Source organism: Vreelandella sp. L-25 (assembly GCF_056857535.1).
The window spans coordinates 1-43,429 of the sequence record NZ_JBSXNH010000035.1 but is presented as its reverse complement, the minus strand read 5'-3'; the positions used below and the strand labels follow the sequence as shown (position 1 = coordinate 43,429).

38 protein-coding genes and 1 rRNA gene are annotated in these 43,429 nt (G+C 55.3%); 31 read left to right on the top strand and 8 right to left on the bottom strand.

Annotated elements, in window-relative coordinates; genetic code table 11:
* Positions 1-223: 223 nt before the first annotated feature.
* Positions 224-1,144, bottom strand: coding sequence for an ornithine carbamoyltransferase (gene argF / locus AC13CN_RS02915; protein ID WP_044630133.1), 921 nt, complete (start codon positions 1,142-1,144; stop codon positions 224-226).
* Between the two features lie 217 nt (positions 1,145-1,361).
* On the opposite strand from argF, the gene grxD reads away from it, so the two are divergent.
* The 8 genes from grxD (at position 1,362) to AC13CN_RS02875 (ending at position 7,357) form a co-directional block, all read left to right on the top strand.
* A complete protein-coding gene (gene grxD / locus AC13CN_RS02910) occupies positions 1,362-1,712 on the top strand; it encodes a Grx4 family monothiol glutaredoxin (protein WP_044630132.1) in 351 nt (116 codons plus the stop codon).
* Positions 1,713-1,869: 157 nt separating this feature from the next.
* The gene (gene dnaX / locus AC13CN_RS02905; protein WP_044630131.1) at positions 1,870-3,774 is read left to right on the top strand and encodes a DNA polymerase III subunit gamma/tau; all 1,905 of its coding nucleotides are present in this window, start codon (positions 1,870-1,872) and stop codon (positions 3,772-3,774) included.
* A gap of 48 nt (positions 3,775-3,822) precedes the next feature.
* A complete protein-coding gene (locus AC13CN_RS02900; RefSeq protein WP_044630130.1) occupies positions 3,823-4,149 on the top strand; it encodes a YbaB/EbfC family nucleoid-associated protein in 327 nt (108 codons plus the stop codon).
* Between the two features lie 3 nt (positions 4,150-4,152).
* The gene (gene recR / locus AC13CN_RS02895; RefSeq protein ID WP_044630129.1) at positions 4,153-4,758 is read left to right on the top strand and encodes a recombination mediator RecR; all 606 of its coding nucleotides are present in this window, start codon (positions 4,153-4,155) and stop codon (positions 4,756-4,758) included.
* Between the two features lie 53 nt (positions 4,759-4,811).
* Entirely contained in the window at positions 4,812-5,945 is a 1,134-nt protein-coding gene (gene rnd / locus AC13CN_RS02890; protein ID WP_253557239.1) for a ribonuclease D, read from the top strand.
* Positions 5,942-6,235, top strand: coding sequence for a YcgL domain-containing protein (locus AC13CN_RS02885; protein WP_058576298.1), 294 nt, complete (start codon positions 5,942-5,944; stop codon positions 6,233-6,235). Before rnd ends, AC13CN_RS02885 begins: the two co-directional genes overlap by 4 nt.
* 31 nt (positions 6,236-6,266) lie before the next feature.
* Complete coding sequence (locus AC13CN_RS02880; RefSeq protein WP_054641338.1) at positions 6,267-6,839, top strand: acyl carrier protein phosphodiesterase; 573 nt, start codon at positions 6,267-6,269, stop codon at positions 6,837-6,839.
* A gap of 59 nt (positions 6,840-6,898) precedes the next feature.
* A complete protein-coding gene (locus AC13CN_RS02875; RefSeq protein ID WP_044630126.1) occupies positions 6,899-7,357 on the top strand; it encodes a YcgN family cysteine cluster protein in 459 nt (152 codons plus the stop codon).
* 542 nt (positions 7,358-7,899) lie between these two features.
* On the opposite strand, the gene AC13CN_RS02870 is transcribed toward AC13CN_RS02875, so the two are convergent.
* Entirely contained in the window at positions 7,900-9,972 is a 2,073-nt protein-coding gene (locus tag AC13CN_RS02870) for a S9 family peptidase (RefSeq protein ID WP_253557240.1), read from the bottom strand.
* 62 nt (positions 9,973-10,034) lie between these two features.
* Here AC13CN_RS02870 and AC13CN_RS02865 point away from each other — a divergent pair, with 62 nt between their 5' ends.
* From AC13CN_RS02865 to AC13CN_RS02830, 8 genes are all read left to right on the top strand, one after another.
* Positions 10,035-10,457 (top strand): hypothetical protein, encoded by a 423-nt coding sequence (locus AC13CN_RS02865; RefSeq protein ID WP_044630124.1) that lies wholly within the window; start codon positions 10,035-10,037, stop codon positions 10,455-10,457.
* A 27-nt stretch (positions 10,458-10,484) separates the two neighbouring features.
* Entirely contained in the window at positions 10,485-11,264 is a 780-nt protein-coding gene (locus tag AC13CN_RS02860; protein WP_253557241.1) for a class II glutamine amidotransferase, read from the top strand.
* Positions 11,265-11,429: 165 nt separating this feature from the next.
* Positions 11,430-13,103, top strand: a complete 1,674-nt coding sequence (locus AC13CN_RS02855) for an AMP-binding protein (protein ID WP_253557242.1) — start codon at positions 11,430-11,432, stop codon at positions 13,101-13,103.
* A 203-nt stretch (positions 13,104-13,306) separates the two neighbouring features.
* Positions 13,307-17,218: an ATP-dependent RNA helicase HrpA gene (hrpA, locus tag AC13CN_RS02850; protein WP_253557245.1), complete on the top strand. Its 3,912-nt coding sequence runs from the start codon at positions 13,307-13,309 to the stop codon at positions 17,216-17,218.
* A 118-nt stretch (positions 17,219-17,336) separates the two neighbouring features.
* Entirely contained in the window at positions 17,337-18,458 is a 1,122-nt protein-coding gene (locus tag AC13CN_RS02845) for a beta-ketoacyl-ACP synthase III (RefSeq protein WP_062375389.1), read from the top strand.
* A 65-nt stretch (positions 18,459-18,523) separates the two neighbouring features.
* On the top strand, positions 18,524-19,345 hold the full coding sequence (locus tag AC13CN_RS02840; RefSeq protein ID WP_074210764.1) for an MlaA family lipoprotein: 822 nt from the start codon (positions 18,524-18,526) through the stop codon (positions 19,343-19,345).
* 8 nt (positions 19,346-19,353) lie between these two features.
* Positions 19,354-20,547, top strand: coding sequence for a PP2C family protein-serine/threonine phosphatase (locus tag AC13CN_RS02835; RefSeq protein WP_062375386.1), 1,194 nt, complete (start codon positions 19,354-19,356; stop codon positions 20,545-20,547).
* On the top strand, positions 20,537-21,055 hold the full coding sequence (locus AC13CN_RS02830; RefSeq protein WP_044630117.1) for an STAS domain-containing protein: 519 nt from the start codon (positions 20,537-20,539) through the stop codon (positions 21,053-21,055). The genes AC13CN_RS02835 and AC13CN_RS02830 overlap by 11 nt, the downstream gene beginning before the upstream one ends.
* Positions 21,056-21,120: 65 nt before the next feature.
* Here AC13CN_RS02830 and tal read toward each other — a convergent pair whose 3' ends face one another.
* Positions 21,121-22,059, bottom strand: coding sequence for a transaldolase (tal, locus tag AC13CN_RS02825; protein ID WP_058576304.1), 939 nt, complete (start codon positions 22,057-22,059; stop codon positions 21,121-21,123).
* Between the two features lie 150 nt (positions 22,060-22,209).
* Here tal and AC13CN_RS02820 point away from each other — a divergent pair, with 150 nt between their 5' ends.
* From AC13CN_RS02820 to arsJ, 8 genes are all read left to right on the top strand, one after another.
* On the top strand, positions 22,210-23,403 hold the full coding sequence (locus AC13CN_RS02820; protein WP_253557243.1) for a multidrug effflux MFS transporter: 1,194 nt from the start codon (positions 22,210-22,212) through the stop codon (positions 23,401-23,403).
* The gene (locus AC13CN_RS02815; RefSeq protein WP_253557244.1) at positions 23,403-24,134 is read left to right on the top strand and encodes a sulfite exporter TauE/SafE family protein; all 732 of its coding nucleotides are present in this window, start codon (positions 23,403-23,405) and stop codon (positions 24,132-24,134) included. The genes AC13CN_RS02820 and AC13CN_RS02815 overlap by 1 nt, the downstream gene beginning before the upstream one ends.
* Positions 24,135-24,250: 116 nt before the next feature.
* Entirely contained in the window at positions 24,251-25,264 is a 1,014-nt protein-coding gene (locus tag AC13CN_RS02810; protein WP_044630113.1) for a substrate-binding domain-containing protein, read from the top strand.
* 167 nt (positions 25,265-25,431) lie between these two features.
* The gene (gene pstC / locus AC13CN_RS02805) at positions 25,432-26,682 is read left to right on the top strand and encodes a phosphate ABC transporter permease subunit PstC (RefSeq protein WP_062359116.1); all 1,251 of its coding nucleotides are present in this window, start codon (positions 25,432-25,434) and stop codon (positions 26,680-26,682) included.
* Between the two features lie 18 nt (positions 26,683-26,700).
* A complete protein-coding gene (pstA, locus tag AC13CN_RS02800) occupies positions 26,701-27,867 on the top strand; it encodes a phosphate ABC transporter permease PstA (protein WP_074210761.1) in 1,167 nt (388 codons plus the stop codon).
* A gap of 23 nt (positions 27,868-27,890) precedes the next feature.
* The gene (gene pstB / locus AC13CN_RS02795) at positions 27,891-28,730 is read left to right on the top strand and encodes a phosphate ABC transporter ATP-binding protein PstB (protein ID WP_044630110.1); all 840 of its coding nucleotides are present in this window, start codon (positions 27,891-27,893) and stop codon (positions 28,728-28,730) included.
* A gap of 127 nt (positions 28,731-28,857) precedes the next feature.
* Entirely contained in the window at positions 28,858-29,889 is a 1,032-nt protein-coding gene (locus AC13CN_RS02790; protein ID WP_044630109.1) for an ArsJ-associated glyceraldehyde-3-phosphate dehydrogenase, read from the top strand.
* Between the two features lie 49 nt (positions 29,890-29,938).
* A complete protein-coding gene (gene arsJ, locus AC13CN_RS02785; protein ID WP_266100052.1) occupies positions 29,939-31,105 on the top strand; it encodes an organoarsenical effux MFS transporter ArsJ in 1,167 nt (388 codons plus the stop codon).
* A 38-nt stretch (positions 31,106-31,143) separates the two neighbouring features.
* Here the strand turns inward: arsJ and AC13CN_RS02780 are convergent, their stop codons facing one another.
* The 4 genes from AC13CN_RS02780 to arsH form a co-directional block, all read right to left on the bottom strand.
* Positions 31,144-31,440 carry a CC/Se motif family (seleno)protein gene (locus AC13CN_RS02780; RefSeq protein WP_058576307.1) on the bottom strand — a complete coding sequence of 99 codons (297 nt, stop codon included), beginning with the start codon at positions 31,438-31,440 and terminating at the stop codon, positions 31,144-31,146.
* A 17-nt stretch (positions 31,441-31,457) separates the two neighbouring features.
* A complete protein-coding gene (gene arsC / locus AC13CN_RS02775) occupies positions 31,458-31,865 on the bottom strand; it encodes an arsenate reductase (glutaredoxin) (RefSeq protein WP_054645178.1) in 408 nt (135 codons plus the stop codon).
* 276 nt (positions 31,866-32,141) lie between these two features.
* Positions 32,142-33,209, bottom strand: coding sequence for an ACR3 family arsenite efflux transporter (arsB, locus tag AC13CN_RS02770; protein ID WP_058576309.1), 1,068 nt, complete (start codon positions 33,207-33,209; stop codon positions 32,142-32,144).
* Between the two features lie 13 nt (positions 33,210-33,222).
* Positions 33,223-33,942 (bottom strand): arsenical resistance protein ArsH, encoded by a 720-nt coding sequence (arsH, locus tag AC13CN_RS02765; protein ID WP_044630103.1) that lies wholly within the window; start codon positions 33,940-33,942, stop codon positions 33,223-33,225.
* Positions 33,943-34,089: 147 nt separating this feature from the next.
* On the opposite strand from arsH, the gene AC13CN_RS02760 reads away from it, so the two are divergent.
* Positions 34,090-34,500 (top strand): arsenate reductase ArsC, encoded by a 411-nt coding sequence (locus AC13CN_RS02760; RefSeq protein ID WP_044630102.1) that lies wholly within the window; start codon positions 34,090-34,092, stop codon positions 34,498-34,500.
* Positions 34,501-34,526: 26 nt separating this feature from the next.
* Positions 34,527-36,149 carry a methyl-accepting chemotaxis protein gene (locus tag AC13CN_RS02755; RefSeq protein WP_044630101.1) on the top strand — a complete coding sequence of 541 codons (1,623 nt, stop codon included), beginning with the start codon at positions 34,527-34,529 and terminating at the stop codon, positions 36,147-36,149.
* A gap of 118 nt (positions 36,150-36,267) precedes the next feature.
* Here the strand turns inward: AC13CN_RS02755 and AC13CN_RS02750 are convergent, their stop codons facing one another.
* Positions 36,268-37,455 (bottom strand): acetyl-CoA C-acyltransferase, encoded by a 1,188-nt coding sequence (locus AC13CN_RS02750; RefSeq protein WP_172514352.1) that lies wholly within the window; start codon positions 37,453-37,455, stop codon positions 36,268-36,270.
* Between the two features lie 127 nt (positions 37,456-37,582).
* Between AC13CN_RS02750 and AC13CN_RS02745 the strand changes: the two genes are divergently transcribed.
* The 5 genes from AC13CN_RS02745 to AC13CN_RS02725 all read left to right on the top strand — a co-directional run.
* Positions 37,583-38,146 carry a TetR/AcrR family transcriptional regulator gene (locus AC13CN_RS02745; RefSeq protein ID WP_062373313.1) on the top strand — a complete coding sequence of 188 codons (564 nt, stop codon included), beginning with the start codon at positions 37,583-37,585 and terminating at the stop codon, positions 38,144-38,146.
* Positions 38,147-38,339: 193 nt separating this feature from the next.
* The gene (locus AC13CN_RS02740; RefSeq protein ID WP_062359108.1) at positions 38,340-40,010 is read left to right on the top strand and encodes an AMP-binding protein; all 1,671 of its coding nucleotides are present in this window, start codon (positions 38,340-38,342) and stop codon (positions 40,008-40,010) included.
* Positions 40,011-40,027: 17 nt separating this feature from the next.
* Positions 40,028-40,795, top strand: a complete 768-nt coding sequence (locus tag AC13CN_RS02735; protein ID WP_054645179.1) for an SDR family NAD(P)-dependent oxidoreductase — start codon at positions 40,028-40,030, stop codon at positions 40,793-40,795.
* A gap of 227 nt (positions 40,796-41,022) precedes the next feature.
* Entirely contained in the window at positions 41,023-42,828 is a 1,806-nt protein-coding gene (locus AC13CN_RS02730; RefSeq protein WP_062359107.1) for an acyl-CoA dehydrogenase C-terminal domain-containing protein, read from the top strand.
* Positions 42,829-43,362: 534 nt separating this feature from the next.
* Positions 43,363-43,429 (top strand): 16S ribosomal RNA (locus AC13CN_RS02725); the annotation flags it as partial.

The following is a 43,429-nucleotide window of genomic DNA, read 5'->3' as shown; positions in this document are numbered from 1 at the left end:
GCGCTCAGAGCACACAGGCGAGCGAATTCAGCGGAACGAAGCTCAGCCCGATAATGGGGGACAGGAACCGCCGTGGTACGGATCCGTTTGCCCGGTGGTGTGAGAGGACGGGGGAGGCGACTCCCCCTCCTACTCGATCTTGTTTTGTACCCGGTGTGGTGGCGTTGTGCACAAGCCCGCCCTGCAAAGCAGACAGGGCGGGATAGAGGTTAGGCGATAGAGGTTATGCGTCGACTTTGCCTAGTAACAAAAACTCGATCAATGCTTTTTGAGCGTGTAGGCGGTTGCCGGCTTCCTGCCATACTACTGCCCTTGGGTCGTCCAGCAGCGTGAGGCTGATCTCTTCGCCTCGATGAGCAGGCAAGCAGTGTAAAAACAGCACGTCAGATTGGGCGGAGTCGAGCAGGGCTTCAGTTACCTGGAAGCCTGCAAAGTCGGCTTCTCGTTTTGCCTGCTCCTCTTCCTGGCCCATGGAAGCCCATACGTCAGTAGTGATTAAGTCAGCACCTTTAGCCGCTTCTTGTGGGTCGTGGAGCAGGGTGACGCAGTCACCCGCAGCGGCCATGATATCTTCGCGTGGTTCATAGCCTTCCGGGCAGCAGACCCGCAGATGAAAGCCGAACTGGCGGGCGGCGTTGATCCAGGAGTGGCACATATTATTGCCATCGCCAATCCACACCGCGGTGCGACCTTTGACGCTGCCGCGCAGCTCTGTCCAGGTCATCACATCTGCCAGCAGTTGGCAGGGGTGGTAGTCGTCGCTTAGGGCATTAATCACCGGCACGCTGCTGGCGCTGGCATAGGTTTCCAGGCCTTGGTGGGAGAAGGTGCGAATCATGACTGCATCCACCATCTCAGAGAGCACGCGAGCGGTGTCTTCGATTGGCTCGCCGCGGCCAAGCTGGGTGTCACGAGGAGAGAGGAAGAGCGCATGGCCACCAAATTGCGCCATGCCTGTTTCAAAAGAGACGCGGGTTCGGGTGGACGATTTTTCAAAAATCATCGCCAGCGTGCGGTTTGGTAGCGGTGTGTATACTGGGCCATTAGCTTTAAGATCCGTCTTGATCTTAATGGCACGCTGGATCAAATACGCCAGCTCATCTGGGGTCAAATCCAATAGGGTAAGGAAATGGCGTGTCGCCATGGACTTCTCTCCGCGCAAAAACACCATCCTAGCGATGCGGCAGGGGATGCGCAACGCGGGCGGCATGCGTAGAATGGCGGCCACGCGTTAAGGCCGAGTAGTTTGCTCGGGTATTGGTGTAATCACCAATCCATGGCATTACTAGGTCGTGGGGTTAAAGCCAGTTGACGAATTGCGTAAACTGGCTTGGATCACATCACTTATTTAGGAGCACATTATGAGCACCACTGCCGAAAATATTCAGCGTCAAATCAGCGAAAACCCGATTTTGATCTACATGAAAGGCACCCCCCAACTGCCCCAGTGCGGCTTCTCTGCACAGACAGTGCAGGCGCTGATGAGCTGCGGCGAACGTTTTGCCTTCGTCAACGTATTGGATAACCCGGATATCCGTGCTGAGCTGCCGAAAATTGCCAACTGGCCGACCTTTCCCCAGCTATGGGTAGAAGGCGAGCTGGTAGGCGGCTGCGATATTGTGATTGAAATGCATCAAAACGGTGAGCTTGAAAAGTTGGTAAAAGAAGCCGCCCAACGTGCTGGTGCCGCTGAAGGTGGCGATAACGCCTAAGCGTAACGCCTCATGCCGCTCGGCATCTGCCGGGCGGTTGGCGGGCTGCGGTGCAGCCGCTAGAATGGTGCTTTATGAAGCACCAACAATTAGCATCTACGGTTTACGATAGGCTGTTTAGCATCGACAGTCAGCCCGCCTAAGGAAGTTTTGCTCAATGAGCTATCAGGTTCTGGCCCGCAAATGGCGGCCACGTACATTCCACGAGCTCGTGGGCCAGGCCCATGTTCAACGCGCCTTGGTCAATGCCCTTGATCAGGGCCGCTTACACCACGCTTACCTGTTTACTGGCACGCGTGGCGTCGGCAAAACCACGCTGGCGCGCATTTTGGCGAAATGCCTTAACTGTACCGCTAATGGGCGCGGGGATGAGGGAATTACCTCGACACCCTGCGGTCAGTGCGATAGTTGCCAAGCCATCGATGAAGGCCGTTTTGTCGACCTGATCGAAGTCGACGCTGCTTCGCGAACCAAAGTAGAAGATACCCGCGAACTGCTCGATAACGTTCAGTACGCGCCTACCCAAGGGCGCTACAAGGTATACCTTATTGATGAGGTGCACATGCTCTCCACCAGCAGCTTTAATGCGCTGCTTAAAACGCTGGAAGAGCCGCCACCCCATGTAAAATTTCTGTTAGCGACCACCGATCCGCAGAAGCTCCCCGCCACGGTACTATCCCGCTGTTTGCAGTTTACGCTCAAGCATATGCCGCCTGAGCGGGTAGTCGAGCACTTAACTTATGTGCTGGGCGAAGAGGGGGTTGAGTATGATGAAAGCGCGTTGTGGCTGTTAGGCAAGGCTGCTGAAGGCTCCATGCGCGATGCAATGAGCCTGACTGATCAAGCCATAGCCTTTGGCCAAGGGGCTGTGCGCCATGCTGATGTAGCGGCAATGCTGGGCACGTTGGATCATCGCCATGTGCTGGCCTTGGTTGAAGCGCTAGCAGCGGTAGATGTTCAGAAGTTGCTGGCAGAAGTGGCCCAGCTAGCCGAGCAGGGGCCTGATTTTGCCGCCGTGCTAGATGAGTTAACTGCCATACTCCACCGCTTGGCCGTGGCGCAAATGGTGCCGGATGCAGTGGATAATAGCCACGGTGACCGAGCGCAAATTCAGCAGCTGGCCAGCCGTTTTACCGCTGAAGATATCCAGCTCTACTACCAGATTGGTATCCAGGGGCGTGGCGATATGGTACACGCCCCAGACTTGCGTAGTGCTCTGGAGATGACGCTGTTACGGATGCTGGCTTTCCGCCCTCAGGGCGTTCCCAAGCCACCTGCGACGCCGCTGCCGCTACGCCCTGAGCCTGCGCCGTCAGCAGATGCAACGCCAGCTCCCACAGCACCGCCAAGCGCCCCTGTGTTAGCGGAGCCAGCCGCAAAAAAGCCTGAGCCTGCACCCGCCGCTGCCGAGGCTGAGCCGCCTGAGCCTGCGGTGCAGGCAGCTCCACCAAGTGAGGCGCCCGAGGCATTAGAGCCGCAATATGATGCGCCGCCGCCCTGGTCGCTTGAAGAGGTAGAAAGCGCCGCTACGCTCTCGCCAGAGCCAGAGCCAGAGCCAGAGCCAGAGCCAGAGCCAGAGCCAGAGCCAGAGCCAGAGCCCACTCCATCCTTTAATGTGGCGCCTTCCTCGCTTTCGGCTGAATCGCTGGCCTCGGGAGATCTCTTAAACCACGCCGCGTGGCTGGCTTGTTTTGACGCCTTAGGTTTAGGCGGGCTGACGCGTAACTTAGCGGCACATTGCCAGTTAGAAAGCGATGATGGTGGCACTGTGGTGCTGCGGCTTGACCCCAGCCAGTCCGCCATGAAGGCCGAGGTTCATAACGTGCGCATTGAGCGAGCGCTGAAAGAGATCGGCATACCAAGAAGGGTTCAGTTCAGCGTGGCTGAACTTGACGCCACGCTGGAAACACCCCAGCAACAGGAAGAGCGTTTACAGCAAGAACGCCATGCGCAGGCTGTTGATCTGTTGCATCACGACCCCAATATTCAGAAGTTGCAGCAGGCGTTTGGGGCTACGCTAATTGAGTCAACCGTAAAACCAGCGCCAGAGCCACGTTCCTAACGGCCGACGGCTACCAACTCGCTTATTAATGATTTAGGAGAAGACCGCATGTTTAAAGGCGGAATGGGCAACATCATGAAGCAAGCCCAAGAAATGCAGGAAAAAATGCAGCGCGTTCAAGAAGAAGTGGCCAAAGCTGAAGTGCACGGCGAAGCGGGTGCGGGCATGGTAAAAATTACCATGAACGGCCGCCATGATGTCAGCGATGTCACGATCGACCCCAGCGTGCTGGAAGAGGATAAAGAGCTGCTTGAAGATTTGCTGGCGGCAGCGGTCAACGATGCTGTACGCAAAGTAGAAGCGAACTCCAAAGCGAAAATGGAAGAAGCAACAGCCGGTTTAAATCTACCGCCCGGCTTTAAGATGCCGTTCTAAACCATGCGCTTTTCTCCGCTTGTTGAGCAATTGATGGACGCGTTTCGCGTGTTGCCAGGCGTTGGGCCAAAAACGGCTCAGCGCATGGCGATGCATTTACTAGAGCGTGAACGCCCAGGTGGCCAGCGATTAGCCGCAGTGATTCAGCAGGCGATAGAGGAAGTAGGCTACTGCCAGCGCTGCCGTACGCTCACCGAAGCCGATATTTGCGCGCTGTGCGAGAGCTCTCGCCGTGATGATGCACTGTTGTGCGTGGTTGAATCGCCCGCAGACCAGCTAGCGATTGAAGAGGCTGGCGGTTTTCAAGGGCGCTATTTTGTACTGCATGGTCACCTTTCACCGCTAGATGGTATTGGCCCGGAAGCTATCGGGCTGGAGTTGCTCGAAAGCCGTGTAGCTGAAGGCAATATTCGTGAAGTCGTTCTTGCTACTAACCCTACGGTAGAGGGTGAGGCGACAGCGCATTACATTGCCTCTCAGCTTGCGCATTACGGTGTATCCTTTTCTCGTCTCGCCTATGGCGTGCCGATGGGCGGTGAGTTGGAGTATGTGGATGGCGGTACATTAAGCCGCGCTTTTAATGGTCGCCAGCCCTTTGCTAGCGATTAATGCTGATAATAAACGCAAGCGCTGATGCGGTTGTGCCAACTCGGAAGATTGCTTTGTCCTCTTCAACTTCTGCTTTGTATCAATGGATTGATAGCGCCGAGGCGTTAGACGCCGCCTGTGAACAGGTTTCCGGTGCCAGCGTTATTGCCTTAGACACCGAGTTTTTCCGCGAGAATACGTTTTTCCCCATACCGGCGCTGATTCAGTTTGCCAGTCATGAAGTGGCATATTTAGTCGACCCGTTATCAACACCCTGCACCAACGCTTTTAAAGCGCTATTGCAAAATAGCGCGGTGAAGCTGCTGCATGCCTGCAGTGAAGATTTAGAAGTCTTCCAACGCTGGACGGGCGTGTTGCCTACGCCGCTGGTGGATACCCAGGTGGCGCAAGCCTTCTTAGGCGAAAATCCTGGCATGGGTTACCAAAAACTTGTAGAGCACTGGGTAGGCGAAACGCTTCCCAAAGAGGAGACACGCTCTAATTGGCTGGAGCGTCCGTTAACGTCTTCTCAATGTGAGTACGCCGCGCTAGACGTAATTTACTTGCTTAAAGTGTGGCAGCTTCAAGCGGAAAAACTCGACGCCTTAGGGCGGCGTGAGTGGTTGGACAGCGAGTGCTCCAGCTTGATCGAACAGGCAGGACGCAGCGTTGAAAACGACGGCCAGTGGTATACCCGCCAGCGCCAGCTTTGGCGATTGACGCCTCGCCAGCTTGAGGCCTACCGGCTAATGACGATTTGGCGCGAGGGCGAAACCCGCCGTCGAGATTTACCGCGTAATTGGCTGGTGAGCGATAAGCTGCTGTTCGTTGTGGCAGAAAAAATGCCCAAAAACCGCTATGAGCTAGCCGAGGTTGAGGGCATCAAGCCGCCGCTGGTCAAAAAAGAGGGCGATGCTCTACTAGCGCTAGTGAAGCAGGCCCAGCACTGTCCAGAAAGCGACTTACCTACGCGTTGGCCAGACCCCATGCAGCCTGCATTTAAGCGCCGTTTCAAGGCGATTAAGGGAGTGGTTGCCGAAAAAGCAGCGGCTCTTAATATTGCTCCGGAAATGTTGCTGCGTCGCCGGGATATTGAGGCGCTGGTCATGCAGCGGCTTGCACACCAGCCATTACAAGAACTGAGTGGTTGGCGCGATACCTGCTTAACGCAAGCTATTCATCAGGCGCTTGAGGAGTCATCTTTATGAGCGAAAAACTGCTATGCGAGATTTTTAAAAGCTCGCGCAAAGACGAAATGTACCTCTACGTGGATAAGCGTAAAGGAATGGAGACAGTGCCTGAGGCGCTGATGGAGACCTTTGGTAAGCCGGTTCCTGTGCTAACGATGATTCTGACCGCTGATAAGCCGCTTGCCCGCGTGAAGGCCTCCGATGTGATGGCTGCGATTGAGGAGCAAGGATTTTACCTACAAATGCCGCCTGCCAAAGAGCCCTACTTACTGGACATTCATCGCGCTCAGACGACAGATCGCTCGTGAGTTATCGGCGCATTAGCGTGGCGCAAAAGCGATGAACTTTCTTGCCCACGCATGGCTGGCTCAGCCGGGGGACGACGGCTTTCTTTACGGTAATTTGATTGCCGATGGCGTGAAAGGCAGCGACCTTTCTGCCTGGTCGCCAAGCGTTGCCTGTGGCATTCGCCACCATCGGCGAGTTGATGCCTGGGTAGACCAGCACCCTAGCGTTATGATGGCCAAGCAGCGCGCTCCTCAGGCTCAAAGACGCTATGCGGGCATTGCGCTGGATGTTGTGTGGGATCATTTTATTTCTCGCCAGCAGGAGGGGGCTGATCAACATCAGCTGATTGATCGCTGCTATCGATTACTCAGCGCGTGGCCCGCGCCACAACGTCTAGCGACGATGATGCCGGTGCTGGTTGAGCACGACTGGTTGCGCCGTTACGCTGATTTTGATTTTACATGTCGTGCGGTGGCGGGCATCGGGCAGCGCCTTTCCGGCCCCAACCGTCTGGCTGAATTAGTGCCCTGGCTGCGTGAAGACTACACTGCTTTAGAGGCGGATTTCAGCGTGTTATGGAGTGAGTGCCGGGAGGCGCTGACCAGTGATGGTAAGACAAGCTGAGATTAGCTGGCTGCTATAGCCTGCCTCTAACGTTAACGTTTAACCGAGGTGATTAGACGATGGAAACCGCGTTACGCGAGCGCTTCTGGGAACGCTATTCGTTGGAAGAGCTAACGCCTCCAGAATGGGAAGCCCTGTGTGACGGCTGCGGTCAGTGCTGTTTGCTAAAGCTGCATGATGATGAGACGCAAGAGCTGGCCATTCTTAACGTAGCGTGCCGCCTGCTGGATACTCATAGCTGCCAGTGCAGCGATTATGAAAACCGCTTTGAGAGCGTTCCTGACTGCACCCAGCTGACCCCTGCGCTGGTAAAAGAGTTTACCTGGTTGCCGCAAACCTGTGGGTACCGACGAGTGGCGGAAGGTCGCAAGTTAGCAGGATGGCATCCCTTGCTAAGTAACGATGCTGAACGAGTCCATCGAAAAGGCATCAGCGTCAGAGGGTTTGCTGTGTCCCAAGATGAGGTGCCAGAAAGGCAACTCGAAGAGCATATAATTGCCGTTCTTCCTATGTCGTGATTTCATGTTTGAGCCCCTGCCGTAGCCTTCCTTGGCGTACGCTTAGACCGCTGGCGAATGCACTGTTAGCTAGCGGTTTTCGTTTTGCTGCTATCCCAAATCGTTAAAAAAGCCTCTTTAAGAGCCGAGGGTTGCGGCTGGGCAGCGGTTTTTTTGGTTGCCTGAGTGTTAGCGAGCTTCGTTGGGGTATCCCAAATGGTGGGAAACTGTTCCTGATATTTCATCGTGTTACTCCTAATGATCAGCAATATAGACGTTGGTATATAAAACTTATGGTTAGTATGCCGTAAAAATTATTTTATGGAAAGTATTTTCATAAAATAAATGGCGTAAAAAAAAGCAGCGCCTTGGCGCTGCGAGTGGTTGTATTGGTGGCTGTGTTAAAGCGCGTTTTGCTGCTGTACTGCTAACCAGTGGGTCAGAGGCTCAAATGCCATGGGTTTGGCAAATAAGAAGCCCTGCCGTACATCGCAATTCAGTGCCAAGAGGTGATGCAGTGAAAGTGCCATTATGAGCGTTTCAGCCGCTTAGAGACGAATTGATCAGCGGTTCCCTAACCCTAGCGCCCACAGAATAAACGCATCCTGGCGGGCTGTATCGCGCCACGCCTTAAACCTTCCCGATGCGCCGCCGTGGCCGCTGCTCATATCGGTATGCAGCAGGATAGGCGCAGCCTCCTGCTGTGCCTGGCTCACTCGGGCGTAGAATTTGGCGGGTTCCCAGTAGCTAACGCGGGTATCGAACCAACTACCCTCAATCCAAAGCGCTGGGTAGCGCTGTGAGCGGATGTTATCGATAGGTGAATAACCGGCGATACGTTCAGCCACGTCGGGTGCCTCAGGATTACCCCACTCGGTATACTCAGCGGTGGTGAGCGGCAGCTCTGGGTTCTGCATGGTGCGCAGCACATCCAGGAAAGGAACATCCAACACCGCCGCGCAGAAGGCCTCCGGCGCACGGTTGATGCAAGTACCCACCAGCAATCCGCCTGCACTGGCACCGTAGGCGACTATCCGCTCAGGCTGGCTGATATGGGCGGCTACAAGCGCTTCACGGGCGGCTAAAAAGTCGTGAAAGCTGTTCTCTTTATGAGCCATCTTGCCTGCTAAGTACCACGGTTCGCCGCGCTCACCGCCGCCGCGCACATGGGCCACAGCAAAGGCCACGCCGCGCTCCAGTAGCTCTAAGCGAGCAATCGAGAACCAGGGGTCCAGCGCTTCACCGTAAGCACCGTAACCGTATAACAGGGTGGGCAGTGGCTGGCCTGCCAAGTCTGCTCGCATGACCACCGATACCGGGACTTGCTCGCCATCGTGGCTGGTGGCCCATATTCGGCGGCTGACTAGCTGCTCTGGAGCGAGACTGCCATGAACGGGCACCTGTTTTAAGAGCGTGCGTACACCGCTATCGAGGTCTAAGGCATACCAGCTCGGAGGGCGGGTAAACGACTCTTCGCGCAGGTGCAGCGTGCGTGCATTAAAGTGTGGCGAGTCTTCCAGCAGCTGTGAACAGGGCGTTTCGGGCAGGTCAATGTAGCTATCAAGCAGCGTTTGATGGTGACTATCCAGCTCCAAGCGCCGCAGCAGTACCTGCGCATCCTGATGGCTTCTCTCAGCCAGTATCAAGCCCCACTCAAACGCATCAACCCCTTCCAGTGTCGCGTCATCGCGATGCGCAATCAGCGGCTGCCAACTGGCGTTATCGCTTTCGGCGCGCATATCCAGCTGAAAGTGGGGGCCCGTCTGGTTGTGTAGGCGATAAAAGACCCCTGGCCGATGATCAATGCTGACTTCCACGCCCGGCTCGCGGGCATGCAGGCAAACGAGGGGTGTTTCGGGCTGGTCGGCAGGTAGGGCGAGAACTTCGGTGGTGTCTTTTGAGCCGCTCTCGATGATCAGCCACGCTTTAGAGCGCGTTTTACCCACGCCTACCCAAAATTCTGGGTCTGCCTCGCGTAACACCAGGGTCGGTGTCTGCATAGGGGCATGCTCTGCGAACGCGACCCATAGCCGCCATAGGCTGTCAGGGCGCTGGGTATCGTCGAAACGGGTAAACAGCAGCGTGGCGCCGTCTGCAGTTTGGTCCTCTGCCCAGCAAACGCTGGGTCCGATATCGCTAAGTAGTTGGCGCGGCGTGCCGTTAGGCAGCGCTTTTAACCAGAGTGTGAAGCGTTCATCGCCCTGGGTATCTTCGGTCCAGGCGAGCCACTGCTCATCCGGGGAGAGCGCCATATCACCCATGTCGTAGAACGGCTGCTCGGCAGCGCGCTCGCGAACGTCAAAAAAACAGCTTTTTTGCTCAGGTTGGCCATTTGGGTAACGCCACCAGCAGGGGTAATCATCCTCAGCGCCGGTCTCGCTCCAGAACGTAAAGTGGTCAAGCGCTGTCTCTAGACTTTTCACCGCCAATTCACGGCGCGCTAGATGCGAGTGGTAAAGGGTGTCTGCGAGGGGGGAGAGCGGTGCAAACCAATCGGCATGCTGCTGGTTGGCCGCGGTAAGAAAATCGCTGACATCAGCGCTTTCGCGGTTTTCTAACCAGTGCCATTCAGGGTCATCGGCACGATAATAGCGCGCTACGGGCGAGCCTTCGTGCATACCAGGCTGTGCTTTCATAAATTGATAGGTACCATAACGGGAAATCAACGTCGGGTGCTTCCACCCACATGAGGGGTATTATGCTGTTTGCAGACTCAATGTCACTGCTGTGGTTCAGTTATTACGGTCTTTCACTGCTGGTGCTGCTAGCGGTTTACTTTGGATTGGCATTTTTGCCGCGTTTGCCTCGGCTCATCGTGACATGGGGCGTGGCGGGGGCGATGTGGATGCCTGCCAGTTATCGGCTGCCACTGGTCGAAGAGGGGGAGTTCTATAGCGGTTGGGCACCGTCCGCTATGGTCGCTGCCGTGGGCGTTTTTGAGAACAGTGCCACTGCTCTGCGCAACGGCTTGCTCTGGTTAGTCTTAGGGATAGCCCTAGGCGCGGGGATTGGTGTAGCGCTGTGGTGGTGGCGTCGTCCTGCGCCTGTTGAAGACACGCCTGCCCGCCGCCAAGTGGAGGACCCACAGCCTACTCGCCGCCGCGAACCGGTTATCCGTTAATGCGACTGGCATCAAGGGGGTGGGCCAATGTGTGAGCTATTGGGTATGAGCGCTAATGTGCCTACCGATATCTGCTTTAGCTTTTCAGGCTTTTTACATCGCGGTGGTGGCACAGGCCCTCATCGCGATGGGTGGGGCATCGCCTTTTATGAAGAGGGCGGCTATCGCGAATTTAGAGACCCTCACCCTTCTGTGGATTCACCGATTGCGCGTTTAATTTGCGACTACCCCATCAAATCAAATGTTGTGATCAGCCATATTCGCCAAGCCAACGTAGGCGGCGTGCGATTGGCCAACACGCACCCCTTTGCTCGTGAAATGTGGGGGCGGCCCTGGTGCTATGCCCATAATGGGCAATTAAGTGATTGGCAGGAACTGCCTTTAGGGGTTTACACCCCGGTTGGCAATACCGATAGCGAACACGCGTTTTGCTGGTTAATGGGCGAGTTGCGCCGGGTGTTTCCAACGCCACCGGCTGCCCCAGAAACGCTTTGGGAAAAGCTCCATGACCTCTGCGAGCAGCTAAGAGGGCTGGGCGTTTTTAATCTACTCCTTTCTGCCGGCGTCCATCTTTATAGCTACTGCTCTACCAAACTGGCGCACATCACTCGCCGTGCGCCTTTTGGTGAAGCGGAGTTGTCAGATGCAGAGATGACGGTCAATTTTATCGAGCACACCACGCCTAACGACATTGTCTCGGTGATTGCCACCGAGCCACTGACTCAAAATGAAGCATGGCAGCGCATGGTGCCTGGGGAGTTATTGGTGTGGAGAGAGGGAGAAATTAACGCTCGATACTGTCCATAAGATAAGTCCCGGTGATGGACTATAAGCTAAAGTTGAAACGCAAGTTTCAATCGATCGTTTTACAGTGTCATAAACGTCGTATATCGTTGGCGTTTAATCTCTTTATACAACCACACCACAATAACAAGGTCGGTCTCACATCGACACGGATAGCGGAGATAGCCCATGAGCGAACACACCAGCCCCCCCATTTTACGCGGCCCAGTGCTTGAAGGCTTGGATCAGTACAGCTCTATTACGGATGTTTTTCAGTCAGCCGTCTCGCGCTTTACCAGCAAGCCCGCTTTTACTTGCATGGGCAAGACGCTGAGCTTTTCCGACCTTGATCGTCTTTCAGCTGATTTTGCTGCGTGGCTGCAGCATGAAACCGATTTGGTGCCGGGCGACAGAATCGCCATTCAGTTGCCGAACGTTCTGCAGTTTCCTGTCGCCGTATTCGGTGCTCTGCGAGCAGGGTTAGTGGTCGTCAACACCAATCCGCTGTATACCGAGCGGGAGATGGCGCATCAGTTTAAAGACTCCAATGCCAAAGCCATTTTGATTCTGGCCAATATGGCCGACAAGCTGGAAAAAGTGCTCGATAAAACGGAAATCAAGCATGTATTGGTCACGCAGCTGGGCGATTTACACGATGTGCCTAAGCGTTGGTTGATTAATGCGGTTGTGAAACACGTCAAGAAAATGGTGCCTGCATACTCATTGCCAAGTGCAGTGGGCTTTCGTGATGCCCTGAAAAAAGGAGCATCGTTAAAGCACACGCCCGTTGAGCGCAATATGGACGACTTAGCGGCGCTGCAGTATACCGGGGGCACCACCGGTATGCCGAAAGGTGCCATGCTGACCCACCGTAACCTAGTGGCCAATATGCTTCAGGCACGCTCGGCTATTGGCGAGCATCTCACGGACGGCGAAGAGCTGGTGATTGCACCGCTGCCCGTGTACCACATCTACACCTTTACCGTGAACTGCCTGTTCCTGATGGAAACCGGCAACCACTCGCTGCTGATCACTAACCCCCGCGACTTGCCGAATTTCGTTAAAGAGCTGAAGGGGCTGCCGTTCACGGGTTTTATCGGCCTCAATACGCTGTTTAACGCGCTGTGCAATCGGGACGATTTCAAGCAGCTCGACTTCTCCAAATTGAAGCTGACCATTTCAGGCGGCATGGCGTTAACCAAAGCGGCGGCACAGCGCTGGGAAGAGACCACCGGCTGCCCGATCGCCGAAGGTTATGGTCTAACGGAAACCTCGCCGATTGTCAGCTTCAACCCTAACGATGCGATTCAACTGGGCACGATTGGTAAGCCGGTCGCGGGCACCTCGGTGAAAGTGGTCGATGCTGATGGTAACGATGTGCCGCTTGGCGAGCCGGGCGAACTTTGCGTGCAAGGCCCGCAGGTCATGAAAGGGTACTGGCAGCGTGAAGAAGAGACGCGCAACGCCATTGATGAAAACGGTTGGTTCCATACCGGCGATATCGCCGTGTTGCAGGACGACGGCTATATCAAAATTGTTGATCGTAAAAAAGACATGATTCTGGTGTCGGGCTTTAACGTTTACCCCAATGAGGTTGAAGACGTAGTAGCCGCACATCCCGATGTGCTGGAAGCGGCGGCCGTCGGTGTTGCCGATGAAAACGCGGGCGAAGCCATTAAGCTGTTTGTGGTGTCCAAAAACAGCCAGCTTGACGCTGAAACGCTGCGCGCTTGGTGTAAGAAAGAACTAACGGCCTATAAAGTGCCCAAGTACATCGAGTTCCGCGACGAGCTGCCGAAAACCAACGTCGGTAAGGTGCTGCGTCGCCAACTGCGCGACCAGGAAACAACCCATGCGCCGTAAGGGTTGAACACTCGGTCAAGCGGGCGTTAGGCGTCTCGTTCGCGAAAGCGTTACAATGGTCGGCCCACTTACGAGTGGGCCGACGTTTATTCTGAGATGGAACCGAGCCTAACGTGACCACCGACACGCACTCATCCCGCATCGATACCCCACAAGACAACGCCCCCTCGCTTACAGCGCTCACTGAGTCGCTGAGTCACGTTATGCTGCGTGATCAGGAGCGGCTCTCGCGTCGTGTGGCGGGCCTGCGGCGTCGGCAGCGAGAAAAGAAGCCGATCGACCGCGGCTTGAACGAGGTGGAGCGGGAAGTCGACAAAGCCAAGCAACTGCTGGCGCAGCGCGAAGCCCTGCGCGTGACGCTGGATTACCCGGCAGAGCTGCCGGTGGTAGAGCGCCGTGAGGATATTCTTGCCGCGATTCGCGACCACCAGGTGGTGGTCGTGGCAGGGGAAACCGGCTCGGGTAAAACCACGCAGCTGCCCAAAATGTGTTTAGAGCTTGGCCGTGGCCGAAAAGGGCTGATTGGCCATACGCAGCCACGGCGGCTGGCGGCACGAAGCGTCGCTGGGCGGCTGGCGGAAGAGTTGAGCGTGCCGCTAGGCGAGCAGGTGGGCTATCAGGTGCGCTTTAACGACCAAAGCTCGCCGAACACACTCGTTAAGCTGATGACCGACGGCATCCTGCTGGCTGAGACGCAGCACGACCCGCTGCTGCTACGCTACGATACGCTGATTATCGACGAAGCTCACGAGCGTAGCCTCAACATTGATTTCTTACTGGGCTATCTCAAGCGGCTACTGCCCAAGCGCCCAGATCTGAAAGTCATCATCACCTCCGCAACGATCGACGTAGAGCGCTTTGCGGCCCATTTCGGCTCGCCTAACACGCCTGCGCCGGTGGTCGAGGTGTCAGGCCGCACGTTCCCGGTAGATGTCCACTACCGCCCCCTGGTGCGCAGCGAAGAGGACGAGGATGACCGCACGCTGCAGGAGGGGATTTTGCATGCCGTGCGTGAGGTCGAAACAATCGAGCGTGAAAAAGGCTGGCTGCATGGCCCCCGTGATGTGCTGGTGTTTCTACCTGGTGAGCGGGAAATCCGCGAAACCGCCGATACGCTGCGCCGCGCGGATTTAAAGGGCACCGAGATTCTGCCGCTGTATGCGCGCCTCTCCAATGAGGAGCAGAACCGTGTGTTTGCTCCCCACCGGGGGCGGCGAATCGTGCTCGCCACCAACGTGGCTGAAACCTCTCTCACCGTGCCGGGGATTCGCTATGTGATTGACCCTGGCCTGGTGCGCATTAGCCGCTATAGCTACCGGGCGAAAATCCAGCGGCTACCCATTGAGCCGGTCAGCCAGGCAAGCGCCAATCAGCGTAAAGGCCGCTGTGGGCGGATTGCGGAAGGCGTGTGTATTCGTCTTTACGACGAAGAGGATTTTCTGTCACGTCCCGCGTTTACCGACCCGGAGATTCAGCGCACCAACTTAGCATCGGTCATTCTTTCAATGCTGGCGCTCAAGCTCGGCAATATTGAAGACTTCCCCTTTGTTGATCCGCCCGATGGCCGCTTTGTCAAAGATGGCTTCCGGCTGCTATTTGAACTGGGCGCGGTGAATGATAAGCAACAGCTTAGTGCCCTGGGGCGTAAGCTGGCGAAACTACCCATCGACCCGCGTTTGGCCCGTATGGTGTTGGCCGGTGCAGAGCGAGGCAGCCTGCGGGACGTGCTGGTCGTGGTGTCGGCGCTGGCGATTCAAGACCCCCGTGACCGGCCCGCTGACAAGCGCCAAGCCGCTGACCAAGCTCACCAGCGCTGGCACGACCCAGACTCCGATTTCGTTGCGCTGCTAAATTTATGGCATGGCATCGAGAATGCTCGTGAAGCGTTATCGGGCAACCAACTGCGCCGCTGGTGCCGTGACCACTACATTAACTACCTGCGCATGCGCGAGTGGCACGATACGTTCCGCCAGTTGCGCCAATTGCTGCGGGATATGGACATTGAGGTACCTGCGCCGCTGCCTCGTGATGAGAACGAGAGCGAAGAGCAGGCCAAGCAGGCAAGGCGAAAAACATCGGGCAAGCTGCATCAGGCGCTGCTGTCTGGCCTGCTCTCCAATTTGGGTACGCTGCTTGAGAACCGAGAGTACCTCGGCGCGCGTAACCGCAAGTTTATGATTCACCCTGGCTCTGGGCTGGCGAAAAAAACACCCAAATGGGTCATGGCCTTTGAGCTGATCGAAACCACCAAGCTGTTTGCGCGCACTGTTGCCAAGATCGACCCGCAGTGGATCGAGCCCCAAGCGCAGCATCTGGTGAAAAGCAGCTACAGCGAGCCTCACTGGGAAATGAAGCGCGCGCAGGTCGTGGCGTTTGAACAGGTCACTCTGTTTGGCCTGCCGATTGTGGCGCGCCGTCGCGTCCATTACGGGCCGATTGCGCCCCAGGAGTCGCGGGAGCTGTTTATTCGTCGGGCGTTGGTGGAAGGCGAGTTCCAAACCAAAGGAGAGTTCTTCACCCATAACCGTGCGCTAATCGAAGAGGTAGAAGCACTAGAAGATCGTGCCCGCCGACGGGATATCTTGGTGGACGAAGAGACACTGTTCGCCTTCTATGACGAGCGGATACCCACCGATATCGTTAACGGCAAGGGCTTTGAACACTGGCGCAAGCAGGCCGAGCGCCAAGATCCCACGCTGCTGAAGTTTGATATCGATGCGCTAAAAGCTCGGGATGCCCACGACGTTACTCAGGCGCAATACCCGGATCATTTAACGCTGTCTGGCGTAGCGTATCCGGTCAGCTACCACTTTGACCCAGATGCCGACGACGATGGCGTGACCCTCACCGTCCCTGCGGCCATGTTGCCGCAGCTGCCGGTGCACGCGCTGGAGTGGCTGGTGCCGGGGCTGTTGCGTGAAAAGTGCATTGCGCTACTAAAATCGCTGCCGAAAAGTATTCGTCGCCAAGTGGTGCCCATTCCCGACTGGGTCGATGCCGCGCTGGAGACCCTCGTGCCCGATGAGCGGCCGCTCACCGAAGCGCTGGGGGAATTTATCCGTCGCCGCACCGCCACTCGCGTTCACTCAGATGATTGGCGTCTTGATCTGCTGCCGCCGCATCTCATTATGAACGTGCGGGTCGTTGATCATGCGGGTAAAACGTTAGGCCAAGGACGCGATGTGCGTGCGCTGGAGCGACGTTTCGAAGAGGCGGCGAGTGCAGGTGCTCAGGCGCTAGCCGATCAGGCAAGCCAAGCGCCCGCTCTGGATGAGTTGCCGGAGTCGCCGCTGCCAGAGTCGCGGGTAACGACTCAGGCTGGTATCCGAGTAGAAGCCTACCCGGCACTTATGGCCGAGGCCCATAGCTTTAAAGTGGCGCTTTTTGATCATCCCGCGAAGGCGGCGGCGGTTCACCAGGAAGGCGTGGCCCGCTTGGCCATTGCCAAGCGGCCGGAACAGGTGAAAGCCATCAAGCGCTTACCTGGCGTGGAAAAATGCGCTTTACTCTTTGCTAAAGTGGGCAGCAAACAAGCATTAGTGGATGATTTGCTGCTGGCGGTCTTCACGCAGGTGGTGGCAACACATCCGCTGCCACGCTCTGCCAATGAGTTCACCGAGCGGCTTAAGGCAACCGAAAGTGAGCTGATTCCTTATGCAGCATCGCTGCTGACACGCATTGAAGAGGCGCTTAAAGGGCATCTGGCGGTGACCAAAGTGCTTAAAGGGAAGCTTAACTTTGCCCTCGCGCTCGTTTACAGCGATGTAAGCGCGCAGATGCAGCGCTTGGTTTGTCCTGGCTTTATTCGCGACGCAGGGGAGTGGCTTAGCGAGTATCCACGCTATACCGAAGCTGCTCTTATCCGCCTCGAAAAAGCGGCCCGTGAACGCGGCCGTGACCAAATGATGATGCAGGATGTCCAAGCCCTAGAGGCACGTTTTGATGCGCGGCGAAAAAGCGAACGTAGAGGCGCCGCTGAAGACCCTGAACTCGTGGCATTTGGCTGGTGGATACAAGAATTGCGCGTATCGCTATTCGCCCAGCAGCTAGGCACTCAGATGCCGGTATCCGTGAAGCGCTTGGAAAAGCGTTGGGAAGAAATTACCAGCGTTTAATGCTACACAAGAAAGCGCTTAGATAGAGCTTAGATAGAGCGGGGTGGACAACCTCGCCATACGCTATTTTACTGACGGTTTCGGCTATTTGCCTTGAGGCCGTAATAAGGAGACAGGCATGACCAATGTAGTGATCACCGGTACAGGACTCTATACACCGGAAAACGCCATTGATAACGCGGCGTTGGTCGCTGCTTTTAACGCGTGGGTTGATCTCCATAACGCCCAGCATGCGGATGCCATCGCGCGTGGAGAGCAAGAAGCACTGGCTTATTCCAGCAGTGAATTTATTGAGAAAGCCTCGGGAATTAAAAGTCGCTATGTACTCGATGCCCAAGGGATCCTTGACCCTGAGCGTATGCGGCCTAAACTGCCTCAACGTCATAACGATGAACCGTCTATTCAGTGTGAGATGGCGACTCAGGCCGCGCGCCAGGCGCTAGAAACGGCCCAGGTTGATGCCGCTGATATTGAGCTGGTGATTGTGGCCTGTTCAAACCTAGAGCGTGCCTATCCGGCGGTCGCGGTAGAAGTACAGCAGGCCCTGGGAACAACGGGTTATGGCTTTGATATGAACGTGGCCTGCAGTTCAGCCACCTTTGCCTTGGAAACGGCGGCGAACGCGATTGCATCAGGTAGCGTTAAACGTGCGCTGATTGTGAATCCTGAAATTTGTTCTGCCCATTTGAATTTTAGAGACCGTGACAGCCACTTTATTTTCGGCGATGCTTGTACGGCTATGGTACTAGAAAATAGCGATGTTGCCGTGGCCGATGAGCGCTATGAAATTCTGGGAACGCGACTGGTGACGAAGTTTTCCAATGCGATTCGCAATAACGCGGGCTTTTTAAATCGCGTGACCGATAGCGATCCGCAGGCGTTAGATAAGCTGTTCGTTCAGGAAGGGCGCCGCGTTTTTAAAGAGGTGTGCCCTATGGTCGCTAAGCTTATCACTGACCATCTCGCTTCATTAGAGCTGTCGGGGGCGGATTTAACGCGGATGTGGTTACATCAGGCCAACCGCCATATGAACGATTTGATTGCACGTAAAGTGCTGGGTGAAGAACCCAACGAAGCACAGGCACCGATTATTTTAGATCGCTATGCGAATACCAGCTCAGCGGGTTCGATTATCGCTTTCCACCTTCACCGTGAGGCACTGTCGGAAGGGGATATCGGCGTTATTTGCTCGTTTGGGGCGGGGTACAGTGCAGGCAGTGTGGTGCTACGTCGCCAGTAATAGGCCGATGATGCCTATCACCGGCTATGTTAGGAATAGCGTTCTATGTTGAAAGAGGAAATCGCATGCTGAGGCTGTTGGCACCGCAAAAAGAGGGTCTAAGCACATGGCAGAAGCTATTGCCTATCGTGTTGCTAGCCACGTTAAGCATGGGAGGGTGTGCCAGTACGGGGTCTTCTCAAGAGGAAGACGCTGCGCAAGAGCGTGTAGCGGCTGACCCGCAGGACCCTTGGGAGGGCTTTAACAGGCGTGTGTTCGCGTTTAATGATGTGCTGGACCGCTACGCCCTCAAGCCCGTTGCACGAGGGTATAAGGCAGTCACTCCCGAGCCGGTGCAAACTGGGGTTGGCAACTTTTTCTCCAACTTAGGCGAAGTGCGTACCGCGCTCAATAGCCTGCTGCAGGGCAAACCCGCCAACGCGGGGTTAGCAACATCACGATTCTTGATCAACTCGACGGTGGGTATTGGCGGCTTGCTTGACTATGCCACGCTCATGGAAATTACCGCGGATAAAGAAGATTTTGGTCAAACCATGGCCGTGTGGGGCTGGGAGGACTCGCGCTATTTAGTGTTACCTCTGCTAGGCCCGCGCACGCTCAGGGATGCCTCTGGCTTGCCAGCCGATTCCGCTGCGAATCCCATTACATATATGGACGATCATCAGCTACGTGCAGGCCTGACGGCACTCGATATTATTCACTTTCGCGCGGGCTTGTTAGACCAAGAGTCGTTGATTTCGGGGGATCGCTACCGGTTTGTCCGCGATGCCTATTTGCAGCGCCGCCAGTTTGAGGTGAATGACGGTGTGCTTGGCGAAGACCCGTTTGCCACAGATGATTTTGATTTCGACGATACCGACTTCGGTGACGACGATTTCGCCGATTGAGGCCCAACATGGATCACGCTAAGCAGTTGATCGCGGTAATCGATGAGCCCGGCCCCGAGCGCGATGCGCTGGCTGAGGCGATTACCTGCGACGGCATGTGGGTGTTTGCTGCAGAGAACATTGACCATCTGCCTAGCGGTACGGCGCTGATTGTGGCCCATGCCCGGGCAGTGCCGCGTCAGCAGTGGTCTCAGTTGACTCACCGGTTGCCAACCCTGGTCGTCAGCGACTCTCGTCAGGATGCTGACTTGATTAAGGCCATTGATGTGGGGTTGGTGGACTACATCGTTCATCCGCTGCGACATACCGAACTGCTGCGCCGAATGATTCGTAAGGCGATTGAGCTTCACGCCTTAGCCCAAGAGCGTGATCGTGATCGTGAACGTCTCGCTGAACTCAATGAGAGCCTTGAAACTCACCTAGCGCTACTGCGGATGGACCAGCAAAGCGGGGGGCATATTCAGCGGCGTTTGTTGCCAGCGCATCCTAAAGTGATCAACGGCGTTTATTACGACTACTGGTTTGCGCCGTCGCTTTATTTGTCGGGGGATTTTCTCGACTATCAGCGTTATAACGACCGTTTTAGCGCGTTCTATTTTGCCGATGTCTCTGGGCATGGAGCGTCGTCGGCCTTTGTCACGGTGCTGCTGAAGTATTTGTGCAACCGATGGTTAAGCGAGTGGGATGGCCAAGCGCCAGAGCGGCTGCCGCCTGATTGGTTAGCGGCGATGAATCGTGAGCTTCAGGATACCAACATTGGTAAGCATGCCACGTTATTCGTCGGTGTTATTGACCATGAAGCGCATACTCTTCACTATTCGCTCGGCGCACAGCTACCGATGCCGCTGTTGGCGGCTGACGGTAAGCTGGAGCGCTTAACCGGGGAGGGAATGCCGGTAGGCCTTTTCCCAGATGTGGAGTATCCTGCGCTTAGCTGTGCTTTACCGGCCAACTTTCGTTTGTGGCTGTGTTCAGACGGTGTATTGGAATGCTTGCCGGGTAAAACGCTCGACACGCGGCTCACGGAACTTGAGCAACTCGTTAGCGAAAGTGTCACGCTTGAGCAGTTGCGCGACCGGCTAGCCAAAACCAATTCGCTTTTGATAGAGGGCGATGAGGGTGATGAGGCGAACCAGGACCGCGATGCTTTACCCGATGACCTGACAATCATGATGGTGAGCGGATTTGGTCATGCTGATTGAAGAGGGCCGCATTAAAGCGGCGTTCAACTCTGGTGTTTTTGTGTTAAAGCTCTGTGGCGATGTGCGGTTAACGCTATGTGCCACGCTAGATACCCAAGCGCAACGTCTTGCTGAAACCCCTGGCCTTCAGGCGGTGATGATTGACCTGCGCGAAGCGACCAATGTCGACTCAACGGCGCTGGGTTTTCTGGCCAAAGTAGCCATGGCGGTTAAAGGGCGGCTGGAACAGCCTCCGACGATTATTGCTGATAACCCTGATGTACGGCAAATGCTGGACGTCATGGGTTTTGCGCGTTTTTTTACTCTGATGGAAGCGCCTCTGCAGCCTAGTGCAACACTTAACTCTTCTATGCAAGACCTGCCCGCTGAGCCTGCAGATGAAGAAGGCTTGCGTACGCGTATTCTCGAGGCGCATCGCATTTTAATGCATATGAACGAGCATAATCGCGAACAGTTTCAGCCGCTGGTAGAGATGCTTGAAGCGCAATCCACAGTGGCACATAAATAAAACACCCTCTTACCTAGTCGATAAGAGGGTGTGATGGATATGCTACCCAAACTGGCTGGAAGCAATTAGCTCTGCCGTAGTTTGCCAAGTAGCTCTTCAAGCTTGCGCTGGTCGGCCATGAATTTACGAATGCCTTCAGCCAGCTTGTCAGACGCCATTTCATCTTCGTTCATTTGCCAACGAAAATCTGCTTGGGCTAGCGCCTGCTCTGCTGAGCTGCTGGCACCCATGGGCGTTAGCTGGCGGGGAAGGTCGCCCTGTAGTTCATCTAACTCGTTAAGCAGCGCAGGGGATATAGTGAGGCGGTCACAACCTGCCAAGGCTTGTATTTCGCCTACGTTACGGAAGCTGGCTCCCATCACAATCGTTGGATAGCCGTGACCCTTGTAGTAGTCATAAATACGCTTAACCGATTGTACGCCAGGGTCATTGGCGCCGCTGAAGTCAGCTTCCGGCGAGCGCGCTTTGTGCCAGTCGAGAATACGGCCCACAAACGGTGAAATCAGCGTAGCGCCAGCATCGGCACAGGCCTGCGCCTGAGCAAAGCCAAACAGCAGCGTCAGGTTGGTGCGAATGCCATCGCGCTCAAGCTGGCGGGCCGCTTGAATGCCTTCCCAGGTGGACGCCATTTTAATCAAAATACGCTCAGGGCCGACACCATGCTGGGCATAGCGCTCAATTAGCGAGTGCGCTTTGGTAATGGTGGCATCACGGTCAAACGAGAGGCGGGCACTGACTTCTGTCGACACATAGCCCGGCACCAGCTTGCTAATCTCGCTGCCAATATCCACCGCGACACGGTCTACCGCGTCGTCGAGATCGGTGCTCTCTTTGGCGATGCTTGCCAAGCGAGCGCGGCGCTCTTCCTGCTGGGCAGCTTGAAGGATGAGAGAGGGGTTGGTAGTTGCATCCTGGGGCTGGAAGCGGCGAATAGCCTCAAGGTCGCCCGTATCAGCAACCACGGTGGTCATTTCTTTTAATTGGCTTAATAGGCTAGTGGCCATGCAATGCTCCTTGGTTGTCCTGTGGGGTACTTTAGCAAGGGCCGCGCGTGGCGAACAGACACCGACAAATGAATTGAAATCGATTATGATTAGCGGCCTACCTTTTCGGCGGCACGCGCCGCTTTTTTTATGCCCATTTTAAGGAGGCTTATGGAACTTAATCCTCGTCGGGTGGCTTGGTTGGTGGCCGCCAACACAGCGCTTGCGCCTTTCGCGATTGATGCCTATCTGCCTGCCATCGGCATACTGGCTGAGAGTATTAATGCCAGCATTCACCATACTGAACTCTCGATCAGTATGTTTTTGTTTGGATTTGCATTGGGTCAGCTCTGCTTTGGGCCGTTATCAGATCGGTTAGGCCGGAAGCCGGTGCTGTTAAGTGGGCTAGTGGTCTTTATGCTGGCCAGCCTAATGATTACCACTGCCGATAGCTTAACGTCGCTATTGGTTTGGCGCTTTATTCAAGCGTTAGGGGGCGGCGCCTGTGTGGTGAACTCGGCTGCCATCGTACGCGACTGTTTCAGCGGGCGTGAGGCGGCTAAGGTGATGTCCACCATGGCCATGATCATGATGCTGGCCCCGCTGGTGGCACCGGCGGTGGGTAGCCTGCTGCTTCACATTGCTGGCTGGTGGCTCATCTTTATTTTCCTGGCTGTTTATGCCGGTTTCTTACTTTGGCTGTTAGGTACGCGCTTACCTGAAACCCGCGATACCAACTTGCCTGCGGCCTCGCCTCGGCAAGTGATCCGCAACTATGCAAGCGTGCTGCGCCACAAAGAGGGCATGGGTTATATCTGTGCGGTAGCCGCTTCGTTTGCCGGGCTATTTGCCTTTGTGACCGCATCGCCATTTTTATACTTGGACTATTTTTCGCTTTCGCCCAGCGTTTACCCTCTGGTGTTTGGGGTGAACGTCGTAGTGATTGCGCTCTCCAACCGCCTCAATATTCATCTGCTGCGTAAGCGCACGCCACAGCAGAACCTGCGCCTAGGTCTAGCTGTTCAACTAGTGGCCGCCCTGGGGCTTGTGCTGGCCACGGCACTTAACATGGCGTCGCTCTATGTCGTGGTGCCGCTGGTGATGATGTTTACGGGCATGATTGGTCTGATTACGCCCAACGCCATCTCTTCATTGTTGGATCATTTTGGCCATATCAGTGCCACCGCGACAGCGCTGTTGGGTGGCATACAGTTTAGCTGTGGGGCGCTGGCAGGTGTCTTAGTAGGGCTGTTCCAGGTTGAGCACTTATGGCCCATGGTGCTGACCATGTTAGGTGCTGCCCTGCTGGGTAATATCGGTGTGAGAATGCTAACCCAAGCCCCAAAGGTGGATGATGCGTTGTAATGGATAGCCTGCTGCAGTGGTTAGAGGTGCCCTTGGATAGCTGGTTAGCCTGCGCAGCTGTACTGCTGTTAGGTGCCTTTGTACAGCGGGCCACGGGCTTTGGCTTGGCGGTGGTGGGTGCGCCACTGCTGTTGATGATAGAGCCACGGCTGGTGCCGGTGATTTTGGTGCTGTTTGGTTTCACTGTCTCTTTGATGATGGTGCGCCGTTACTGGCATGAGGTGAGGTTAAGGGAAATAGGCGTTGCCCTGATTGGACGCTTACCGGGTAACGGATTGGGCATTTGGCTGTTGCTGGCAGCGCCGATGGTTGTGCTGGAACAGCTAATTGCCGCCATCGTGCTATTTGCTGTGCTGGTCACGGTATGCCGCTTCGAACTGCCGGTGAACCGCTTCACGCTATTTGTGGCGGGCATTCTCTCCGGCGTTTTTGGGACGGTGGCGGCCATCGGCGGGCCGCCCATTGTGCTACTCATGCACGGTTTCTCACCTGACCGCATGCGCGGCAACTTAGCAGCCTTTTTTGTCCTAACCTCTCTATTAACCCTGCTGACGCTGGCGCTGGCAGGGCAGATCAGCGTTTGGCACTTCAAGCTGGCGCTTACTTTTCTGCCTGCCGTGTTGTTAGGCAATGCGCTGGCCGATGCCATTGCCGATCGGTTGGATAAACAGCTACTACAGCGGCTTTCATTGGGGCTTTGTACCTTTGCCGCGCTCGGTCTGCTGTTATAGAGAGAAACTTTTTAAAAAAATAGGCACGTTTTTGGTGATGTCATAAAGATGTCATCGAAGCGGTGCAAAGTACGTCATGCGAAGGCCAGAACCCTACATCGACAGGAGTATTTCGCATGAACCGTATTCTAAAAACTACCGTCATTGCGGCGGCTGTAATGAGCGTTGCCGGTGTGGCACAGGCGCGTGACCAGATTCGTATCGTTGGCTCCAGTACTGTTTACCCGTTTGCCAGCTACGTTACTGAAGAGTTTGGAGCGCTGACCAACTACCCGACGCCAGTGATCGAGTCCACGGGTTCTGGTGGTGGTATTCGTCTGTTCTGTAACGGTGTTGGTGAAGGCACTCCGGACATCACCAACGCTTCTCGTCGCATGAAGCCTTCTGAGCTTGAGCGTTGTGAAGAGAACGGTGTGACTGACGTTACCGAAGCCAAAATTGGTTCTGACGGTATCGTTCTAGGCTTGGCGGCTACTAACGAGCCGATCGACCTGACGCTTGAGCAAATTTTCCTGGCGGTGGCCGCCCAGGTGCCGGTCGACGGCGAACTGGTAGATAACCCCTACACCAACTGGAGCGACATCGACGCTTCTCTGCCGGATCGCGCCATCTCTATCTATGGCCCGCCCAGCACTTCTGGTACCCGTGATGCTTTCGAAGAGCTGGTGATGGAAGCCGCCTCTGCCGAAATGGACATCTACGGTGAAGAAGGTTACACCGATATCCGTACTGACGGTGTTTACATCGACGCCGGTGAGAACGACAACCTAATCGTTCAGCGTCTGGCGGAAGACACCGGTGCCTTCGGTATCTTCGGCTACTCCTTCCTGGTTGAGAACCCGGACACCATCATGGGTGCGACCATTGGCGGTGTTGAACCTGAAGTAGAAGCCATCAGCTCTGGTGAGTACCCGGTTGCTCGTTCACTGTGGTTCTACCTGAAGAACCAGCACGCTGACGAAGTCACTCCGATGTATGAATACGCCAACATGTTCATGGAAGACCAGATGATCGGTTCTGACGGTTATCTGGTAGACATCGGCCTGATTCCGCTACCGGAAGCCGAGCGTGAGCAGGCTCGCCAGAAAGTTGCTGACCGCGTTAAGCTGGTTGCTGCTGATCTGGAATAATCGCTAGCACATATAATCGCTAGCACATAGTGACAACATGGCCGGTAGCCTTTGCTACCGGCCATTTGTTTTTGGGTCACGCTGTCTTTCTTTGTCATATTGCTGTCATGTTTTTAATCCAAAGTAGCAGCCAACACGATTTCATTAGGTGATGCGAGAGAAATTCGATGCAAACAAACCAGCTACTTTTACTCTTTTGCACAGTGCTCTTGCTGCTTGGGCTAGTGGCCTTTTTTGTGGGCCGAGCGAAGGCTGCGCGGGTCCGTGCTTCTGGCGCGGCGATGTATGCACAGCCTGACCAATATGCGTGGTTTGCTGTTCTCTCAACAGCAGGCCCTGCGGTGCTGGTGGGGGCGCTAGGCTCGCTACTGTTATTACTGTTAGGCGCAGATATTCCGCCCATGTATTTATTAGCAGCTAGTTTAGTGGTCGCTGCGGCTGGTTTGGCGGTTGGTGTGGCTCAAGTGAAGCCCCATTTTCACGCTCGCCAAGCCATTGAACGGGTGATTCGCTGGGTGCTAACCGGCGCCGCGATGATATCGATCTTTACTACCTTCGGTATTCTGTTTTCGATCATTTCGGAAGCCCTGCGCTTTTTCCAAATGCACAGCTTCTGGGAGTTCATTACCGGTACAACCTGGAACCCTGGGGCGAGCTTCCTAGCTGCCGCTGGACGCGGCGATGGTAGTGGCGCGCAGTTTGGCTCGGTACCGCTGTTCGCCGGTACCTTCATGATCACCGCGATTGCCCTGCTGGTGGCGGTGCCTATTGGCCTGCTGTCGGCTATTTACATGTCGGAGTACGCTCCACAGCGGGTGCGCACGATTGCTAAGCCGGTGCTTGAGGTGTTGGCAGGTATTCCCACGGTGGTTTACGGTTTCTTCGCCGCCATTACCGTCGCGCCGATTATCGTCAATATTGCCGGCTTCTTGGGTCTGGATGCCTCTTACAACAACGCCGTTGCCCCTGGCATCGTGATGGGCATCATGATCATCCCGTTCATCTCGTCGCTCTCTGATGACGTGATCAACTCTGTGCCTGACAGCATGCGTCAAGGCTCGCTGGCACTAGGGATGACGAAAGGTGAAACCATCCGGGACGTGGTCATACCTGCGGCACTGCCCGGTATCATTTCCGCCGCACTGCTAGGCATGTCCCGAGCGCTGGGTGAAACCATGATTGTGGTGATGGCGGCGGGTATGCGCCCGAACCTAACGGCCAACCCGCTAGAAGACATGACCACCGTGACCGTACGCATCGTGGCATCACTCACGGGCGACCAAGAGTTCGAGAGTGCTGAGACGCTGTCAGCGTTCGCCCTGGGCCTGGTGCTGTTCGTTGTGACTCTAACGCTCAACCTGGTATCTGTACTAATGATCCGCCGCTTCCGCGAAAAATACCGCGTGAACAACCTGTAACGCCGAGGAACTGATTCGATGAGCCACTCTTTTGACGAGATCAGCCAGCAGCTTAAGCGGCGTCACCGTAAGTCGGCACGCCTGAAGTGGATCTCCATGGGCGCGCTGGGCTTAGCAGGCCTGTTCTTAGTGCTGTTCTTTGCTGACATGCTGAGCAAAGGCCTACCTGCTTTCCAGCAGGCCTATATCAATACCGAAGTTCGCTACACTGAAGAAGCGAGCCGCGATGGCCGCCAAGCGTTTGACCAGGATTTGATACCACTTATTAGCCGCACGGTGGTACGCGTTATTCCGCTACAGCTGCGCAACAACCCAGAAATGATCGGTACCTCCGAGCAGCGCTGGATGCTGGCCACCAGTGAAGTGGATCAGTACCTGAAAGGGCATCGTAACCGCTTGAGCGATGAAGAAAAAGCCGAAATCGATGAGCGTGTTGCTGCAGGTCAGGTTGATTTGCGCTTCAACAAAACGTTCTTCGGTTCAGGGGATTCGAAGATTGCCGAGAACGCCGGTATCTTATCGGCGGTGGTCGGTACCATCATGACCATGATTGTGACGCTGCTGATCTCTTTCCCCATCGGCGTAATGACGGCTATTTATCTGGAAGAGTTTGCCCCGGATAACCGATTTACACAGCTGATCGAGATCAACATCAACAACCTAGCAGCGATCCCATCGATTCTGTTTGGTTTGTTAGGTCTGGCGATCTTTATCAACTTCTTTGGTGTACCACGCTCATCTCCGCTGGCAGGCGGTATGACGCTGGCGCTGATGACCCTTCCCGTCATCATCATTGCCACCCGTACGGCACTGCGTAGCGTGCCGGACTCCATTCGCCATGCGGCATTTGGTGTAGGTTGCTCGCGCTGGCAAGTGGTTCGTGATCACGTTCTTCCGCTAGCGATGCCCGGTATCATGACCGGTTCGATCATTGGCCTAGCGCAGGCGATGGGTGAAACTGCACCGCTGATCATTGTGGGGATGGTGGCCTTCATTCCGGATGTCAGCGCTTCCTTTACCCAGGCAGCCACGGTCATGCCCGCGCAGATCTTTACCTGGTCAGGCGAGCCGGAGCAGGCCTTCGTTGAAAAAACCGCTGGTGGCATCCTAGTGCTACTGTCTGTGCTGATTTCGCTCAACGCCTTTGCCGTTGTGCTACGCAAGAAATTCGAGCGTCGCTGGTAAGCCGGCGCCCAAGAGGACACCTTATGAATAGCCAAGCACCCGTTATGAATCAGCAGCATGCACCAGACGTTGGCCAGCCTTACACACGTAATGAGCAAGCATGCCACGACCTCAGTATTCGTGTTCGCGATCTCAATTTGTGGTACGGCAAGAGCCAAGCGTTGAAAGGGCTGAATATCGACCTGTTCCAGAAGAACGTGACCGCGCTGATTGGCCCTTCGGGGTGCGGTAAGTCGACCTTTTTGCGCTGCTTGAACCGTATGAACGACTTGATTCCCAGCGTGCATATTGAAGGTCTGGTGGAGATGGACGGCCAGGATGTGAATGCTGGCAAGATGGATGAAGTGGCGCTGCGCCGCCGGGTGGGGATGGTGTTCCAAAAGCCTAACCCGTTCCCGAAATCTATCTACGAGAACATCGCCTACGCACCGCGTATGCACGATTTGGTGAGCCGTAAAGCCGATCAAGATGAGCTGGTCGAGAAGGCCCTGCGCGATGCCGGTTTGTGGAACGAAGTGAAAGACAAGCTGCAAGAGCCGGGCACCTCGCTCTCTGGTGGTCAGCAGCAGCGTCTGTGCATCGCACGGGCGATTGCTGTTCAGCCTGACGTCATTTTGATGGATGAACCGACCTCAGCCCTGGACCCGATCTCCACGGCCACCATCGAAGATTTGATGGATAAGCTGAAAGAGCAGTTCACCATCGTGACCGTGACGCACAACATGCAGCAGGCGGCGCGCGTGGCGGACTACACGGCTTTCTTCCATCTGGGGGAAATCATCGAGTACAACGATACGAAAGTAATGTTCTCGACCCCGGCACAGAAGAAAACCGAAGACTATATTTCTGGCCGTTACGGCTAAATAGACCGCTGTTTGTTGGCCCGCTGTCATGGCGGGCTTTCAAGCAGCGTTTTTTTGACTGTTGATATATGTTTTTTCGTATATAAGCGGTAGGCTTGGCCTTTATTGCATACTTGGAGACAACCCTATGTCACTTCGCATCGGTATTAACGGATTTGGCCGTATTGGACGCCTAGCGCTGCGCAGCCTTTGGTCGCAGGTAGCGGCAGGCGAGGTGACGTTGGTGCGTATTAACGACCCCGGTGGTGATGCGGCCACCTTTGCCCATTTATTGGAGTTTGATTCCGTCCACGGCCAATGGGCGCCGGGGCAGGGCATGGCAGCGCGTCAGGATGCCATTGTCATTGATGGACATGAGGTGGCCTTTAGCACTCATAAAACCATTGCGGAAAGCGATTGGTCCAGCTGCGATGTGGTCATCGAGTGCTCCGGCAAAATGAAAAGTACCGACAAGCTGAATGCTTACCTGGATCAAGGCGTTGGGCGCGTGGTGGTGAGTGCGCCGGTGAAAGAGGAGGGCGTGCTCAATGTGGTGGTGGGTGTGAATGACCACCTGTTTGAGCCAGCCAAGCACCGTATTGTCACGGCCGCTAGCTGCACCACTAACTGCCTAGCGCCGGTCGTCAAAGTGATTCTTGAGCATTTTGGTATTCGTCACGGTTCCATGACCACCGTGCATGACATTACCAATACCCAAACCATTTTGGATGCACCTCATAAAGACCTGCGTCGTGCCCGCGCCTGCGGCATGAGTCTCATCCCTACTACCACGGGCTCGGCGAAAGCCATTACGGCAATTTTCCCTGAACTGGAAGGCAAACTTAACGGCCACGCGATCCGCGTACCGCTGGCTAATGCATCGCTCACCGATATGGTGTTCGAGCTTGAACGAGAAGTGACCGTTGATGAGGTGAATCAAGCGCTCAAGGCTGCCGCCGATGGCCCCCTCAAAGGCATTCTGGGCTATGAAGAGCGCCCGCTGGTATCGATTGACTACCGTACGGACCCGCGTAGCTCGATTATTGATGCCCTCTCTACCATGGTGGTGAACGGCACTCAGTTAAAGCTCTACGCGTGGTACGACAATGAGTGGGGTTACGCCAATCGTACCGCCGAGCTGGCACTTATGGTGGGTGGGGAGCCGGTTGGTCGTGGCTGAATCGCTGCTGGATAACGTCAAGGCGCTACCGTTCGAGGTGCGCCAGTACATGCTGATTACCGGCAACTACTGGGCGTTCACCATTACCGACGGCGCGCTGCGGATGCTGGTGGTAATGTATTTCCACCAGCTCGGCTACTCGCCGCTGCAAATCGCCATGCTGTTTCTGTTCTATGAAGCGTTTGGCGTGGTAACGAACTTGGTGGGCGGCTGGCTAGGGGCGAGACTGGGCTTGAACCGCACTATGAATGTGGGGCTAGGGCTGCAAATTGTGGCGCTCGCCATGCTAATGGTCCCTGCTGGTATGCTGACCGTTGTGTGGGTAATGGCCGCCCAGGCGCTGTCGGGCATTGCCAAAGACCTCAATAAAATGAGCGCTAAAAGCGCCGTGAAGGTGCTGGTGCCGGCCACGAGTGCCAATGCCAACAGCGCCTTATACCGCTGGGTCGCTATGTTGACCGGCTCTAAAAATGCCCTGAAAGGCCTAGGCTTTTTCGTTGGCGGTGTGCTGCTCACGCTGATTGGCTTTCGTGGGGCGGTCATTGCCATGGCCATCATGCTGGGTGCTGTGCTGCTACTATCGCTCTGGCGCCTCAAAGCAGATTTAGGCAAGCAAAAAGTCAAACCCAAGTTCTATGAGATCTTTTCAAAATCCCGCGCCATCAACGTGCTCTCGGCCGCGCGGTTTTGTCTGTTTGCTTCTCGTGATGTGTGGTTTGTCGTGGCGCTGCCGGTCTTTCTTTATGATCAACACGGCTGGAGCCACTGGACCGTAGGTGGCCTATTGGCGGCCTGGATCATCGGCTATGGTGGCGTACAAACCCAAGCACCAAAACTCACAGCCCTGCTAAAAGGCGATGCGCGAACCATCACCGCTGGCTGGGCCGCCGCCCTGGCCGTTCTGGCCATTCTGCTTGCGCTACTTCCCTTGGCGCAGGTGGGCTGGCTGGTGGTGGGCCTGTTGGCGTTTGGCGTGCTGTTTGCCGTGAACTCCAGTTGGCACAGTTATCTGATCGTTCACTATGCCCGGGCTGACGGCGTCTCGATGGACGTCGGGTTTTACTATATGGCCAATGCCATGGGGCGCTTGGTCGGCACGCTGCTCTCCGGGTGGCTCTACATGGAATACGGCCTGAGTGCCTGCCTTTGGGTGGCGGCTGCCTTGGTGGCGGCAAGCTCTATGATGGCCCTTGCATTGCCTAAGCAGGCAGCGTGAGCGATGTGCACCATGCCGATTCACGGCGCGGGCGTGTCCTAGTGCCCAGCGCGTAGCGGGGCACCATCGACGAATAGCCGCTGCAGCTTCCACCACCCTTCCACCCGGAGTCGTAAGCCCTGATGGGTAAGCTCCGGGGCTATCCAGAGCGTCGCTCCTTGCAGCTGGTGGCATTCAAACGTTGAGGTCTCTTTGGGGGCAGATGTCTCAGCGATGACGATGCGCGACGTGCCGCCGCAGCAGCCGTGACGGGGTGAAAACCGTACCGTGACCACACCCCCTTGTTGCTTGATAAAAGCGGCAGCTTTTTCTTCTATTTCAATGATCGGGTCCATCGCTTCTTGAGCGCCCCTTACGTCGGTGGATAGGCAACATGCTCACCATCCTCTTTCACAAAGTGTGCCACCGGCCGGTCCAGCAGCGTCAACACCTGTTCGGAAGGTCGGCAGAGTTTTGCGCCTTTGGGTGTGATGACGATAGGGCGATTGATGAGAATTGGATGTGCCATCATGGCGTCGATAAGCTGATCATCGCTTAACGTCGGGTCATCCAATGTGAGTTCATCGTAAGGCGTGCCTTTGCGGCGCAGCAGCTCTCGCGGTGGTAGCTTCATCATCGCCAGTAGCTCTACCAATCGCTCTCGGCTAGGCGGTGTTTCAAGGTAGAGGATCACTTCAGGGGACTCCCCTGATGCCTTGATCATGGCCAGGGTATTGCGCGATGTGCCGCAGTTAGGGTTGTGATAAATGATTACTGACATGGAGGAGCGTCACGCTGACTAGGAGTTTGATTGATAGCAGGGGATAAGCGGGTGGGGTCTTGCTCGGCTTTATACGCTTTGGCGGCGTTTGCCCACCACATCAATTGCACTAGCGTCCGACCAAAATAGCCTTCCCAGCGCTCTTGCTCTGCACGGAATTGTCCATCGTTATCGAGGGCTTTTGGATACCCGCTCGCCCAGGCGAGCAGGCGCGGGAGGCGTTGACGTTCTGGTTGAGCCGAGAAAAATCAAATAGTGCGCCATCAAGCAGGCTCCTTAAGCATGAGTAGGGAAGTGCTGACGCGTGTTATTGGCAATGCGCACCAGGGCCAGCATCAGCGGTACCTCTACCAGTACACCCACCACCGTTGCTAGAGCAGCGCCCGATTGCAGACCAAACAGCGCAATGGCGGCGGCCACGGCAAGCTCAAAAAAGTTGCTGGCGCCAATCATCGCCCCGGGTGCGGCAATATTGTGCGGGACGCGCCACGCTTTCGCCCAGCCATAGGCAATGAAGAAGATTAAAAACGTCTGCAGAATTAGCGGAATGGCGATAAGCACAATATGCAGCGGATTGTTCAGAATGACATCGCCCTGAAACGCGAAAAGCAGTACCAGGGTAATGATCAGCCCCATCGGCGTGACCGGGCCAATGCGCTTCATAAAGACGTTGTCGTACCAATCGGCACCGCGCTTAGCGATAAGGGTTTTCCGCGTGAGGTAACCTGCCGCCAGGGGAATGACGATGTAGAGCACTACCGACAGCAGCACCGTATCCCAGGGTACCTGAATATTGGAAATACCCAGCAGAAAGACCACGATCGGCGCAAAGGCAAACAGCATGATCAGGTCGTTGAGGGCGACTTGTACCAGCGTGTAGGCCGCATCGCCACGGGTAAGGTAGCTCCAGACGAAAACCATCGCGGTGCAGGGCGCCGCACCCAGCAAAATGGCCCCCGCAAGGTACTGGCTGGCCAGCGCATCAGGAATCCAAGGTTTAAAAATCACCATAAAAAATAGCCATGCTAGGGCAAACATGGTGAAGGGCTTGATGAGCCAGTTCACCGTGGTGGTGATGGCCAGCCCTTTTGGCTGGCGGCGCACGCCAGCGATTGCGCTAAAGTCAATTTGCGCCATCATGGGGAAAATCATCGCCCATATCAGTATAGCGATCGGAATCGACACCTGCGCGTATTCAAAGCGTGAAAGAGCCTCGGGAATGGCGGGAGCCCACTGGCCTAGCGCAATACCGGCCACAATCGCAGCGGCGACCCAAAGCGACAGATAGCGTTCAAAAAGCCCCATATCAGCACTGCTGGGGGCTGCCTTCTCCTGATGTGACATGCTCGCTCCTTGATTATATGGCCCGCTGGTTAACGCGCTTGGAGAGCTCTTCGGCGCTCTCTTTACGCTCTGAGTATCGGTCGGTGAGCAGGTCGCTGCGCTCTCGTACCAGTAGAGTGAATTTTACGAGTTCTTCCATGACATCCACGATGCGATCATAAAACGGCGAGGGCTTCATGCGGTCGTTGTCATCGAACTCCATAAAGGCTTTGGGCACGGACGATTGGTTAGGGATCGTCACCATGCGCATCCAGCGGCCCAAAATGCGCAGCTGGTTCACCGTGTTAAAAGATTGTGAACCACCGCAGACCTGCATCACGGCCAGGGTTTTGCCTTGGGTAGGGCGTACGCCGCCCAAAGCCAGGGGTATCCAATCAATTTGTGCTTTCATAATGCCTGTCATCGCCCCGTGACGCTCTGGCGAGCACCACACCATCCCATCTGCCCACTGTGCTAGGGAGCGCAGCTCTTCCACCTTAGGGTGGCTGGCATCTTCGGCATCAGGAAGCGGCAGGCCACGCGGGTTAAAAATGTGTGTTTCAGCGCCCATCGCGTTCAGCAGGCGGGCGGCCTCTTCAACCGCCAAGCGACTAAATGAGCGCTCGCGTAGCGATCCGTACAGCAGCAGCACCTTTGGTGCAGGGCACGAAGAGGGCGGTAACCCCAATGATTCGAGGCTAGGGGCTTGGAAGAGCTCAGGGTCGAGATTGGGTAAATCCGCAAGCAGGGCCATGGGGGCTCCTTGGTGAAAGCAGCAATAGATGGCTTTCATGATATATGTTTTTTCGTATATTTCTAGCCGCCTGCTTGAGCTGCAATATCTCCGTCATCATCTGGGCGTATGGTGGCGATGTAAAATTAAATAAGAGGTTGTTGAATTATGTCGAAGCGTCGCGTGCTCTTTCTCTGTAATGCCAATTCTGCGCGCTCTCTCATGGGAGAAGTGCTACTTCGCCATATGGCCGGTGATCGCTTCGAATCCTTCAGTGCAGGCTCTGAACCCGACGAGCCTCATGCGCTAACCCTTGAAGCCTTAAAAAAGCAGGGTCTTTCGACAGAGGGGCTGCACAGTAAGTCGCTGGATCAGTTCGAGAACGAAGCGTTCGACGTGGTGATCGTGCTGTGTGACAAAGCTCAGCAGGCGTGCCGCGATTGGCAAGGGAAAGCAGGCGAAATTTTATTCTGGGACATCCGTGACCCTCGTCTGATCAGTAAGTTGGACGCTTACGAGCAGGCGCTGTTCGAGATCCGCCGCCGTTTACAGCTGTGGCTACCGCTGCAAAAAAGCTGATCATTTCTATCTCGACAGGGTGCACCATGAAATTTATCAATAATTTAAGCGTCAAGGCGAGTTGGACGCTGGTACTCGTGACTTTTACTTGCCTTGTGCTTGCCATTGGTGGCTTAGGGCTTTTTGCCAACCAGTTTGGCCGCGATGCCTTTACATCGATGCATCAACGCGACATGGCTCAGGTGCGTGAGCTAAATAGCGCTTACACACAGCTGTTGCGTGCCAGGGTACAGATGAATCGGGCAGCTGAGCTGATTCGCACTCCCTCGTTTGATCGTCCAGAGCCGCTTCTGGAAGAGTCGGATCGGTTGCTGGCATCGGCGGCCACGCATTTTGAAGCTTTCCAAGCGAGCTTTCCGGAGGGGGAGCAGCCCGAGCTGGTCGGCCAGTTGGCGAGCAATTTTCAATCCCTGGTAAATAACAACCTTAGCCTGCAGATGATGATGCTAGAAGAGCGCGATGTGCGTGGCTTTCTCTCTGGCGAATCTCGGGTGGATGATAGCAGTCAGCAGTTCGTTAACACCGCGGAAGCGTTTTACGGCTATTCAGTGGCCCGTGGCGCTGGTTTGTCTGAGCGTTTCGAGAACGTTTCATCGCTGCTCTTCATGGGCGTGGTGGGTGTCGTCGTGCTGGCGCTGCTAGTCGTAGGCCTAGTCGTATGGGGCGTACGTCGGAACGTTTTGCGGCCGCTGCGGGTTATTACTCAACACTTTAAACGTATTGCTAAGGGCGATTTATCCTCTCCGGTAGAGGCGCACGCCAATAATGAAATTGGCCAGCTGTTTAGCGAGCTGGCGAATATGCAGCGTTCATTAACCACCACCGTGAATCATCTCAATAACAGCAGCCAGCAGGTGTATAGCGACAGCCAAGCCATGGCGACGCAAAGCCAGCAGTTGGCTGGACAAACCGATTCTCAGGTATCAGCGCTTCAGCAAATGGCTGCTAGCCTTGAGCAGCTCACCGCGACGGTGAATCAAAACGCAGAAAGCGCCGCGCATGTAAATCGCTCTACCACCGACGTGTCTCACAAAGCGCAGCAGGGCGATGAAGTGATCGCTCAGTTTATTGCCACCATGCAGTCTATCAACGAGCACTCCGAAGAAATTCAAAGCATTATCAAGGTGATCGAAAGCATTGCGTTCCAAACCAATATTTTGGCATTGAATGCCTCTGTAGAGGCGGCGCGGGCTGGCGAGCATGGACGCGGATTTGCTGTAGTGGCTAGTGAAGTTAGGGCGCTGGCAACGCGCAGTGCCGATGCTGCTCACGATGTTCGTGCACGTATTGAGGCCTCGAGTAAAAGCGTTGAGCAGGGTAGCGAACTTTCTCAACAGGCAGGCGAGCACACTCGGGCAATCATGCAAGCGGCGACTCAGGTAGAACACTTGATGGCGCAAATGGCCAAAGCCTCTGAAGAGCAGCGTCGCGGTATTGAAGAAGTGAACGTTGCTGTCACGCAAATCGACGCGACGACTCAAGATACGATGCGCTTGGTCAACCAAACGGCACAAAGCGCCGAGGGGTTAACCCAAGAGGCGCTGCAGATGCGTGAGTACGCGGGACAGTTCCGTATTATTGAGGAGGCCCCAGTACCTGACGTACATGATGACGAAGAGGCGGAGCAGCCTCTGGAGCAGTTGGATTGACAGGCAATGGCCAGCGCTGAATTGAGTAATCGCGATCATAAAGACGATATGCGCGCCTTGGCATAGTGGCTGCCAAGACGCGGATGGGCACTGTACTGTGTGATGCTGCGGTGAGTGTTTAATCCATGAGCTCAACGGCAACGGCGGTGGCTTCACCGCCGCCAATGCAAAGGCTGGCAATACCGCGTTTGCCGCCTTTCGTGCGCAGGGCATGAATTAGCGTGGCGATAATACGGGAGCCGGTGGAGCCAATGGGGTGACCTTGAGCGCAAGCACCGCCAAACACGTTCACCTTCTCATGGGGTAAGCCCAGGTCGTCCATGGCCATGAGGGTCACGACGGCGAAGGCTTCATTGATCTCAAACAGATCGACGTCGTTGACTCCCCAGCCAAGCTTTTTCATCAGCTTTTCAATCGCGCCTACAGGGGCAATGGTAAATTCGCTGGGATGACGTGAGTGGGTGGCGTGTCCAAGCATTTTTGCCAGCGGTTTAACACCATGGCGCTGTGCGGCTTCGTGGCTTGCTAAGATGAGCGCTGATGCACCATCGGAGATGGAGCTAGAATTAGCTGCTGTGATGGTGCCATCTTTAGCAAATGCAGGACGCAGCTGGCGGATTTTATCCAGCTTGGCTTGGAAGGGCTGCTCATCGTGAGAAACAACGGTGTCGCCCTGGCGCGTGGTGACCGTGACAGGGGCCATTTCGGCATCTAAATCGCCATTGTTGGTGGCAGCCATCGCTCGTTCCAGGGAAGCAATGGCGAAGTCATCCAGCCGCTCGCGGGTATAGCCGCGCTCTGTAGCTACATCCTGCGCAAAGGCGCCCATCAGTTTGCCGGTTTCGGCATCTTCAAGGCCATCCAGGAACATATGATCTTTGAGCTCGCCGTGGCCCAGTCGATAGCCGCCGCGTGCCTTAGTGAGTACATGAGGCGCATTCGACATAGACTCCATGCCGCCTGCTAATAAAATCTCTCCGCTACCGGCCTTGATCAAATCATGCGCGAGCATGGTGGCTTTCATGCCTGACCCGCAGAGTTTATTGATGGTGGTGGCACCGTTGGCATCGGGAATGCCTGCTTGGCGCATCGCCTGGCGTGCGGGGCCCTGTTTAACGCCAGCAGGCAAAACGCAGCCCATGATGCCCTCTTCAACAGCGGCAGCGTCGATACCTGCGCGTTCAATAGCGGCACGGATGGCAACTGCGGCAAGTTCGGGGGCGCTCATGCTGGAAAGGCTGCCCATCATACCGCCCATTGGGGTGCGGGCGGCGGATAAAAAGACGACGTCGGTAGCGCTACTCATTGTCTATCTCCTGATAGATTTTTTGTGATTATCTGGCTGAGCGATTAGCGATGCGTTGACCCATTCGCGGGGCTGTGGTCTTCTCCTAAGTAACCAAGCAAGCGCTAGTGTAAATGACATGAATGTAATGAATGCATCTCCTCGCCGCAAGGAATTGACGCGCTTAGCAGCTCAGCTATTCGTCCAAGAGGGCTTTGATCGCACCACGGTGCGCATGTTGGCCCAGGAAATGGGCATCAAGTCCGGCAGCCTGTTTCACCACTTCAAAGATAAGCAGGAAATTCTGGCAGCAGTGATTGAGGAGGGCACTCAGAACGCACTAGGCATCGCAAAAGCCGCGTTGCAATCTTGCCCCGACAGTGCAGAAGCTCGGCTGCATGCCATGGCAAGGGCGCACCTGGAAACGCTGTTTGCAGATCGTAATGCTCACGTGGTGGCGCTGTTTGAATGGCGACGGTTAGACCCCGCTGCCAGCGCCCACCTTAGCCACCTACGCGATGCTTATGAGGCGATGTGGGTTGAGGTGATTGATGATGCTCTGGCGGAAGGGTTGATTCATGGCGACCGCTTCCTCGTTTCCCGCTTTATTTTAGGCGCGTTGAACTGGACCGTTCGTTGGTATGACCCCAATGGCCCGCGCACCCCAGACGACCTTGCTGATGAGCTGGTGGCAATGATCCTGTCGCGCTAATGCTTGGCGCTGTCTCTTCCCAATCGACCAACGTCTAACCTCATGGCCGCGCTTGTGGCTTGCGCTCTTGGGTAAATGCTTTTAGCGTTGGTCTATCGGTAGGTTTCCGTTAACGTAAACGCACAATAATGCCAGCACTACGTTGAATCCTGCCTGCCCGAGTGCTCACGACCAACAACATAAGAGAGCCGTCATGACAGCAACAGCCACGTCACTTCCCCCGTATTCGACTTTTTTTGAAAGCTTTTCGGTTGATAGCGTTATCGCCAAACTTGACGACCATCAGGATGGATATTTAAACGCCTTTGACGCCTGTTGTGGACGGCATGTGCGCCAAGGGCGTGGTGATGTATTGGCGCTAGTACATGAAGATACCCAGGGCCAAACCTATACGCTGACCTATTCCGAACTTGATCAGCAGAGCGGCCAATTGGCGGGCTGGTTCAAAAGCCAAGGGTTCGGTGAAGGCGACCGGATTGCCTGCATGCTGCCTCGTTCTGTTAATTTGCTGATCACCGTGCTGGCAACGTGGCGCATTGGGGCCGTCTACCAGCCGCTGTTTACTGCCTTTGGGCCGGACGCCGTGGATTACCGTCTTAGCCGTGCCGATACCAAGTTGGTTATTACCGATCATGCCAATCGCTACAAGTTTGATGGGTTGAGCCAGTGTCCGCCCGTTTTAGCCGTGGGCGGTGCAACCAGTGAGCATGCCAACGACCTCGATTGGCAGATCGCATTGACGTATACGTCAACGAGTGAAGCACCGCCCCGGCTTTCGCCGGATAAGCCGTTTCTTCAGATGTTTACTTCCGGCACGGTGGGTAAGCCCAAAGGGGTCGCCGTGCCGTTATCGGGTATGACCGCATTTGCGCTCTATATGGAGCTGGCGGTTGACCTTCGTGAAGATGACCGCTTCTGGAATATGGCGGACCCTGGCTGGGCCTACGGACTTTATTATGCGATTGCAGGGCCGCTGCTGTTGGGCGTTACCACGCATTTTTGTGAGGCCGGTTTTAGTGCAGAGGGGGCGCTGGCATTTATGAAGCGCCATCGCATCACCAATTTTGCAGCGGCACCTACGGCATACCGTTTGATGAAAGCGTCAGGCTTATTTGATGACGCCCATCAAACCTTAACGCTGAGAGCAGCCAGCTCTGCTGGGGAGCCGCTGAATACGGAGGTCGTTACTTGGGTAGAAAAATCGTTGGGTTGCCCGGTGATGGATCATTACGGCCAAACGGAAACCGGGATGACCTGTAATAACCACCACTCTCTTGAGCATCCCAAACATGTAGGTGCCATGGGCGTTCCTATGCCGGGCTACCGACTGGCCATTCTTGATGCGGAATATAACGAGCTGCCACCCGGTGAGCCCGGTGTATTGGCGGTGGATATCAAGAACTCACCCGCTCACTTTTTCCAAGGCTATACCTGGCAGGAGAAAGACCCCTTCGTTAACGGTTACTACCTGACCGGCGATGTGGTGATTCGTAATGAGGATGGCTCGTTCCAGTTCGCAGGCCGCGACGATGACATCATCACTACTGCAGGTTATCGGGTGGGCCCGACAGACGTTGAAAATAGCGTGATGACACATCCAGCGGTGGCGGAATCCGCGGCGGTGGGGCAGCCAGACGAGATTCGTGGCGAAGTGATTAAATCTTACATCGTGTTGCGCGACGGCTTCGAACCCAGCGATGCCCTGGCAGAAGAGATTCGCCAGCAGGTGCGCGAACGGCTCTCTACCCACGCTTTCCCCAGGGTGATTGAGTTTGTCGATGAGCTACCTAAAACCCCCAGCGGCAAGATTCAGCGCTTTAAGCTGCGTGCCCAAGCGGCAGAGCAAGTGCGCGATAACTCATAATTCATAGGAAGAGTGCTATGCAGGTAAAGGACCGTACGTTTTTGATTACTGGCGCTGCCTCAGGTCTTGGTGCGGCCACGGCAGAACGGCTGGTAAACGCTGGTGCCAATGTAGTGCTGTGCGATATGAGTGATCGGGTGTTGAATCTAGCAGAACAGCTGGGTGCTCAGGCTAAAGCCTGTGTCGCTGATATCACCTCTGCCGCTGATATGCAGCAGGCGGTGAATACGGCGGTGGCGTTGGGTGGCGAAAGTGGGCTTTCTGGGGTGGTTCACTGTGCGGGTGTGGTGAGCGTCGCCAAGTTAGTGGATCGAGAAGGTAATCCTGCCGACCTTGATAGCTATGCGCGCACGGTCCATATCAACTTAGTTGGCACTTTTAATGTGATGCGGCTCGCTGCTGCTGCGATGGCTAACAACCCGCCCGGTGATAGCGGTGAGCGTGGTGTGATTATCAACACGGCTTCTATTGCGGCGTTTGATGGGCAAGTGGGGCAGTGTGCCTACAGCGCTTCTAAGGCGGGGGTTGTGGGAATGAGCCTGCCAGCGGCAAGAGAGTTATCTCGTCATGCCATTCGCGTTATGGCGATTGCTCCTGGGGTGTTTGAGACGCCAATGATGAGCGAAATCCCGGATGAGGCTGCTCAGGCATTGGCTGCTGCCGTGCCTTTCCCCAAGCGTTTGGGGAAACCTGAAGAGTTTGCGCTGTTAGCAGAGCAAATCATTACCAACCCCATGCTTAATGGAGAGGTGATTCGTTTGGATGGCGGTATACGCATGCAGTAATCCGTTTTAAGCACACTGCTCCTGGCCAGCCTGCTCATATTTCGAGCAGGCTTTTTTGTATGTAAAACAGGGTATTGTAGTTATAGCGACCAAAGTTGTAGTCGGTTTTTGAGCTTAATTCAAACGACTGCTTGACTGTGCTGTGTGAGCGCGCTAATTTTCAAACATGTGTTTGAAAGCCGTTGGTAAAGCCCAGCCCTTTCAGCCCCCTGTTTAGGAGAAGTGACATGCCCAGCTATCAAGCCCCTCTGCGTGACATACGTTTCGTGATGGACGAAATGTTTGATTACCCAAGCCACTACGCCGCATTACCCAATGGTGAAGATGCCTCGCCAGATGTCGTGAGTGCGATTTTGGAAGAGGGTGGTCGCTTTGCTCGTGAGGTGCTGCTACCTCTTAACCAAAGCGGTGATGAGGAGGGGTGCTTGCTGGAAGGGGGTGAGGTGAAAGCTCCTAAAGGATTTAAAGAAGCCTATCAGCAGTATGTTGAAGGCGGTTGGCCGAGTTTGGCGGCAGATCCTGAGCAGGGTGGTCAGGGCCTTCCGCACTCATTGGCGATGATGCTCTCTGAAATGATCTGCGCTACTAACTTAGCGTGGGGTATGTACCCGGGCTTGTCACATGGTGCGGCGGATGCGCTTCGTCATCACGGTACGGATGAGCAGAAGGCGACATACCTCACCAAGCTGGTAGAAGGTGTTTGGACTGGCACCATGTGCTTGACGGAGCCGCACTGCGGTACTGACCTGGGTTTGATCAAAACCCGTGCAGTGCCCGCTGAAGATGGTGCTTATCACATTACGGGTACCAAAATCTTTATCTCAGCCGGTGAACACAATCTCGCTGAGAACATCGTCCATCTCGTGCTGGCCAAACTGCCGGATGCTCCTGAAGGATCTAAAGGTATTTCGCTATTCGTTGTGCCCAAATTTCTGCCGGACGCTGCGGGCAACCCTGGCGAGCGCAATGGCGTCAGCTGTGGTTCGCTTGAGCACAAAATGGGTATCCATGGTAACGCTACCTGCGTCATGAACTTTGATGGCGCAACAGGCTATCTAGTTGGCGCGCCGAATAAAGGCCTGGCCTGCATGTTCACCATGATGAACGCGGCTCGCTTAGGCGTGGGTATCCAAGGCTTAGGGTTGATGGAGGCTAGCTTCCAAAACTCGCTAAGTTATGCCCGTGACCGCTTACAGATGCGTGGGCTGTCTGGCGTACAAGCGCCGGATAAAGTCGCTGACCCTATTATTGTGCACCCTGATGTACGCCGTATGCTGCTGACGCAAAAAGCCTTCGCTGAAGGCGGCCGCATGCTGGTGCTGTATACCGCTCAGATGCTGGATATTGTTGAGCACGGCGCGCCGGGGGCAGAGAAAGAGCGTGCCGAGACTCTCCTCGGCCTACTGACGCCCATCGTGAAAGCGTTTCTGACGGAAGTGGGCTTCGAGTGTACCAATGAAGGCGTGCAGATTTTTGGTGGCCACGGCTTTATTAAAGAGTGGGGCATGGAGCAACTGGTACGCGATGCGCGCATCACACGCCTCTATGAAGGTACGACCGGTATTCAAGCGCTTGATCTGCTGGGGCGCAAAGTACTGATGAGTCAAGGTGAGTCGCTGAAAGTATTCACCAAAGAGATTCACAAGTTCTGCAAAGCAGAAGCGGATAACTCCGCATTGAAAGAATTTATTGAGCCGCTGGCTAAGCTGAACGCTGAGTGGGGCGAGCTCACCATGGGCATCGGTATGAAAGCGATGCAGGACCGTGAAGAGGTGGGGGCTGCCAGCGTCGATTACTTGATGTACTCAGGCTACGTGACGGTTGCTTACCTGTTCGCACGTGCTGCCAAGCAGGCGGCTGCCTCCCAGGACGGTGATGATGCCGCGTTCTATAAGACAAAGTTGAATACCGCACGGTTCTATTACCAGCGCTTGTTACCGCGTACCAAAGCGCACGCGGCAATGATTCAGGCGGGAGCGGGCAGCTTAATGGCCATCTCGAGCGAAGATTTTGGCTTGGGCTTTGAGATTTAAGTCTAGGCGTTTACCAGGCACTCTCTGGTCAGGGTACTGATCGGTGGTTTGCGGCAGACTTGCCTTTGGCATCGTCTGCCGCTTTTTTTTCAAAACCCTCTTGCCAACCCGGCCGCGAATCCGTAAAGTACGCATCCGCTGCCGGGGACGCCAAGCGTTACCAGCGGTGAAGAAGGTTGAAAAACCTTCGGTTTGTCAGGAAGTTAGTGTCATCTGTTGGTTGGATTGATCGCTCGCTTCACACGCTGAAAACAGCCCTTGACAAACACCACGGAATGCGTAGAATACGCCTTCCTCGCTGAGGCAACACGGGTCAGGTCATCGAGCCCGTCGCAGCGAGCTTAAGAAAGTTGCTCTTTAACAATTTGATCAGGTAATTCATGTGGGCGCTTGCCGATGAGGGTGATAAATCACCAATTATCAAGGCAAGCGCACAAGAAAGATGTTCACATCTTTCAAGTTCGTTTGAACCTTGAGCCAAGTTTGATCCGCTTTTGTTGCCTTCGGGCAGCGAGTAAGGATCGCATTGATCTTAAACTGAAGAGTTTGATCATGGCTCAGATTGAACGCTGGCGGCAGGCCTAACACATGCAAGTCGAGC

Excerpts from the sequence above, each read along its gene's own strand:
- hrpA (WP_253557245.1), top strand. The coding sequence starts at position 13,307 with ATGCTGCGTGATCAGGAGCGGCTCTCGCGTCGTGTGGCGGGCCTGCGG.
- AC13CN_RS02740 (WP_062359108.1), top strand. The coding sequence starts at position 38,340 with ATGACAGCAACAGCCACGTCACTTCCCCCGTATTCGACTTTTTTTGAA.
- pstB (WP_044630110.1), top strand. The coding sequence starts at position 27,891 with ATGAATAGCCAAGCACCCGTTATGAATCAGCAGCATGCACCAGACGTT.
- AC13CN_RS02860 (WP_253557241.1), top strand. The coding sequence starts at position 10,485 with ATGTGTGAGCTATTGGGTATGAGCGCTAATGTGCCTACCGATATCTGC.
- tal (WP_058576304.1), bottom strand. The coding sequence starts at position 22,059 with ATGGCCACTAGCCTATTAAGCCAATTAAAAGAAATGACCACCGTGGTT.
- AC13CN_RS02865 (WP_044630124.1), top strand. The coding sequence starts at position 10,035 with ATGCTGTTTGCAGACTCAATGTCACTGCTGTGGTTCAGTTATTACGGT.
- grxD (WP_044630132.1), top strand. The coding sequence starts at position 1,362 with ATGAGCACCACTGCCGAAAATATTCAGCGTCAAATCAGCGAAAACCCG.
- AC13CN_RS02900 (WP_044630130.1), top strand. The coding sequence starts at position 3,823 with ATGTTTAAAGGCGGAATGGGCAACATCATGAAGCAAGCCCAAGAAATG.
- AC13CN_RS02750 (WP_172514352.1), bottom strand. The coding sequence starts at position 37,455 with ATGAGTAGCGCTACCGACGTCGTCTTTTTATCCGCCGCCCGCACCCCA.
- AC13CN_RS02835 (WP_062375386.1), top strand. The coding sequence starts at position 19,354 with ATGGATCACGCTAAGCAGTTGATCGCGGTAATCGATGAGCCCGGCCCC.
- AC13CN_RS02815 (WP_253557244.1), top strand. The coding sequence starts at position 23,403 with ATGGATAGCCTGCTGCAGTGGTTAGAGGTGCCCTTGGATAGCTGGTTA.
- AC13CN_RS02855 (WP_253557242.1), top strand. The coding sequence starts at position 11,430 with ATGAGCGAACACACCAGCCCCCCCATTTTACGCGGCCCAGTGCTTGAA.
- arsC (WP_054645178.1), bottom strand. The coding sequence starts at position 31,865 with ATGTCAGTAATCATTTATCACAACCCTAACTGCGGCACATCGCGCAAT.
- AC13CN_RS02790 (WP_044630109.1), top strand. The coding sequence starts at position 28,858 with ATGTCACTTCGCATCGGTATTAACGGATTTGGCCGTATTGGACGCCTA.
- recR (WP_044630129.1), top strand. The coding sequence starts at position 4,153 with ATGCGCTTTTCTCCGCTTGTTGAGCAATTGATGGACGCGTTTCGCGTG.
- arsJ (WP_266100052.1), top strand. The coding sequence starts at position 29,939 with ATGCTGATTACCGGCAACTACTGGGCGTTCACCATTACCGACGGCGCG.
- AC13CN_RS02760 (WP_044630102.1), top strand. The coding sequence starts at position 34,090 with ATGTCGAAGCGTCGCGTGCTCTTTCTCTGTAATGCCAATTCTGCGCGC.
- AC13CN_RS02820 (WP_253557243.1), top strand. The coding sequence starts at position 22,210 with ATGGAACTTAATCCTCGTCGGGTGGCTTGGTTGGTGGCCGCCAACACA.
- AC13CN_RS02730 (WP_062359107.1), top strand. The coding sequence starts at position 41,023 with ATGCCCAGCTATCAAGCCCCTCTGCGTGACATACGTTTCGTGATGGAC.
- AC13CN_RS02745 (WP_062373313.1), top strand. The coding sequence starts at position 37,583 with ATGAATGCATCTCCTCGCCGCAAGGAATTGACGCGCTTAGCAGCTCAG.
- AC13CN_RS02875 (WP_044630126.1), top strand. The coding sequence starts at position 6,899 with ATGGAAACCGCGTTACGCGAGCGCTTCTGGGAACGCTATTCGTTGGAA.
- AC13CN_RS02880 (WP_054641338.1), top strand. The coding sequence starts at position 6,267 with ATGAACTTTCTTGCCCACGCATGGCTGGCTCAGCCGGGGGACGACGGC.
- AC13CN_RS02870 (WP_253557240.1), bottom strand. The coding sequence starts at position 9,972 with ATGAAAGCACAGCCTGGTATGCACGAAGGCTCGCCCGTAGCGCGCTAT.
- argF (WP_044630133.1), bottom strand. The coding sequence starts at position 1,144 with ATGGCGACACGCCATTTCCTTACCCTATTGGATTTGACCCCAGATGAG.
- AC13CN_RS02780 (WP_058576307.1), bottom strand. The coding sequence starts at position 31,440 with ATGGACCCGATCATTGAAATAGAAGAAAAAGCTGCCGCTTTTATCAAG.
- pstC (WP_062359116.1), top strand. The coding sequence starts at position 25,432 with ATGCAAACAAACCAGCTACTTTTACTCTTTTGCACAGTGCTCTTGCTG.
- dnaX (WP_044630131.1), top strand. The coding sequence starts at position 1,870 with ATGAGCTATCAGGTTCTGGCCCGCAAATGGCGGCCACGTACATTCCAC.
- AC13CN_RS02830 (WP_044630117.1), top strand. The coding sequence starts at position 20,537 with ATGCTGATTGAAGAGGGCCGCATTAAAGCGGCGTTCAACTCTGGTGTT.
- AC13CN_RS02885 (WP_058576298.1), top strand. The coding sequence starts at position 5,942 with ATGAGCGAAAAACTGCTATGCGAGATTTTTAAAAGCTCGCGCAAAGAC.
- AC13CN_RS02810 (WP_044630113.1), top strand. The coding sequence starts at position 24,251 with ATGAACCGTATTCTAAAAACTACCGTCATTGCGGCGGCTGTAATGAGC.
- pstA (WP_074210761.1), top strand. The coding sequence starts at position 26,701 with ATGAGCCACTCTTTTGACGAGATCAGCCAGCAGCTTAAGCGGCGTCAC.
- AC13CN_RS02840 (WP_074210764.1), top strand. The coding sequence starts at position 18,524 with ATGCTGAGGCTGTTGGCACCGCAAAAAGAGGGTCTAAGCACATGGCAG.
- arsB (WP_058576309.1), bottom strand. The coding sequence starts at position 33,209 with ATGTCACATCAGGAGAAGGCAGCCCCCAGCAGTGCTGATATGGGGCTT.
- AC13CN_RS02755 (WP_044630101.1), top strand. The coding sequence starts at position 34,527 with ATGAAATTTATCAATAATTTAAGCGTCAAGGCGAGTTGGACGCTGGTA.
- AC13CN_RS02845 (WP_062375389.1), top strand. The coding sequence starts at position 17,337 with ATGACCAATGTAGTGATCACCGGTACAGGACTCTATACACCGGAAAAC.
- AC13CN_RS02735 (WP_054645179.1), top strand. The coding sequence starts at position 40,028 with ATGCAGGTAAAGGACCGTACGTTTTTGATTACTGGCGCTGCCTCAGGT.
- arsH (WP_044630103.1), bottom strand. The coding sequence starts at position 33,942 with ATGGCCCTGCTTGCGGATTTACCCAATCTCGACCCTGAGCTCTTCCAA.